This window comes from Solitalea longa (assembly GCF_002920915.1).
GTDB classification, from domain to species: Bacteria; Bacteroidota; Bacteroidia; order Sphingobacteriales; family Sphingobacteriaceae; genus Solitalea; species Solitalea longa.
On the sequence record NZ_PQVF01000013.1, the window covers coordinates 57672 to 115342 of the forward strand.

Annotated in this window: 50 protein-coding genes (2 of these 50 cut by a window edge); 21 read left to right on the top strand and 29 right to left on the bottom strand. The window is 38.3% G+C overall.

Annotated elements, in window-relative coordinates; genetic code table 11:
- From C3K47_RS16495 to C3K47_RS16545, 11 genes are all read right to left on the bottom strand, one after another.
- Nucleotides 1–53, bottom strand: the beginning of a protein-coding gene (locus tag C3K47_RS16495) for an ExbD/TolR family protein (protein WP_103790265.1). It extends 346 nt beyond the left edge of the window; only the first 53 of its 399 coding nucleotides appear in the window; the start codon lies at nt 51–53; the stop codon falls past the left edge of the window.
- Nucleotides 50–763, bottom strand: coding sequence for a MotA/TolQ/ExbB proton channel family protein (locus C3K47_RS16500; protein ID WP_103790266.1), 714 nt, complete (start codon nt 761–763; stop codon nt 50–52). The genes C3K47_RS16495 and C3K47_RS16500 overlap by 4 nt, the downstream gene beginning before the upstream one ends.
- A 29-nt stretch (nt 764–792) precedes the next feature.
- Entirely contained in the window at nt 793–1395 is a 603-nt protein-coding gene (locus C3K47_RS16505) for an HU domain-containing protein (protein WP_103790267.1), read from the bottom strand.
- A 6-nt stretch (nt 1396–1401) separates the two neighbouring features.
- Nucleotides 1402–3060 (bottom strand): porin family protein, encoded by a 1659-nt coding sequence (locus C3K47_RS16510; protein ID WP_103790268.1) that lies wholly within the window; start codon nt 3058–3060, stop codon nt 1402–1404.
- Between the two features lie 8 nt (nt 3061–3068).
- Nucleotides 3069–6101, bottom strand: coding sequence for a tetratricopeptide repeat protein (locus C3K47_RS16515; RefSeq protein WP_103790269.1), 3033 nt, complete (start codon nt 6099–6101; stop codon nt 3069–3071).
- A gap of 343 nt (nt 6102–6444) precedes the next feature.
- On the bottom strand, nt 6445–7377 hold the full coding sequence (locus tag C3K47_RS16520; RefSeq protein WP_103790270.1) for an aspartate carbamoyltransferase catalytic subunit: 933 nt from the start codon (nt 7375–7377) through the stop codon (nt 6445–6447).
- A gap of 110 nt (nt 7378–7487) precedes the next feature.
- Nucleotides 7488–8030 (bottom strand): bifunctional pyr operon transcriptional regulator/uracil phosphoribosyltransferase PyrR, encoded by a 543-nt coding sequence (gene pyrR, locus C3K47_RS16525; protein ID WP_103790271.1) that lies wholly within the window; start codon nt 8028–8030, stop codon nt 7488–7490.
- Between the two features lie 149 nt (nt 8031–8179).
- Nucleotides 8180–10108, bottom strand: a complete 1929-nt coding sequence (rpsA, locus tag C3K47_RS16530) for a 30S ribosomal protein S1 (protein WP_103790272.1) — start codon at nt 10106–10108, stop codon at nt 8180–8182.
- Between the two features lie 145 nt (nt 10109–10253).
- Nucleotides 10254–11117, bottom strand: a complete 864-nt coding sequence (locus C3K47_RS16535; RefSeq protein ID WP_103790273.1) for a hypothetical protein — start codon at nt 11115–11117, stop codon at nt 10254–10256.
- A gap of 102 nt (nt 11118–11219) precedes the next feature.
- Nucleotides 11220–11906 (bottom strand): (d)CMP kinase, encoded by a 687-nt coding sequence (cmk, locus tag C3K47_RS16540; protein ID WP_103790274.1) that lies wholly within the window; start codon nt 11904–11906, stop codon nt 11220–11222.
- A gap of 159 nt (nt 11907–12065) precedes the next feature.
- A complete protein-coding gene (locus C3K47_RS16545; protein ID WP_103790275.1) occupies nt 12066–12578 on the bottom strand; it encodes an RDD family protein in 513 nt (170 codons plus the stop codon).
- Nucleotides 12579–12694: 116 nt separating this feature from the next.
- Here C3K47_RS16545 and arfB point away from each other — a divergent pair, with 116 nt between their 5' ends.
- Nucleotides 12695–13105 (top strand): alternative ribosome rescue aminoacyl-tRNA hydrolase ArfB, encoded by a 411-nt coding sequence (gene arfB / locus C3K47_RS16550; RefSeq protein ID WP_103790276.1) that lies wholly within the window; start codon nt 12695–12697, stop codon nt 13103–13105.
- A 51-nt stretch (nt 13106–13156) separates the two neighbouring features.
- Here the strand turns inward: arfB and C3K47_RS16555 are convergent, their stop codons facing one another.
- Together C3K47_RS16555 and C3K47_RS16560 are read right to left on the bottom strand one after the other, a co-directional pair.
- The gene (locus C3K47_RS16555) at nt 13157–13558 is read right to left on the bottom strand and encodes a DUF5684 domain-containing protein (RefSeq protein WP_103790277.1); all 402 of its coding nucleotides are present in this window, start codon (nt 13556–13558) and stop codon (nt 13157–13159) included.
- Nucleotides 13559–13674: 116 nt separating this feature from the next.
- A complete protein-coding gene (locus C3K47_RS16560) occupies nt 13675–14178 on the bottom strand; it encodes a hypothetical protein (RefSeq protein ID WP_103790278.1) in 504 nt (167 codons plus the stop codon).
- Between the two features lie 211 nt (nt 14179–14389).
- Between C3K47_RS16560 and accC the strand changes: the two genes are divergently transcribed.
- The 3 genes from accC (at nt 14390) to C3K47_RS16575 (ending at nt 17975) form a co-directional block, all read left to right on the top strand.
- The gene (accC, locus tag C3K47_RS16565) at nt 14390–15874 is read left to right on the top strand and encodes an acetyl-CoA carboxylase biotin carboxylase subunit (protein ID WP_103790279.1); all 1485 of its coding nucleotides are present in this window, start codon (nt 14390–14392) and stop codon (nt 15872–15874) included.
- A 106-nt stretch (nt 15875–15980) separates the two neighbouring features.
- Nucleotides 15981–16568: a riboflavin synthase gene (locus C3K47_RS16570; RefSeq protein WP_103790280.1), complete on the top strand. Its 588-nt coding sequence runs from the start codon at nt 15981–15983 to the stop codon at nt 16566–16568.
- Between the two features lie 186 nt (nt 16569–16754).
- Nucleotides 16755–17975: a serine hydrolase domain-containing protein gene (locus C3K47_RS16575; protein ID WP_103790281.1), complete on the top strand. Its 1221-nt coding sequence runs from the start codon at nt 16755–16757 to the stop codon at nt 17973–17975.
- Nucleotides 17976–18047: 72 nt separating this feature from the next.
- On the opposite strand, the gene C3K47_RS16580 is transcribed toward C3K47_RS16575, so the two are convergent.
- From C3K47_RS16580 to C3K47_RS16590, 3 genes are all read right to left on the bottom strand, one after another.
- Nucleotides 18048–18497 carry an NUDIX domain-containing protein gene (locus C3K47_RS16580; protein WP_103790282.1) on the bottom strand — a complete coding sequence of 150 codons (450 nt, stop codon included), beginning with the start codon at nt 18495–18497 and terminating at the stop codon, nt 18048–18050.
- A gap of 96 nt (nt 18498–18593) precedes the next feature.
- Nucleotides 18594–19115 carry a GNAT family N-acetyltransferase gene (locus tag C3K47_RS16585; protein ID WP_103790283.1) on the bottom strand — a complete coding sequence of 174 codons (522 nt, stop codon included), beginning with the start codon at nt 19113–19115 and terminating at the stop codon, nt 18594–18596.
- A gap of 51 nt (nt 19116–19166) precedes the next feature.
- Nucleotides 19167–19967 carry a carboxylesterase family protein gene (locus tag C3K47_RS16590; protein ID WP_103790284.1) on the bottom strand — a complete coding sequence of 267 codons (801 nt, stop codon included), beginning with the start codon at nt 19965–19967 and terminating at the stop codon, nt 19167–19169.
- Nucleotides 19968–20133: 166 nt separating this feature from the next.
- Between C3K47_RS16590 and C3K47_RS16595 the strand changes: the two genes are divergently transcribed.
- Nucleotides 20134–20694, top strand: a complete 561-nt coding sequence (locus C3K47_RS16595; protein WP_103790285.1) for a TMEM175 family protein — start codon at nt 20134–20136, stop codon at nt 20692–20694.
- A 62-nt stretch (nt 20695–20756) separates the two neighbouring features.
- On the opposite strand, the gene hscA is transcribed toward C3K47_RS16595, so the two are convergent.
- Nucleotides 20757–22610, bottom strand: a complete 1854-nt coding sequence (gene hscA, locus C3K47_RS16600) for a Fe-S protein assembly chaperone HscA (RefSeq protein ID WP_103790286.1) — start codon at nt 22608–22610, stop codon at nt 20757–20759.
- 207 nt (nt 22611–22817) lie between these two features.
- Between hscA and C3K47_RS16605 the strand changes: the two genes are divergently transcribed.
- The gene (locus tag C3K47_RS16605) at nt 22818–23978 is read left to right on the top strand and encodes a beta-ketoacyl synthase N-terminal-like domain-containing protein (protein WP_103790287.1); all 1161 of its coding nucleotides are present in this window, start codon (nt 22818–22820) and stop codon (nt 23976–23978) included.
- Nucleotides 23979–24025: 47 nt separating this feature from the next.
- Here C3K47_RS16605 and C3K47_RS16610 read toward each other — a convergent pair whose 3' ends face one another.
- Entirely contained in the window at nt 24026–25081 is a 1056-nt protein-coding gene (locus C3K47_RS16610) for a PLP-dependent cysteine synthase family protein (protein WP_103790288.1), read from the bottom strand.
- A gap of 317 nt (nt 25082–25398) precedes the next feature.
- Here C3K47_RS16610 and C3K47_RS16615 point away from each other — a divergent pair, with 317 nt between their 5' ends.
- Complete coding sequence (locus C3K47_RS16615; RefSeq protein ID WP_103790289.1) at nt 25399–27096, top strand: tetratricopeptide repeat protein; 1698 nt, start codon at nt 25399–25401, stop codon at nt 27094–27096.
- A gap of 38 nt (nt 27097–27134) precedes the next feature.
- Here the strand turns inward: C3K47_RS16615 and C3K47_RS16620 are convergent, their stop codons facing one another.
- Complete coding sequence (locus C3K47_RS16620; protein WP_103790316.1) at nt 27135–28475, bottom strand: dihydroorotase; 1341 nt, start codon at nt 28473–28475, stop codon at nt 27135–27137.
- A gap of 109 nt (nt 28476–28584) precedes the next feature.
- On the opposite strand from C3K47_RS16620, the gene C3K47_RS16625 reads away from it, so the two are divergent.
- The 3 genes from C3K47_RS16625 (at nt 28585) to gldC (ending at nt 31054) form a co-directional block, all read left to right on the top strand.
- Complete coding sequence (locus C3K47_RS16625) at nt 28585–29163, top strand: ORF6N domain-containing protein (RefSeq protein ID WP_103790317.1); 579 nt, start codon at nt 28585–28587, stop codon at nt 29161–29163.
- 73 nt (nt 29164–29236) lie between these two features.
- Entirely contained in the window at nt 29237–30598 is a 1362-nt protein-coding gene (locus tag C3K47_RS16630) for a DEAD/DEAH box helicase (protein WP_103790290.1), read from the top strand.
- Between the two features lie 120 nt (nt 30599–30718).
- Nucleotides 30719–31054 carry a gliding motility protein GldC gene (gene gldC / locus C3K47_RS16635; protein WP_103790291.1) on the top strand — a complete coding sequence of 112 codons (336 nt, stop codon included), beginning with the start codon at nt 30719–30721 and terminating at the stop codon, nt 31052–31054.
- 78 nt (nt 31055–31132) lie between these two features.
- Here the strand turns inward: gldC and pepE are convergent, their stop codons facing one another.
- Nucleotides 31133–31846, bottom strand: coding sequence for a dipeptidase PepE (gene pepE / locus C3K47_RS16640; protein WP_207765317.1), 714 nt, complete (start codon nt 31844–31846; stop codon nt 31133–31135).
- A gap of 8 nt (nt 31847–31854) precedes the next feature.
- Nucleotides 31855–32883: a threonine aldolase family protein gene (locus tag C3K47_RS16645; RefSeq protein ID WP_103790292.1), complete on the bottom strand. Its 1029-nt coding sequence runs from the start codon at nt 32881–32883 to the stop codon at nt 31855–31857.
- A 183-nt stretch (nt 32884–33066) separates the two neighbouring features.
- Between C3K47_RS16645 and C3K47_RS16650 the strand changes: the two genes are divergently transcribed.
- Both C3K47_RS16650 and C3K47_RS16655 read left to right on the top strand, forming a co-directional pair.
- Nucleotides 33067–33531, top strand: coding sequence for a four helix bundle protein (locus tag C3K47_RS16650; protein WP_103790293.1), 465 nt, complete (start codon nt 33067–33069; stop codon nt 33529–33531).
- A gap of 1595 nt (nt 33532–35126) precedes the next feature.
- On the top strand, nt 35127–35429 hold the full coding sequence (locus C3K47_RS16655) for a hypothetical protein (protein ID WP_103790294.1): 303 nt from the start codon (nt 35127–35129) through the stop codon (nt 35427–35429).
- Nucleotides 35430–35509: 80 nt separating this feature from the next.
- Here C3K47_RS16655 and lon read toward each other — a convergent pair whose 3' ends face one another.
- The 5 genes from lon to C3K47_RS16680 all read right to left on the bottom strand — a co-directional run bounded on the left by lon (nt 35510) and on the right by C3K47_RS16680 (nt 43439).
- Complete coding sequence (lon, locus tag C3K47_RS16660; protein ID WP_103790295.1) at nt 35510–37993, bottom strand: endopeptidase La; 2484 nt, start codon at nt 37991–37993, stop codon at nt 35510–35512.
- Nucleotides 37994–38180: 187 nt separating this feature from the next.
- Complete coding sequence (locus C3K47_RS16665; protein WP_103790296.1) at nt 38181–38669, bottom strand: DUF6702 family protein; 489 nt, start codon at nt 38667–38669, stop codon at nt 38181–38183.
- Nucleotides 38670–38771: 102 nt separating this feature from the next.
- Nucleotides 38772–41114, bottom strand: a complete 2343-nt coding sequence (locus C3K47_RS16670; protein WP_103790297.1) for a M1 family metallopeptidase — start codon at nt 41112–41114, stop codon at nt 38772–38774.
- 99 nt (nt 41115–41213) lie between these two features.
- Nucleotides 41214–41825: a HupE/UreJ family protein gene (locus C3K47_RS16675; protein ID WP_103790298.1), complete on the bottom strand. Its 612-nt coding sequence runs from the start codon at nt 41823–41825 to the stop codon at nt 41214–41216.
- 48 nt (nt 41826–41873) lie between these two features.
- Nucleotides 41874–43439 (bottom strand): glycerol-3-phosphate dehydrogenase/oxidase, encoded by a 1566-nt coding sequence (locus tag C3K47_RS16680; RefSeq protein WP_103790299.1) that lies wholly within the window; start codon nt 43437–43439, stop codon nt 41874–41876.
- A 95-nt stretch (nt 43440–43534) separates the two neighbouring features.
- On the opposite strand from C3K47_RS16680, the gene C3K47_RS16685 reads away from it, so the two are divergent.
- The 3 genes from C3K47_RS16685 (at nt 43535) to C3K47_RS16695 (ending at nt 44918) form a co-directional block, all read left to right on the top strand.
- Nucleotides 43535–43765: a hypothetical protein gene (locus tag C3K47_RS16685; RefSeq protein WP_133159405.1), complete on the top strand. Its 231-nt coding sequence runs from the start codon at nt 43535–43537 to the stop codon at nt 43763–43765.
- 247 nt (nt 43766–44012) lie between these two features.
- Nucleotides 44013–44357 carry an MmcQ/YjbR family DNA-binding protein gene (locus tag C3K47_RS16690; protein ID WP_103790301.1) on the top strand — a complete coding sequence of 115 codons (345 nt, stop codon included), beginning with the start codon at nt 44013–44015 and terminating at the stop codon, nt 44355–44357.
- A gap of 336 nt (nt 44358–44693) precedes the next feature.
- On the top strand, nt 44694–44918 hold the full coding sequence (locus C3K47_RS16695; RefSeq protein ID WP_103790302.1) for a hypothetical protein: 225 nt from the start codon (nt 44694–44696) through the stop codon (nt 44916–44918).
- Nucleotides 44919–45001: 83 nt separating this feature from the next.
- Here the strand turns inward: C3K47_RS16695 and C3K47_RS16700 are convergent, their stop codons facing one another.
- The 3 genes from C3K47_RS16700 to C3K47_RS16710 form a co-directional block, all read right to left on the bottom strand.
- Nucleotides 45002–47368, bottom strand: a complete 2367-nt coding sequence (locus tag C3K47_RS16700; RefSeq protein WP_103790303.1) for a ribonucleoside-diphosphate reductase subunit alpha — start codon at nt 47366–47368, stop codon at nt 45002–45004.
- 134 nt (nt 47369–47502) lie between these two features.
- Nucleotides 47503–48474 carry a ribonucleoside-diphosphate reductase small subunit gene (locus tag C3K47_RS16705; RefSeq protein ID WP_103790304.1) on the bottom strand — a complete coding sequence of 324 codons (972 nt, stop codon included), beginning with the start codon at nt 48472–48474 and terminating at the stop codon, nt 47503–47505.
- Nucleotides 48475–48965: 491 nt separating this feature from the next.
- Complete coding sequence (locus tag C3K47_RS16710) at nt 48966–49430, bottom strand: response regulator (RefSeq protein WP_103790305.1); 465 nt, start codon at nt 49428–49430, stop codon at nt 48966–48968.
- Between the two features lie 110 nt (nt 49431–49540).
- On the opposite strand from C3K47_RS16710, the gene C3K47_RS16715 reads away from it, so the two are divergent.
- From C3K47_RS16715 to C3K47_RS16740, 6 genes are all read left to right on the top strand, one after another.
- A complete protein-coding gene (locus C3K47_RS16715) occupies nt 49541–50695 on the top strand; it encodes a ThiF family adenylyltransferase (RefSeq protein ID WP_103790306.1) in 1155 nt (384 codons plus the stop codon).
- Nucleotides 50696–50713: 18 nt separating this feature from the next.
- Nucleotides 50714–51433, top strand: coding sequence for a hypothetical protein (locus tag C3K47_RS16720; protein ID WP_103790307.1), 720 nt, complete (start codon nt 50714–50716; stop codon nt 51431–51433).
- Nucleotides 51430–53613, top strand: a complete 2184-nt coding sequence (locus tag C3K47_RS16725) for a sensor histidine kinase (protein WP_103790308.1) — start codon at nt 51430–51432, stop codon at nt 53611–53613. Before C3K47_RS16720 ends, C3K47_RS16725 begins: the two co-directional genes overlap by 4 nt.
- Nucleotides 53594–54712 (top strand): hybrid sensor histidine kinase/response regulator, encoded by a 1119-nt coding sequence (locus tag C3K47_RS16730; RefSeq protein ID WP_103790309.1) that lies wholly within the window; start codon nt 53594–53596, stop codon nt 54710–54712. The genes C3K47_RS16725 and C3K47_RS16730 overlap by 20 nt, the downstream gene beginning before the upstream one ends.
- Nucleotides 54703–55077 carry a response regulator gene (locus C3K47_RS16735; RefSeq protein WP_103790310.1) on the top strand — a complete coding sequence of 125 codons (375 nt, stop codon included), beginning with the start codon at nt 54703–54705 and terminating at the stop codon, nt 55075–55077. Before C3K47_RS16730 ends, C3K47_RS16735 begins: the two co-directional genes overlap by 10 nt.
- Nucleotides 55078–55515: 438 nt before the next feature.
- Nucleotides 55516–57671: part of an Ig-like domain-containing protein coding region (locus tag C3K47_RS16740; RefSeq protein ID WP_449441366.1), annotated on the top strand (this coding region is incomplete at its 3' end). The annotated region continues 991 nt past the right edge of the window; the window shows 2156 of its 3147 annotated nt.

The following is a 57671-nucleotide window of genomic DNA, read 5'->3' on the forward strand; positions in this document are numbered from 1 at the left end:
AACGACGAGGTGTTTACTTCCGCACCAATCTTATGTCTTCGTCTTAAATTCATCGTGTTGTAGTTGTCGGTTCTTCTAACAAGTCAATAAAATCAATTGCATCAGTTTCCATGCGTAAGATCACCCTGTCAACCATCATCGTTAAAATGTGGTGACCGATATAGGCGAAAATACCGATAATAAGGCCAGTTGCCGAAGTGATCATTTTTTGATATAAACCACCCGATACTAAACCAATATTGATTTCCCCGGCCTGAGAAATACTATAAAAGATGGTGATTACTCCCGAAATGGTTCCCACGAAACCCAACATCGGCGCAATACCGGCAATAATTCCTAAAATATTAATGTTCTTCTCAAGCTTAGAAACTTCAAGTTTACCCACATTCTCGATAGAACCTTCAATTTCTTTAATAGGTTTACCAATACGGGCAAGTCCTTTTTGCAACATGCGTCCGATAGGCGTGTTACTGTTTTTACAAACGCTGATTGCCGCGTCTAAATTGCCTGTAATAATGTACTGGCGAATTTGCATCATTAACGATGATTCGGATTTATTGGCTTTTCTAATAGTGAAGTAACGCTCAAAGAAAATAAACAATGCTAAAAACAGCAGAATTGCTAGCGGAATCATTACCCAGCCTCCTTTGAACATCAAGTCGATCAAGCTCAAACTCTCTTGTTTTGGTGCGGTATTAATTGGCATTTGATTTAACGTGTCTGCTACACGTTGCGCAGTATCAGTAATTTGTAGTAAAAACATATGTTGTTCTTAAGTCTTTTGATTTACAATTATTCAGCTTTAAAATTTCTTATTAGCTCGGGCATATAATACTGTACAGCAAGCATCATTATTAGTGAAACAATGATGATGATGGCCAGTGATATCAGCAGCCATTTCCAAACGCTATTTTCCTGCTTCGTATTTTCTGCAAACACAATTTTTTTCTCCGCAGCGTAAACAGCTCTATTCGGCTCACGTGGCTTTGAAATCACTTCTTTTAACCCAATATTGGCCTTATTCAGTATAAAATTATCTGTTGATTTAAATTTTACATTAGCCATATCATCACTTTCCAAGGTTCCAATGCCCTCCAATTCGAACCGATGATTACGACTGAGGCCTTGTTTAATCTTAATGATGAATTTTTGCAGTTCATATTCTGCCATATGCTTTTCAAGACCCTCTGAGTCGGAAATAACATCCCTGAGCACGCCATCGTCTGACAAGCGAAAAGGATTAAATGTTACCGAGATGGCAGAAGGATAGAAAGTTCCGTGTTGACTATCGAAATTTGTTTCCGTTCGGCTGAGATAAAAGCCGCCAATACCCGGAATGGTTACTTCATTATTGAGTTCTAATAGTTGAATTATATATTTATTAATGTCGATCATTCTTGTTTAAAAGGTTACGCTAATTCCGGCGATAAAGTTAAATCCATAACTCGGATAATTCAGGTACAGGTCGTATTTTTTACCTAAAATGTTATTCACATTGGCAAAAGCGCCAAAGTTTTTATGGAACTGGTAATTTCCGCTAATGTTTAAATCGGTATAACCACTTAGCGTTTTATAGGAGTTTACAGCCGGGTCAATTAATGCATATTGTTTGCTCACATTAAATAAATCAGCGGTAAACGATAAATTTTTCATTGCCTGGTAAGTGCCGGAAAGATTTACCCGATATTTCGGTGTTAGCCATGGTTTATCTATGTCTGTTAGGTCATAACTATTCGATAAAAATTCGAAACCTAAGCGCAAACGATCCGAGGCGGCATACTCTAGATTAGCTGTAATAGTGCTAAGATTACTTTTTTTACCTGCATAAACAACGTAATACTTTTCAGAAATCGTTTGTGGTTCAGTTCCATTTGCCGGCACCACGTTGTTGGCAAAAAATGGCAAACTGTCAATACTGCTTGAAGTAAACTGAACTTTAAAGCCTAAGCCGGTAATGATCGTTCCCTTTAAACCTGCATATATTTTCAGGCGTTCATTTGAATTTTTCAGCACAATATCAGAGCCTAGGAAAGGATTTCGAACTGAAAGGTCTTTCAGGGTGTTTTTCTGCAGATCGCCGTTCAAACCTCCAAAGAAACTCAAGTATTTATCAATGGCCTGATACTCGGCATAAACATTAGGGTAAATTTTGAAAGAACTATTGTCGCCAAAGTTAGAAACAAAATTTAAGCCCAGCTTACTTTGCAAGCGCTCCCGTTCTAAAGTTACATAGGGATTCAACCTGAAGAAATGATTCTTAACCTTAGTCGCATCGTTGTAATTGTTCATGTCGAGGTTTAACGCCACATGACCACCAAAGTTGCCAAAGTTATCTCCAGCTATTGTATTTAAGTAAACGTTGCTTTCTTTGGCCGAATAGTTATCAGAAAAGGCATAGCCACCAAGTTTTACTGCATAGGTAAAGGTTTTAGCCGGATCAATGTTGCTCGCAAGCTCCACTTCTCCGTTAAAGTTATTCAGCTTATGCAAAACATCGTTTTTCTCGTACGAAAATAGCTCGTGGTCATATCCGTAGTAATAATTATTGTTTTGTTTGTAATTTAAGCTTGCCGTAGTGGTGAATGATTCATTAATGAACTTACCAAACAGGCCAACATTATTGCGCGAAAAGTTTTGGTTGTCAATTTCACCTTTGGCAGTATAAGCCTGGTAATAAAAGCCATATTGCTCAGTTGGTGATTGGGCGCTGTTAAAGAAAAACTCACCTAAAATACTCGATAGATTTCCGCCGCCTAGTTTAGCATAAAATAGAGGCAAAACAGCATTCCCTTCAGAGGGCAATGCTTGGGCGCCTACTTTAGAGATATTGCCATTTTGGTTGAATTGCCTATCGAATTGTGTATACTGTAAAACAGGTTTGGTGGTATTATCGTCATTGAAATCAGGATTACGGCGAATTTTTATCGCATCACCCAAAACAGGTTTATACGGACGAACAAATTCTATTTCTTCTTCCAGTTTCTTTTGTGCGTAACTAGTTGTGCTTGCAAACAAAAGTGTACCTAATGCTATAAAATATAATTTATGTTGAAGTTTCATGATTTCTCTTATTTGCCTGAACGATTAATTTTTGCCAATTTTTCTTTTGCTGACGGAATTATATCGTCACTGCCTTCGTAGTTATCAAGTATGCTCTGCAAGGTGCTTTTCGCCTGGAAATTATCTCCTTGCTTATAATAGTTATCGGCTAACAGTAAAAAGCTTTTTGCTACCCAATAATCGTGGTTTGATAAATTGTCGATCACTTCGAAACAGCTTTTTTGCGACTGCTTGTATTGACCTTTATTGTACTGGATCAATGCAGTTAAATATTTGGCTTCAGCAGCATTAACTGATTTTGTTGTTGAAGAAACGTTGCCTAATGACTTTACTGCTATCGTAGTGTCACCTTTTGTCAGGTAAGCTTTTGCAGAGAATAAATGGGCCGCATTGATCTCTTCTAAAGGCATTTTATCAAAACTGATTACTTTATTGGCATAATATAATGTAGAATCAGTATTGTTTTCTTCATTACTAACACGCATTAAACCAACAATAGCGTATCCGTAGTTAGCTTTGAAATCGGCACTTTCTAAACGTTTTAAATAAGGTTTTGCTGACTCGAAATCCTTTTTATCCAAATAAATCTTAGAAGTGTTAAACAAGGCTTTTTCAGAATATTTATTGGTTTTAGCTGCTAAATATTGGTAATCAGCTAATGCTTCGTCTGTACGCTTTTGCTTCATTAAGCATTCTGCACGATTAAAATGAGCATCATTTATAAAGTATCCGTTCGCAAACTCATTAATATAAGTAGTAAAAGCAGGAACACTTTCATCGCATTTACCTTTCATATATACATTGTTGGCCGCTTCAAAACTGATCGAGTCCTGAGCGCTTGCACTAATTGCGGCTCCTGGTGTATTTTTAGCATAAGTAAGGAACTCACCAGTATTGCCCTTATCCACGTAAATGTTTTTAATAGCTAAAACCGCTTCTTTTGATTCAGAAGTATTAGGGTATTTGGTAACTATGGCTTTGTAAGCTGTTAAAGCATTATTGTCATCTTCGGTATTAACATAGATCAAACCGATATTCAGCATTGCTTTAGGCACATAACTGCTGTTCGGAAAGCGCTGAATTATGTCGTTGAACCCTGCTTTAGCCTGTTCGTAGTTATTGAGTACAAAACTGGCGTAAGCTGATTCATAGATGGCATCATCATTATACGATGAATGAGGATATAACTCCAGCAATGATTTAAGTGAGTAGATCTTGTCGTTCAATTTGTTTTGAACGCCCTGGATCATAGCTTTTTGGAAGATCGCATAATCAGCCCCCGCAGCTCCGGCAATAATTACTTTATTGTATTGTGTTAAGGCTTTATCATAACTCTTTGCCACAAAATTGCAGTCGCCAATACGCAGGGTGGCATCCATGGCCATTTTCTTATCGGCATTAGTACTGTTTACATAGCGTTCGAAATAATCAGCAGCTTTTCCATAATTTTCACGTTGGAAATAGGCATAGCCTACGTTGTAATAAGCGTATTTGTAGATCGGTAATCCAGCAATACCCGGATAGCTTAAAAAGTCATCATAGGTGTTTATAGCTTCATCGTAACGTTGCAATTCAAATAGCGATTCAGCTTTCCAGTATAAGGCCTGCATCTCAATCTTTCCGTCAACCGGGTTATTCAATGATTTGTCGAATAGCTCGGCAGCATAAGAAAAATCACGTGCGTTGAAAACTTCAGCACCACGATAATAGGCTACCTTTTGATAAAGCAAATCGGTGTTCTCTTTACGTTTTTTAACACTTTCAAGTGTTTCAAGTGCTTCCTTATAGTTTTTTGAGGAAAGCAAAATTTCACCTAAAAGGGTTTTGGCCTCATCAATATTTTTTGATCGAGGATATTTACTCACAAATTCTTTTGCGGCCGTTAAGCCTTGCTGCGAAAAGTTAGTTTCATACGCTAGTTTTGCGTAGTTCAGTAAACAGTCCTCTCGAACCCCCTCATCGTAAGTAAGTTTAGCACCCCGTTGAAATGCGGCACGAGCATTCAGTTTATTTTGCTTTGCCAAAAAAGCATTTCCCAAGGTTAGCATACCATATTGTCCGTAAGCATCGTCTGCGTCAATTAGCTTTTCAAGTTGACCAATGGCTTTATCATATTCTTTATTCTGATAATACGTATAGCCTATTTGATAAGTGTCTTGTGTTGTTTGATCAGCTGTTGCGGCTGAATTGCTTAGGTAGACATCAAAGTTACGCTGAGCAATAGGGTAGTTCTTTTTATTAAAATAGGCTGCCCCTAAAATTTTATGTAGTTGAGGCTTATATTTCGAATTTCCTTTGCTGACAATCGGCTCTGTAAATGCGATCACATCGTCATACTTTCCATTTATTAAGAAAATCTGAGCAGTATAAAATTGATAGATCTCGGCATATTTTGGCGAGTTTTTGATCTTATTAAGATGAGAAAGGGCAGTAGGATAATCCTTGTTGATATAAGCAATATGGGCATAATAGTAAGTGGCGTCTTCACTAAAACGGTTAGCGCCATCTTTTACATTCGAAAAATGAGCTTTAGCCTTGTTGTAATCTTTAGCAACAAAATAACAATACCCCAGTTTAAAGTTATATTCAAGCTGATCAGTTTCGTTTAAGTCGATTTCTTCAACCTGAGTAAACCAGTTTAGTGCTTCTGTGTAGCTTTCGTTTTTAAAGTAAACTTTACCGATCTGAAATTTCGCAGTTTTCGACTTCGGGTTATCCGGATAGGTTTTTATAAACGATAATAATTCGCTCTCAGCATTTTTGTTGTTTAGTTCCAGCGCACAAACAGCGGCATAGTATTCAGCATTAACCTTTGTTGTTGTGTTTTTACTTGGATCGTAACTGCTGTTGGTGGTAGAATTTACTTCAGTATATACCTGGCGAAATAATTCATTTGCTGAGGCATATTTTTGACTGTCGAAAAGTTCCAGTGCCTTTCTGTAGGTTTCATTAACGGTGTATTCGGCAGTAGCTTGTGCACATGCAAAATGGATGGAAAATGAGGAAATAATGAACGCTAACAGACCTGATTTTTTAATCATTGTTGATGAACTCTATATAAAATAATTTAATCCTTATCTCGATTGCCCTATTAGGCAAAGTTTGTACTACTAATTAGCTTTTCTGGTAAATCGAACCGGGGGTAAGCCCTTGTTTTTATGAATAAACTGTTCAAAATCTAAAATTATTGCAATTCTTGGCCTTAATTGGTTTAGAGTTATTCACAGGTGTGGATAATTCATGCATATGTAAGTCGAAAGTTACATAAGAAATCAACTATGATTTCGTTCGTTTTTTCGGCAGTGGTAAAAGATGAGCATAGCTGTGGCTTAAACTCCACAGTTGTGGATGGAAACTACTAACCAGCAAGAAGAAATAGTTTGATTAAACTAATGGATACTGACTCGCCAATAAATACATTACCGCCATACGAACGGCCACACCATTTTCAACCTGCTCAAGAATAATTGATTGTTTCGAATCAGCCACGTCAGAGGTAATCTCTACCCCCCGATTAATCGGTCCTGGATGCATGATCGTAATTTCTTTATCCAGTGAGTCGAGAATTTGCTTATTCAATCCATACATCATTGAGTATTCGCGGATAGAAGGGAAGTATTTAATTTCGAAACGTTCTAACTGAATGCGCAGCATATTGGCTACATCGCACCAGTTTAACGCTTTTCTCAGATTATGTTCAACTTTTACTCCTAATTCTTTTATATATCGAGGCATTAAGGTAGTTGGTCCGCAAACCATTACTTCTGCCCCCAGTTTTTGCAAACAAAGTATGTTCGAAAGCGCTACACGTGAGTGAAGGATATCTCCCACAATAACTACTTTCTTACCTGCCACATCGCCATACTTCTGACGAATAGAAAAGGCGTCTAATAAAGCCTGTGTAGGATGCTCATGAGCACCATCCCCGGCATTTATTATTTGAGCGTTTATATGTTTTGAAAGAAAAATTCCTGCTCCCGCATAAGGATGACGCATAACGATCATATCAACCTTCATCGCCAGGATATTGTTAACCGTATCGATCAAGGTTTCGCCTTTACTCACGGATGATGACGAGGCGGCAAAGTTAATAATATCGGCTGAAAGGCGTTTTTGAGCCAATTCAAATGAAAGTTTAGTGCGAGTAGAATTCTCAAAAAAGATGTTGGCAATTGTAACATCTCGTAAAGAAGGTACCTTTTTAATTGGGCGATTAATTACTTCTTTAAAATTGTCGGCAGTCTCGAGTATTAGTTGGATATCATTTTCGGTGAGGTCTTTAATACCAAGTAAATGTCGGTTGCTGAGCTGTTGCATGATTTAGTATTTGAGTCTTATTACTTCGGTTTTACTTGAAAGTGCAGAGACGCATAAATTTTCTCTGCGCCTCCGCGTCTCTGCGGTATTTAAAGGCACAGCGACCTGTCTTATTTTTCAGTGATCAGTTCTATTTTATCCGTTCCCTCGGTTTCCTTCCACGAAACCCGAACATTTTGGGAAGCAATAGAATCTACCTGAATACCAATATAATCTGGTTCAATAGGAATTTCACGAGAATATCTTCGGTCAACTAAAACCAATAGCTCCACTTTTTTTGGTCGTCCATAGGCTAACATGGCATCCATTCCTGCACGGATGGTACGGCCCGTAAAAAGCACATCATCAACCAGGATAACCTTTTTCCCTTCTATAATAAAGTTGATATTAGTAGCATTTGGAACCAAAGGCGATTCGCGACGACGGAAATCATCTCTGAAAAAGGTAATATCAAGGTCTCCACAATCAATATGGGCTTTAGGTAGAATCTTCGATAGTTCTTCCTTAATGCGATTGGCCAGGTATATTCCCCTGGGTTGCAAGCCAATGATTACGGTATTTGAAAAATTATTGTGGTTTTCTATCAATTGATAGCAAAGACGTTTGATAGTAAGGTCAAATTTCGGACTGCTAAGCAACGGTTTGTGTAGCATTGATGGCGTTTAAAATTTGACAAATATAGAAAAAATGATGGAAGAAAATATTGGCTTTGAGTAACGGATTTAGAACAAATAGTGGTTAAAATGAAGAAAGCCTCCCGTTACCGGAAGGCTTTCAATATGTTAAATGAAAAAACTAAAGATTATTTTTTCTTATCGTTTTCCATTTGCTCTTTCAAAGCAGCAAGAACATCAAGATCACCTAAAGTGGTTTTCTCAACTGATTCTTTTACTTTTTTCACAGCTTTAGCCTGAGCACCAGCTTCTTTTTTCTTAGTATCTCTTTCTACAGCACGCTCTTGAGCTTTTTCTTCTTCCCAAATACGTGAGTGAGAAACTAAAATACGTTTAGAGTCTTTGTTGAACTCAATAACGATGAAGTCTGAAGTATCCTCAGCACCTAAAGATTTACCGTCTTCTTTAACCAAGTGTTTAGTAGGAGCGAATCCTTCAACACCGTAAGGTAAAGCTACGATAGCACCTTTATCGGCCATTTTGATGATAGTACCTTGGTGAACTGAATCTAACGTGAAGATAGTTTCGAAAGTATCCCAAGGGTTCTCTTCTAATTGTTTGTGACCTAAGCTTAATTTGCGGTTTTCAGCATCAACTTCTAAAACAACTACTTCTAATGCTTCACCAACTTTAGTGAATTCATGAGGGTGGTTGATTTTTTTAGACCATGAAAGATCAGAGATGTGAACTAAACCATCAATACCATCTTCTAACTCAACGAACACGCCGAAGTTAGTCATGTTTTTCACGGTTGCAGTGTGTTTGCTGCCAACAGGGTATTTTTCAGCAACACCTACCCAAGGATCTGGAGTAAGTTGTTTAACACCTAATGACATTTTACGCTCTTCGCGGTCTAAGGTTAATACAACTGCTTCAACCTCATCACTCACTTTCATGAATTCTTGAGGATTGCGTAAGTGTTGTGACCATGACATTTCAGAAACGTGGATCAAACCTTCTACACCTGGGATGATCTCTAAGAATGCTCCGTAATCAGCTACAGTAACGATCTTACCTTTAACTTTAGAACCAACTTGGATTTCAGTATCTAAAGATTCCCAAGGATGAGATTGTAATTGTTTTAAGCCTAAAGCAATACGTTTTTTATCATCATCAAAATCAAGAACTACAACGTTGATTTTCTGATCTAATTTCAATACCTCTTCTGGGTGATCGATACGACCCCATGAAATATCGGTAATGTGTAATAGACCATCTACGCCGCCAAGGTCAATGAACACACCAAATGCGGTGATGTTTTTAACAGTACCTTCAAGTACCTGACCTTTTTCAAGTTTAGAGATGATGTCGATTTTTTGATTTTCAAGATCGTCTTCGATAAGTACTTTGTGAGATACAACAACGTTCTTGAATTCGTGGTTGATTTTAACAACTTTGAATTCCATTGTTTTACCAACGTACACATCGTAGTCGCGGATAGGTTTGATATCGATTTGAGAACCAGGTAAGAAAGCTTCTACACCTTGGATATCTACGATCAAACCACCTTTAGTGCGGCTCTTAACAAAACCATTGATGATTTCGTCGTTTTCGAGCGCTTTATTGATAGTTTCCCAAGATTTTTGGGTTTTAGCGCGTTTGCGAGAAAGGATTAACTGACCGTTTGAGTCTTCCTGGCTTTCAACGAAAACGTCAACGTCGTCGCCTACTTTTAAATCAGGGGTATCACGGAATTCAGATAATGATACTAAACCATCTGATTTAAATCCGATGTTTAATACCACGTCTTTGTTGTTGATCAATACTACTTTACCAGTAACGATCTCTCCTTTAGTAACTGAGCTTAAAGTGCCTTCGTAAAGTGCCTCTAATTTTTCACGCTCAGCTTTAGAGTAGTTTCCAAAACCTTTTTTGTTACCATCCCAGTCAAAATCACCTGCGTTTTGGGTCAGGCTTGCTGATTTGATCTGTTCAATAGACAATGAATCTGCTTCAGATTCAACTTGTTCGCGGCGAGAAGTTTTCTCTACGCCCTCAACATTAGCAGTCTTTAATTCAGCTGCCAGAACGTCTTGTTCTTTGTCTTTTTTTGCCATTTATTTTTTCATGTCTCCTTTTTCCGCCCTTTGGCGGACCGCAAAAGTACACATATTCTCCGAAATAAATGAAAAATTATTTAATTGAAAATGAGCAAGTAACGAATTTAAGAAATGGCTAACATGAAGATTTTGAGCAAGAAATCTAAATCAGTAACCGATCAATCATTTTATTGATGATTTCTGTATACGTTTCGGTGAATCTTTCATGTGTTTTCACCCCATCAATATTTTTAATGGTGCTTCTTAATAGATCCGCGGCCTTTTCCGCATCCTCTCGGCTATAAAAAGTTTCTACCCATTCTTCAGGCAGCTCATAATTGTGGGGTACACCAAGAGCATTTTGGTAAAAGTTGAATGGCGATTGAAGAATTTTGGTTTCGAAGTACGTTTGTTTTTTGTCTTTTGTCATATTGAAATAATCAATATGATACTTTAACTGCGACAGTACTCTTTGTTTAATTTGTTCATTACTCTCTTTTTGGATGGGTTTTATCCGCCATTGATTTTCATTTAATGAGAGAAGATCTTTGGTTTGTCCTTCAAAATGAGTGCTTTGAGAATAGAATAATAAATAATCATCATTTGATTTTATCTTATTTACTTCCAGTATTTTGAATTTGAAATTGTCTTTCTGTATAGAAACAAGCTTCAAAAGCGTTTCCTTTTTCACGTTTCCTCTAATGGTAATTATTGAGTCAGCCGTTGAATAAAACCATTTCCCTGTTGAGTACTGATTATTGTCAAAAGATATAAAAACTCCGTCGTTATAGAAGTGAATAAATGATGATTCAGTAGGAAGTTTAAACGGTGTATCGGGTTTTTTTAAGTAAGTACCATCGTTATTAATGGTAATTTCACCAATACTATCCGGCTTTTCAATTCTTACAAGAGTTAATGAATGCTCGGTAAGTTTTTTTTCAACATTAGCCCCTATAAAGTTGCAGGCCGAAAGGCTGATGCTAAAGAGTATGAATAAAATGCAGGTATTAGGTAGGTTGTTTTTCATAATTGCAGCTTTGTAATTTATCTATCGAGAAATTAATTTTATCTCTTTTAATTATATAGGATGATTTGAATAAATGATGATTTGAGTAAATGAAAGTTTAGATCATTGACTATTTCTATCCAGTAGATTGTTGTACAACTTTGCCACAAATTCAAGTTGCTGTTCTGGGGTCATGTGTGAGTTGTCGAGTATTACCGCATCGTCGGCTTTACGTAAGGGGCTTTCTTCACGGGTGGTATCTTCGTAATCACGCTCTTTAAGATTGTCAAGTACTTCACGGACTGAAATATCTTCGCCTTTGGCTTTTAGTTCTTTGTAGCGTCGTTCGGCACGTATTAACGGTTCAGCCGTCATAAATACTTTTAGCTGAGCATCTGGAAATACTGTAGTTCCTATGTCTCGGCCGTCCATCACAATGTTTTTGGTTTTGCCCATTTTCTGTTGCAGCTTCACCATTGCTTTCCGAACCTCTTTAATTGCACTCACTTTGCTCACGTTTTGCGAAACTGGCATCAATCGAATTTCTTCAGATACATCTTCATCATTTAAAAGCACTTGGGTAAAATCATTTTCGAGATGAAGTTCTACGTGTACATCTTTTAATGTTTCCACAACGGCATCGTGGTCATGCCAGTCAATTTTATTTCTAAGAAAATACAAGGTTGTGGCCCTGTACATAGCCCCCGAATCAACATAAATAAAATTTAATCGTTTGGCTAAAGCTTTGGCAATTGTGCTTTTTCCGCAAGAAGAGTAACCGTCAATTGCAATGATGAAATTTTTAGGCATGCTGTTAAGTTAGAACGATGCAAATTTAGAAAAATCAAACACAGAATACATAGATGTTTAAATTCGATCTATTGGGTATTAACAAAAAAAGCAAGACAACATAAATTGACTTGCTTCTTCTTAGATAATGGATTAGAGTGGATTGCTAAATAAGGAATTTTATTTATTTAAAACAACGGTTCCAGCGATCATATCGTGAAGGGCTTGTTTTTTGTCAGTAAATAAAGCAAGCAGATAGCCGATAAACAATGGAATCAGGTTGGTAATCATTACAGAGAAATATCGTCCGGTTGCCCTTGCAAAAGAAATGCGGTTACCATCCATATCGACTACTTTAATGCCAAGTATTTGTTTTCCGATAGTTCCTTGTTTTCCAGATGAAGTTAATAGGGCGTGATATAACCAACTGCCTAAAATGGCAAGCAACACGAAAACGGACATGGCAGAAATAATAGCCAGAATTGCTAATGGATTGTTTTCCAGGTTTCCAATATCGGCTAATGAAAAGCTAATGAGGCCGAAAGAAATTAGTATTGAAAAAACAATACCATATAAAATCGATAAAATAATACTGTCAAGAATACAGGCGATTAAACGGATGCCAAATCCTGCAAATGTTTGTGAAGCCTGGGCTTGTTCAAATGTTTGAAATTGGGTGCTTGTTGAATCCATAGTAAAAAATTAGTTTTTGATTAGTTTTGTAATGAGTCTAATTTATAGTTTTAAATATTAAATCAAAATATAATAAGTTGAATTTAAGTTGATTAGTCGACTGATAAAATAAAGAAATGGTGATAGACAGAGCAAAGCTCGCATCTGAATTAAGCTATCAGATGTCGAGGAGTAGTGGTAAAGGCGGACAGAATGTAAACAAAGTTTCCACTAAGGTAGAAATAGGTTTTTCGGTTAATAATTCCCAATTGTTTGACGAGGATCAAAAGAAGATACTGAATCAAAAATTGGCAAATAGAATTACGAAAGAAGGGTTGATTAAACTAGCGTGCGAAGAGGAGCGTAGCCAATTGATGAACAAAATTAAAGCAGTAGAAAAAATGGCTCACTTGCTCGAAAATGCGATTAAAATAACAAAACCACGCAAGGCTACTAAGCCTTCAAAAGCATCCATTGAGAATCGTCTAAATGAGAAGCAAATGAAATCATTAAAGAAAATTAACCGCAATAAAAACAACTGGATATAACAAAGGGTGGTAATTATCACCCTTTGTTATCAGTATATATTGGTAGTTAGTTTAATTGTTGGCCAGTTTATTGGGAATTTGTGCAGATGGGCCTTGGTAAACGGCATCTCCAAAAGCTAAAATAGCACCGAAAATGAGATTCAAAAAAAATAGCCCAATGCCAAAGGCTGTTGACTTGCCGAAGCTTTTAGCCAGATCGATACAAATTAGGATCAGTATAACGAAATTAACAAAGGGAATAAAGAGCAGAATAACCCACCAGGTTGGTCGGCCTACAATTTCCAATAGAACAATGATATTATAAATTGGAATGATAGCGGCCCATCCGGGTTTTGATGCCTTAACAAAAATTTTCCAGGAAATAATAAGGCCCAAGAGGACTATTGCCAGATACGCAATGATAATCCCCACACCGATTGGAGATTCGGCAGATGCTGAAAATTGATTTTCCATAAACAAATAGTAAGTGTTTGATAGTTAAAATGTTACTTGTTTTAAAGATACATAATTGTATTAAAAACAAATAATTTAACTTCTTGAAAATCAACTTGTTGAAATGTATCCAAAAATTAACGTTTCGACCATATCCAAAGCCCAAGTGCAATTAGTATTGCCATACTTAATACAAACGCACCTTTGAGTGTGTTTTCAACCTTCTCGTGGTATCTGATGTCTTCTTTTAAAATTTGAATCCTGTCATCTTTTCGTTTGATAATATTTTGCAGACGGGTTTGGTCATTGTTAAAACGAAAGGTTTGGCTGCTTAATGAATCGCGTTTTTCAATAACTGAGCTGGTTTTGGCCAAGTTAAGCTTGTCAATGGCGTCCATAATTCGGTTGTCGAGCTCAATGATTTTTTGTTGGGTGGCAATAACCTGTTTTAGGTCACTTTTAGATTGACCACCAAAAAAGGCATTTCGTTCCTGCACATTTCGTTTCCATTCCTGGAACAAGGAACTTCTTTGTACGAGTAATGTGTTAAGTTCCTTGCGGGCTTGGTCAAGCGATTGCGCAAAGCTTTGAACTATGCCAGAAAAAAATAAGATAAAAACGATTAAAATGGTTCGGGTCATATTGGGGGATAGCTTAAATTAATTGATATACTAGATTTCAGTAAAAGCGTAGTTTTAAATGTTAATACTTGTTGCCCAATTGTAAATGAGCTGTTAAAAACAAATTAATTTCCATAGAAAAAATAGTTTATTTTTAGCCATTCAAAAATTCGACCAATACTATTTTTAAATAACAAGGCCGATTTCTGCCAATCCAAAATTGAAGTTATTAATGAATAAAATACTAATTGCCAATAGGGGTGAAATTGCTTTAAGAATTATGCGCTCTGCCCGTGAAATGGGTATAAAAACCGTCGCAGTATTTTCAGATGCTGATCGAAACGCCTTGCATGTTAGATACGCTGATGAATCGGTACATATAGGCCCGGCCGCTTCAAATCAATCTTATTTAGTAATTGAAAAAATTATAAACGCGGCATTAAGTACCGGGGCTGATGGTATTCATCCGGGTTATGGTTTTTTATCAGAAAACGCTGAATTTGCCAGAAAGGTTAAACAGGCAGGAATAACTTTAATAGGCCCTTCTCCCGAATCAATGGAAATGATGGGAGACAAGCTTTCGGCTAAGGCTGCCGCTAAAAAATTTAATATTCCGTTGGTTCCGGGTAGTGATGGTGCCATTGTCGATGAAGCTGAAGCGAAAAGAATTGCTCAGGAAATTGGTTTTCCAATTTTGATCAAGGCTTCGGCAGGTGGTGGCGGAAAGGGTATGCGTGTGGTTGAACATGCGGATGAACTGGAAGAGCAAATGCACAGGGCCATCAGTGAAGCAAAATCAGCTTTTGGGGATGGGTCGGTGTTTATTGAACGTTATGTAGCTTCTCCCCGCCATATCGAATTTCAAATATTAGGTGATACACATGGCAATATTGTCCATTTGTTTGAGCGCGAATGCTCGGTTCAGCGTCGCCATCAAAAAGTAATAGAAGAAGCGCCATCGGCAATTCTTACCCCTGAGATCCGTGAAAAAATGGGGCAGTGTGCTATTGATGTGGCAAAGGCTTGTAATTATGTAGGTGCGGGAACGGTTGAGTTTATTCTTGATGAAAAGCTGAACTTTTACTTCCTCGAAATGAATACTCGTTTACAGGTGGAGCACCCGGTTACCGAAATGGTTACAGGAATTGATTTAGTGAAAGAGCAGATCAAAGTGGCCCGCGGTGAGGCCTTAAGCTTTAAACAGGAGGATCTTAAAATTAATGGTCATGCTATTGAGTTGCGTGTTTATGCTGAGGACCCGAATAATAACTTCTTGCCAGATATAGGTAAGTTGAAAAAGTATAAACTTCCCCAAGGACCGGGTGTAAGGGTTGATGATGGATTTGAGCAAGGAATGGATATACCTATCTATTACGATCCGATGATTGCCAAACTTATTACGCATGGGGAGAATCGTAAAGAGGCGATTGAAAGAATGATCAGAGCCATTCAGGATTACCGCATTTCAGGGATTGAAACTACCCTTGCTTTTGGCCGCTTTGTTTTACAACACGAAGCTTTTACCTCTGGTTCATTTGATACGCATTTTGTAAAGAAATATTTCAACGGCAAACTCGAAGAAGAATATTTGGAGGATGAAGCTGAAATAGCGGCTTTACTAGCGGTAAGGACCATTGAAAGCCGTAAAAGACAAATGGCGTCAATTAACGAAACAAAAGAAGGTTACAGCAGTTGGAGAATGAGGAGCAGGATTTAGTGAGATAGCTCATTTAATATCTTAACTGTCAATTTCATCGAAGAATAGCTTAATGAGATGATGGTTTTCAAATTCTCAAATTTTCAAATTCTCAAATTAAAATATTGTGTTTACAGGAATTATTGAAACCCTTGGAGTAGTAAAGCAAATTAAAAATGAAGGCTCCAATATTCACTTTACCATTGAATCTTCAATTTCGAATGAGCTAAAAATTGATCAGAGTGTGGCGCACAACGGAGTTTGCTTAACAGTGGTGGCCCAAACCGAAAATACACATACCGTAACTGCAATTGACGAAACGCTAAAGAAAAGTAATTTAGGAGATTGGAAAATTGGCTCGAAAGTTAACCTTGAACGTTGCATGCAATTAAATGGTCGATTAGACGGGCATATTGTGCAAGGACATGTTGATCAAACTGCAGCTTGTACAACGGTTGAAAGTAAAGAAGGCAGCTGGGAATTTACGTTTGAGTACAATACAGATAACGGAAATGTAACTGTTGAAAAAGGATCAATCACCGTAAATGGAACCAGTTTAACGGTGGTGAATTCAAGAGAGGGTAAATTTTCTGTAGCCATAATTCCTTATACATTCGAACACACTAATTTTCATGAAATTAAGCCGGGTACGGTGGTAAACCTGGAGTTCGATATTATTGGAAAATACGTTGCTCGTTTGCTGGGTAAAAGCTAATTTTCAGTCTATAGTTTTTATTATTATCAGTAACTAAAAGTAATAGTAGTTTATTAAAAAGCAATTGGCTGCATTCCAGTAAGAATGCAGCCAATTTTTTTTATTTTAATTGTAATTTACGTTTGGCTATGAAACATATTTTATCATTTTTGCATCCGCCCATTAAAGATTAAACCAGTACGATAAATGAGGGGAAAGATTTACCAAACTATTCTTTTTATAGCCTTAGGAAGCCTTTGTGCTTGCACAGGAAAAAGTGACAAACAAAATAAAACGCCATTAGTAACTCGTTCTTGCGCTGAAACGTTTGAGCTTGATCCAAAAGACATTCCGGAAATTAAAGAAAAGATTCATGCCGAGAAAAAAGCCTGGCAGCTTGATACCATTTTTGCAAAGAAAGTAAAGCGCGAGGGCTTTAATGGAAATGTGTTAGTGGCCCAGCATGGGGTGGTTGTTTACCGTAAAAAATTTGGCTATGCTTCATTCGACCGGAAAATGAAGGATACCCTGAAATACGATTCAAAATTCCAGCTGGCCTCCATGTCTAAAACATTTACTGCCATGGCAGTTCTTAAATTGTATGAAGCCGGTAAAATTAAGCTCGACGATAGTGTTCAAAAGTTTATTCCTGATTTTCCTTACCACGGTATAAATATCCAGATGCTGCTTTGTCACCGTAGCGGATTGCCATATTACGCTTATGCGTTTGATGACAGTGTTCGTAAGGTAAGGACGCCACCTGATAATAATCAAATATTAAAATGGTTTGCCCAGTCTAAACCCAAACCATACAACCGACCGAACCGCTCTTTCGCTTATAATAACAGCAATTACATGGTGCTTGCTTCAATTGTTGAGCGTGTAAGCGGTCTGTCTTTCGATCAGTTTTTGAAGAAGAATATTTTCGATCCGCTTGGAATGAAAAATACCTATCTGTCGACCACAAAAAATGATTCCATCAATTTAAATCGAACAATGGGGTATGAAGGCAGAAGGAAAATTCAAACCGATTATTATGATTTTGTAATAGGCGATAAGGGGATTTATTCAACTGTTGATGACTTACTCCGTTGGTATAAGGCACTTAACTCTGATTGTTTCCTGAGCAAGAAAACGATGAAAGAGGCTTGGGAACCACGCAGTTTTGAGCGAAAAGGCTTAAAAAACTATGGTTATGGTTTCAGGATGATGCTGAGGGATGTTGATAGTAAAAAGGCCCGTTATGTATATCATAATGGATGGTGGAAAGGCTACAGCACGTTATTTTGGTTCAACCCGCATGACGATTACGTAGTAATTATTTTGGGTAACCGTAAAAATGGAACGGTTTATCGAGTTAAAAGCGTTTTGCAGGTAATGGAAGAAGATGCCAATGCCGGCGAAATGGAAGATGAACTAACCGATTAAAGGAAGTACGATATTAGAAGTTAGATTTTAGATTACTTTATTCGTAATTCTAAAATCTAACTTCTTACTTTATTAGAACCATTGCTGGTTGATATTACCTAAATAAGTGGTTCTGTCGGTAGAGCCAATGCCGAATAATAACTTTATCTCAGCTCCGATATTTGGATAAAGGTTTTTGCCATCAATATCTTCAACATTGATCCATTCAACGCTAAGTGCCGAAGTGTGAATAGCGTTTAATTCTGGAGTTCCTGCTAAAATCTTTCCTGAAAAAATATGGTGTACAACGACTTCCTGTTTTTCGGTTCGATGTGTTTCAGCCACAAACAATAGATCATCTATTTCAACCGACAAGCTCAGCTCTTCCTGCAGTTCGCGTTTAACGGCTTCTTGTAAACTTTCTCCAATTTCCGGATTGCCTCCCGGTAAGCCATAAACTTCGGTGTCACTGTAAATATATTTCATCAATAGAACCGAATCATTGTTTAACAGCACAACAGACGGTCGGATTTTGTGTTTCATTTATTCTAATTGGTTTGTTTTCAGTTGCTCAGGCGTAAAGATAAAATCTATTAGTATTGATGCCTAGTTTGTAACATCAAAATTAATGCTTAAAAGTTATTCCCGGTAGTTGTTGTTAAACCAAGCCATGGCTATATCGGCTTCCAGACCGTTTACTCCCATTACTCTATTTTCGAATCGGCCTTCAATTCTAAAACCCAGTTTTTCATAAAATTTGATAGCCTGTGTGTTGCTTTCGCGTGCAAAGAGTTCAATTCTCAGAATATCCGAATGGTTTTCTTCTACCTCTTCAATCAGCGTTGAAAACAGATGACGGCCAATACCCTGGCCTTGAAACTCAGGATCAACAACGATCGTTAATTCGCTTAATACATGAGCAAATATTTTGATCTTTGGTTTGTAACAATGAATCTCACCAATTAATTCTCCTGCTTTTGTGGGATGATCAACCAACAAAATAATGCCTTCCTCGGTTGCCTTTCTTACAAAAGCCGCAACGTATTCATTGGTTATTTCTTCAATTATGCGCGCAATTCCACCTTCATTTTGGGCCACCTTTTGGTATAATTTCAAAATGGCCGGTTTATCGGCAACAGTTGCTTTTCTTAATTTGAGCATCAGCTTTTCAATTTTCTATTTCAGAAGTAAAAGATGGCTTATTTTATTGAATTATTTCAATGATTTAGAAAATAACCATGAAAGCAGATCTGGTTCAACAAAAGCATTATCCCAGCTGTTATGCTCAACTTCCGGATACTCCGTATATTTTACATTGGCGCCATAATCTTGTAATGATTTATACATGGTTCTTGAAAAATCGGCTGGAACAACCGGGTCTTTAGCTCCATGAAAGATCCAAATGGCCGTTTTTTTTGCATATTTTTTAGCGGTTTCGGCATTGGCGCCTCCACAAATAGGAATGGCAGCCGCAAATGTTTTTGGGTTACGCCATAAAAGCTCAAAAGTGGCCATGCCTCCCATTGAAAGCCCCATTACGTAAATCCGTTTGGTGTCTACTTTTTTCTTCGCAGTGAAATCTTTTACCAAACCTTGTACTAAAGCCAAAGGCCTAGTTGGCTCTCCGTCTGATTGAAAATGAAACTCTCTTTTTCCATCGCTAAAATCGAACTTGACATTGGCCCAAAAGCTGTTTTCAGGACATTGAGGGAATATTACGATGGCCGGATACTGTTTTCTTATCGAATCATTTAAAAACAATTTGCTACCATGTACCAATTGCTTTTCATTGTCGTTGCCCCTTTCTCCTGCTCCATGCATAAATAATACTAAAGGATATTTTTTTTCAGGATCATAGTTCTCAGGAAACAGAATGCGGTAATTTAGGGTGTCATTATTTTTAATAAATGTTTGTTTCTGATATAAACTCAGGTCTTGTGCAGCCACATGATTGAAGACCAAATTCAGACTTAAGAATGTTATTAATAATCTGATGATAATTTTGTTTGACATGGGTTAAAGTTGCTTAAAATGAGTCTCTAAGGTAAGTGATTGATTTTCTTATTTCAAGTGTAAAATAGGCAGATTGTTTCAATAAGAAATCATTTTTTGCTTTTGAATCTGTCAGTCTTAACTTAGAGATCAATATTTAAACAGCTGCTTTAAGACTAAAGGACGGATGGAGGCATTCAGTGATGGGGTACTCGCAATTATTATTACCATCATGGTATTGGAGATTAAAGTTCCTCATACCCATGAATTGTCAGCGTTAAAATCACTAATTCCGGTATTACTGAGTTATATCTTGAGCTTTATTTACATTGGCATTTACTGGAATAATCATCACCACATGTTACATGCTACCACCCGGATAAACGGAAGCATATTGTGGGCAAATTTGCACCTGTTGTTTTGGTTATCTCTTGTGCCTTTTGTAACCGGATGGATGGGGGAGAACCACTTTGCAAGTATTACAATGGTGTTTTATGGTATTGTACTGTTGATGGCAGGTATTGCTTATGTTATTTTACAAAACCTGATCATTGCAAAAAATGGGAAAGATTCAACTCTTTCGAGAGCAGTTGGCAATGATTGGAAAGGAAAAATATCACCGGTTTTATATATTCTTGGCATAGCCTCAGCTTTTATACATGAAGCTTTATCGGGTATGTTTTATATTTTGGTAGCCATCATCTGGCTAATTCCTGATAAAAGAATTGAAAAAGTGGTAGAGGATTAAAGAGTCTTCAGTCAGCAGTTTGCAGTCCCAAGTCTTTCGACTGCAAACTGCTGACGGAATACTTATATCGCTTTGCCCTTCATAGCAGTGGCAATGGCTATATCCATCACTCGTTCGGCAAATGGGCGGGTGTATTCGTTTAGCTCATCAATTTTGGCTAAGATTTCATCTTTAGTTCCTGTTGGCAAGCTGTTTTTTAACTCTTCCACCAGTTCAAGGGTTTTAGCACGTTCATCATGGCTCAAAAGCTGTCCATTGTTTTTGATAAAACGATCAACGGTGTACAGCATTTGTTCTCCTTCAGTGCGGGCTTCAATGATCATTCGCTGAGCCACATCTTCTTTTGCATGAGAAACCGAATCGAGTAACATTTTTTCAACTTCAGCATCCGTTAAGCCATATGATGGTTTAATTTCCACCTCCTGTTTTACTCCTGATCGCAATTCAATTGCCTGAACCGTTAGAATACCATCGGCATTCAACAAAAAGTTAATGTCAACTTTAGGGAAACCTGCAGGCATAGCTGGGATGCCTTTCAATTCAAATTCTCCAAGCTTACGGTTGTCTTTTATTAGATCGCGCTCACCCTGGAAAACGGAAATTTTCATATTTACCTGTCCGTCGATTGCGGTGGTATACTGACGGCCTGCTTTGGTTGGTACTTTTGAGTTACGTGGAATAATTACATCCATCAATCCACCCATGGTTTCAACTCCAAGCGAGAGCGGAGTTACATCCAGTAATAAAATATCTTTACGGTTTCCGGCTAAAATATCGGCTTGGATAGCAGCGCCAAGGGCAACTACTTCATCCGGGTTTAAAGTATCATTTACTTCTTTTCCGAAGAAATTGGCCACCGAATTCTTTACCAATGGGGTGCGGGTTGAACCACCCACCATTACGATCGAATCAATATCTGTTACAGTTAAACCGGCATCAGCTAATGCATTTTTGCAAGAAGCAATGGTATGGTTAACCTTAGGTTGTATTAAGCCTTCAAAAGTAGATTTATCAATACTGCAATCAATTCCTTGCACTTCACCCTCAAATGTTGAATGAGAACTCAGGTGTTTTTTGGCAGCTTCGGCCTTTAAACGTAAAGCCTGACGGATCTCTTTGTACTGCTTAAGCTCATCATTGGTCAGTCCGCTGCGGCTAATCCAAAACTCAATAATTGCCCTGTCGAAATCATCACCACCCAAAAATGTGTCGCCGTTGGTAGCTAAAACTTCAAAAATGCCATTTTGAATCCTTAGGATGGAGATATCAAAAGTTCCTCCGCCAAGGTCGTAAACAGCAATTGTCTTTTCTTCCTCAGGATTTAAACCGATTCCATAGGCTAAACTTGCCGCTGTTGGCTCGTTTACAATACGAAGCACGTCTAAGCCGGCCAGTTTACCTGCATCGCGAGTTGCCTGACGTTGAGAATCATTGAAATAAGCAGGAACGGTAATTACGGCACGGTTAACAGGCGTTTTTAACGCATGTTCGGCGCGGGCCTTTAATTCTTTTAAGATCATTGCCGACAACTCGATCGGTGAATAGAATTTATCTTCTACCTTAACCTTTACAAGTGTGTCATTATCGTCGTCAACAATTTTATAGGAAAAGAAATTCTGATAGTGCTCAATATCTTTATAGGAACGGCCTAATAAACGTTTAACCGAGAAAATAGTATGCTCCGGGTCTTCAATTAAATGCTCTTTTGCATCAGTACCAACAATGGCATCTCCGTTTTTATTCAGGTTGATAATGGAAGGAACTAAAACGCCTTTGCCGGCATCATTGATCACCTGCGGATGTTTTTCTGGGTTGATAAACGCTACCAGCGAATTGGTTGTTCCTAAATCAATACCAACAATTATATCTTCTTTTTGCAATGAACCTGTTGCCAGGTTGATGGAAATTTTTGCCATTTTATCTCAACTGTTCGTTAGCGGCTGTTAAGCAGGTATCGTTGTTTCAGGTGCCTGCAAATTGTCATTAACGGGTTACTTTTTAAAGAACCGCAAAGATAAGGAATAGTTTGGTGTAGCTTAGAATTGATAAAAATAAACTTAAGCGGTTTAAATGCTAAAAAAGTGAAGGGGATGAGTAATTTTGCGGCCGATTAACTTTAATGAATGGATCAAATTAAGATAGCTATTGTGGGTTGGGGTTCTGTTTCGGCATTGGGTGCCGAAAAAAAAGATATCTGGACTAACTATTTAACTCCTCAACACTGTTTTTCCCGAAAGGAATTTCCAATGGGAAATGAATGGGTGGCGGTGCTTGATAAAAAATCAGCTCAATTGGTCGCAAGTGTTGCGGAAGAGAATCCAAAATACCGGCAACTGGATCCAACCGCCTGGTATGCAATGGTGGCTTCACGAATTGCAGTAGAGCAAGCGGGTTGGCAAAATGATGATTCTATAGGAATAAATCTTGGGTCATCTCGCGGTGCCACAGAAGCTTTTGAAAAATACCATACACAATTTATTGATTCGGGCGAGCAAAACACCGATACACTTTCGTCGCCAACAACCACCTTGGGCAATATTGCCAGTTGGGTAGGAGTGGACCTGGGCTCACATGGACCACAAATCTCTCATTCAATAACCTGTTCTACCGCACTTCACGCAATTTTAAACGCAGTGGCCTGGCTTAAATCAGGGTTGTCGGATAAATTTTTGGCAGGTGGTTCCGAAGCGCCATTAACACCTTTTACTCTTGCGCAAATGAAAGCGTTAAAGGTATACGCCAACGGAATTACAGATTTCCCTTGCCAGTCGATGAATTTGTTGAAAACCCGAAATTCGATGATTTTGGGTGAAGGGGCTGCCGTTTTTGCATTACAGCGGGAGGCAGAAAGCGCCCTTGCTTATATTACCGGAATAGGGTATGGCACAGAGATCATAAAGCATGGCGCCTCAATTTCAGAAAACGCAACCTGTCAGCAACAGGCTATGCGCATGGCCATTAAGAGTCATGATCCGGAAAGCATCGATGCAATCGTACTTCATTCTCCCGGAACAGTAAAGGGTGATGAATCAGAGATAAAAGCCATAGAAGCTGTTTTTGGAAATTATAAACCCTTACTTACTTCAAACAAATGGAAAATCGGACATACCTTTGGAGCATCCGGTTCTTTGAGCATGGAAATGGCTATACTAATGCTTCAGCATAATCAGTTTATCCAACCACCTTATTTGCCGCAGCAGGAGATTAAAAAGCCTTTGAAGAAAATTTTGGTAAATGCTGTGGGTTTTGGAGGAAACGCGGTAAGTATTTTAATAGAAAGATGAAAGTGAAAAGATTATACTTTTCACTTCCATCTCTTTAATTATTGAAATTATACGCAATTGCAGCGCATAATTGGGTTATAATCTAAAAATTCAATTTTAGGAGCCAGGTAACCTTCTTTTATCGGCTCTTCCTTCATTAGGTCGGTACTTAAATACTTCTTGTTACTGTCGGAGAAGATAGTAACCACGTCGGCATTACTACCCATCTCATTTTGCAGTTTTACAGCGCCAATAAAATTAGCTCCCGAAGATATACCTACTGCTAAACCTAATTGTCTTGATAGTTTTTGAGCAATCAGAATAGAATCACCGTCTGAGGCCTGGATAACAGGGTCTAATTGATCAAGTTTTACAATTGCAGGAATAAATTCATCTGAAATGCCTTGGATACGGTGAGCACCCACTTTGTAACCGGTGGTTAATGTTGGCGATTCTGCTGGTTCCAGCGGGTGAATTTTAATACTTGGATGGATAGACCGCAAATAGCTTCCTACTCCCATAACAGTACCTCCGGTTCCAACGCCGGCAACAAACGCATCCGGAACCAGGTCAATATGTTTCAGCTGATTCCAAATCTCAATGCCGGTAGATCTTGCATGTGCTTCTGCATTGTATTGATTAGAAAATTGGCAGGGTAAAAATACATTAGGGTTTTCGGCAGCAAGTTTTTCCGAAAGGGCAATACTTCCCAGGAATCCCCCTTCTTCTTTACTTATTAAAACGATTTCGGCACCAAGGCTTCGGATAATATCAATTCGCTCTTTGCTTAGCCAATTAGGCATTATAATTTTAACCGGATGCCCTAAAGCACGACCAATGGCTGCAAATGCAATCCCTGTGTTACCGCTGGTGGCTTCAATAATTACATCATTAGGTTTGATCTTTTTCTGGCGATAGGCTTGTTCTAAAATAAACAAGGCCATTCTGTCTTTAATGCTTCCAGTGAGATTGTAGTGCTCACATTTTACGTAAATCTTTCTTTTTTCTCCCTCGTAAGAGTATAAGATCTCCAACATCGGTGTATTTCCTACCAAATGTTTAAGATGCTTAAATTTTAATTCCAATTCGGGACTTAATGTTTGTTTTGATTCCAGAACTATCATAAAGGTTTATTTGGTTTAGATTCGATGCGAAGTAAAATATTTTTTCTTGAAAAAAATAATATTTCTTCAATGTAACTACTTGGTTACTAAAGCCATATGGTCGATTTTCATATTGTTTTTCCAGGAGATTAAAAATGATTTTAAGCAGGTTTTTTATTTTTTTTGGGGAGATTCTGGTTTAAGAATTTGTGATTCCTTTCTTTCATTTAAATGACAATTTCTCTGGGTAAGAAGCAGCAATTGCGAGATATTTCCGCAGAAAATGCTAAATTATATAGATTAATTCGGGATAAGTATTCCGCGAAACATGATTTAACATGAAGAAGGTATTCATAAAGATAGCCTGTTCATTTTTCATTATTTTATTATCGGCTATCATTGCTTGTAACCCCAGAAATAAAACTCCTTCCAACGAAAGTATACTTGACCTAAATCTTAAACAAGGAGAGATCGCCGTTTGTGGCCCGGCTGATAAACAGTTTGGTTTAGTTGGATTTGGTACTTCCTGTTCACCAAAAGTTCAAAAAGACTTTGATCTGGCTATGGCGCTGCTGCATTCCTTCGAGTATGATGAAGCTGAAAAGGTTTTTGCAAAAGTTATTGAAATGGAACCTGACTGCGGTATGGCCTATTGGGGTGTGGCCATGAGTAACTATCACCCACTATGGACTCCTCCCACGCTTCTTGAACTTGAAAAAGGCACAAAAGCAATTCTGATTGCCCGTTCAATAAAACAAATGTCCAAACGCGAATCGGCTTATATTGATGCAATTGCAGGATTTTACGAGGATTGGGAAAAGGTAGATCATCATGCCCGCAGTGTGCGATTCGAAAAAGGAATGGAAAAAGTTTATAGGGACTTTCCGGAAGATAACGAGGCAGCTATATTTTATGCATTGTCGCTTGTTGCTTCCGCTTCCCCTGCTGATAAATCCTTTAAAAATCAAAAGTTGGCCGGTTCCCTTTTAAAAGACCTTTATTCTAAACAGCCTAATCATCCCGGTATTGTGCATTATATTATTCATGCTTATGATTATCCCCAACTGGCTGCATTGGCATTACCGGCCGCAAAGGAATATTCTTCTATCGCCCCTTCTTCTGCTCATGCTCTTCATATGCCTTCACATATATTTATAAGGCTGGGGTTATGGCAAGAAAGTATCAATTCAAATTTAGCTTCTATTTCATCGGCCCAATGTTACGCGGAACAAATGAAAATGAAAGGCCATTGGGATGAAGAAGTGCATGGGCTTGACTATCTGGTGTATGCTTACCTTCAAAAAGGGGAGAATATTCATGCGAAAAGCTATTGCGATTATTTGGATTCCATTAAGGAGGTTGAACCGGTTAATTTTAAAGTTGCCTATGCCTTTGCTGCCGTTCCTTCTCGGTATGTCTTGGAAAATCAACTTTGGGATGATGCTGCCAATTTGAAAGTTTGGGAGGGTTTCCCCTGGAAAGGTTACCCATGGCAAAGGGCAATTATACATTTCACACGCTTGCTGGGCTCTGTTCATACAGGCCAGCTTAATGCAGCCAGAATAGAATTGAAGACGCTTTATTCATTACATGATACGCTTGAAAATCAAAAAGATGTTTATAAAGCTGATCAGGTATTAATACAAATTAAGGCATCTCAAGCCTGGTTGTTGCTTAAAGAAGGTAAACAAGAAGACGCATTGAAAATGATGCGCACTGCAGCGGATATGGAAAGCAAAACGCAAAAGCATCCAGTTACGCCAGGGGAAGTGTTGCCGGCAAGTGAATTATTGGGAGATATGTTATTGGAAATTAACAGACCCACTGAAGCGTTACAGGCTTATGAGGTTGATTTAAAACAGCATCCTAAACGGTTTAATGGGCTATATGGAGCAGGACAGTCCGCTAAACAATCCAATGAAATTGACAAAGCCGCATACTATTTTCAACAATTAATTGCCATTGCTCCAAATTCAAATCGGGACGAACTAAAAGTTGCTAAAGCCTTTCTGGAAAAGAATAAATTGGGAATATGAAAAAAGCCGGTGGTTTGTAGTTCCACCGGCTTTCGATATTAATTTCTTTCGAACATCAGGCGTTGGCCTTTTTGATGATGATCTAATTCACCGTTATTATAAACAAGTTTTCCGCTTACAATGGTGTGCGTTACTTTCGATTTAAATTCTTGTCCTTCAAATGGTGACCAGCCACATTTGTAAAGAATATTTTGTTTAGAAACGGTCCATGGAGAATTAAGGTCAAGCAAAGTAAGGTCAGCCCAATATCCTTCACGGATGAATCCACGTTTTTCAATTTGAAAGCAAATAGCTACGTTATGTGCCATTTTCTCTACTATTTTTTCAAGTGAAATTTTACCCTGATGATAGAATTCGAGCATGGCAGTTAAGGCATGTTGTACCAAAGGTCCGCCTGAAGGAGCTTTTGAGTAAGCTTGTCCTTTTTCTTCGATGGTATGCGGCGCATGATCGGTTGCGATTACATCAATGCGATCGTTCAATAAAGCTTCAAAAATTTGCGAGCGGTCGGCTTCCGTCTTTACCGCAGGGTTCCATTTAATATAGTTTCCTTTCGAAGCATAATCCTTATCGCTGAACCAAAGATGATGCACACAGGCCTCTGCAGTAATCTTTTTGTCTTTTAAAGGTATGGTATTGTCGAACAGTTGTGTTTCCACACCAGTTGAAATATGTAAAATATGCAAACGCGTATTGTGTTTTTTAGCCAGTTCCACTGCTTTGCTCGATGATATATAACAGGCTTCAGCATTTCGGATTAAGGGATGCATTTCAGCAGTCAAGCCTTCCTCGCCATATTTTGCCTTGAACAATTCCAGGTTATGGCGAATAGTTGCCTCATCTTCACAATGCGTTGCCACTAACATTGGCACTTTCGAAAATATACCTTCCAGTGTTTTCTCGTTATCAACCAGCATATTGCCGGTTGATGAACCCATAAATACTTTTACCCCGCAAACATCTTTCGGATTTGTTTTTAAAACCTCTGCCAAATTATCATTGCCGGCACCCATAAAAAAAGAATAGTTGGCAAATGAGTTTCGGGAAGCGGTTTGATATTTTTCTTCGAGTAAAGCCTGGGTGAGGGTATTGGGAACCGTATTTGGCATTTCCATAAATGAAGTGATCCCACCTGCAACTGCTGCTGCTGATTCAGAAGCGATATTGGCTTTGTGCGTTAGGCCCGGCTCGCGAAAATGTACCTGGTCATCAATACATCCCGGTAACAGGTATTTCCCTTCTGCATTTATTTCAATATCGCCAGGGCGGTTGATCGAACTGTCAATTTTCTCAATAAAACCATTGTTTATGAAAACATCGGCGTTAAACTGTACACCTTCGTTTACCAATGTGGCATTTTTTATAAGGATAGAACTCATTTTTTGTATTGAAATTTCGAGATGTGCAAAGGTGCGAATTTTGAGCGTTTTATAGTGTTTTTTGATTACTAAAAACATGCTGTTAAATTATAAGAACAAAATCTACCTAATGGAACATTTACTTATTGAAGAGAACATTGCTTCTAAGATTTATTTTTTTAGAGGCTATAAGGTTATGCTTGACAGCGATTTGGCCGGGCTATATGGTGTTACCACCAAACGATTAAACGAACAAGTAAAACGAAATTTATTTCGATTTCCTGCCGATTTTATGTTCCAGCTTACTGAAGAAGAGTATGAGGAATATCTTTTAAGGTCGCAATTTGCGACCTTAAAGACAGCACCTTTAAGGTCACAATTTGTGACCTCAAGTTCAGGAAGAGGGAAACATCGCAAATATCTGCCTTATGTGTTTACAGAACACGGCGCTGTAATGCTAGCCAGCGTTTTAAATAGTCCGGTAGCAATTGAAGCTAGTATTTTGGTGGTAAGAGCATTTGTTAGGCTGAGGAATTTATTGGAATCAAATAAAGAACTGACTCAGAAACTATTGGAGCTCGAACGATCAACGAAAGATCGGTTCGATGAGCAATCGAGTCAAATTGATCGTTTATTTAAGGCGCTTAAACAATTGATAAACCGACCGGGTGAACCCCGGAAACAGATCGGGTATAAGCCGGAAGGATAATTAATCTATTGGAAGGATGGCTTAACCGATAACTCCTAAGCCTCAATTGTTAAATAAATGCTAATTTTGCGGCATGTCCAAAACATTTGAGGATTTTCAGTTTAACCGCCAAATTCTGAACGCCATTGAAGAGGCGGGTTATACTTCTCCCACATTAATTCAGCAAAAAGCCATTACACCTATTTTATCGGGTAACGATTTAATGGGCATTGCGCAAACCGGTACCGGTAAAACGGCGGCTTATGTATTGCCAATGGTGATGAAGCTAAAATACGCCCAAGGGCAAAATCCACGTGCATTAATTTTAGTGCCTACCCGTGAGCTGGCCTTGCAAGTATTAGAGGCTACGCAGGCACTGGCAAAATATACCGACTTAAGGATCACTGCCATCTTTGGCGGACTTGGTCCGAAGACTCAAATTGAAACGATAAAATCAGGGGTAGATGTAATTATTGCAACTCCTGGTCGCTTTATGGAAATCTACCTGAAAGAGGAGTTGATCGTAAAGCAGCTAAATTATTTTGTGATTGATGAAGCTGATAAAATGATGGATATGGGCTTTCTGCCTCAGATCCATAAGATATTGGAGATCATTCCGCGTAAGCGTCAAAATTTATTGTTTTCGGCAACCATGCACCAACGGGTTGAAACTCTCGCCGGTGATTTTCTGAAATTTCCGGTAAAGGTAGAAGTTACTCAACAAGCAACACCTGCCGAAACGGTTTCACAAGCCTTGTATTATGTTCCCAATCTGAAAAGTAAGATCAACTTAATGATGCACTTACTTAAAGATGAGGAGGATATCAGTAAATTGATCGTATTTACCAAGACGAAGACCACAGCCGATAATATTGCCAAATACCTGGTACGTAGGTTCGGCGAAGAACAGGTTCGTGTGATCCATGCCAATAAAGGTCAAAATTCGCGGATCAATGCGATCAATCAATTTAAGAATGATGATATCCGCATTTTAGTAGCTACTGATGTGGCTGCACGAGGATTGGATGTTTCGGATGTGAGTCACGTGATCAACTTTGATGTACCTTTGATTTACGAGGATTATGTGCATAGGATTGGTCGGACGGGTAGGGCCAACAAAACAGGTGATGCAATTACCTTTTGCAACGAAGCAGAAAAGTTTCATATCGAAAAAATTCAGAAATTGATCCGTCAGCAAATTCCTGTCATAGAAATACCGCAGGGCGTTTTTGTGGAAGAAACGGCCTATGATGAGCGTCAGGCTATGGCCCGCGAAATTGACGAGCAGAAACGCAAAGCCGATCCGGATTTTAAAGGAGCATTTCACGAGAAGAAAAATCCATTTGCAAAGAAAGCGGAAAAAACAAAAAAGGATCAAAAACGTAGTTATGTAGATCCGAAAAGTAAAGAAGCCCGTTTCGGCCCGAAAGACAAGAACAAAGGCAAAAGAAGATAAAAGTTACTTAGGGTAATTTCGAATTACACAACTAATTAGTGCAATTCGTATAATCCGAGTAATTAGTGTTTTAAAAGTTTAGAACAATTAGAATAATTCGTGCAATTAGTGTTATAACAAATGAAAAAAGCAGAAATTAAATTAAGCATTGAGCTTGATGACCAAAATATTCCTGAAAAAATTACCTGGGAGTCAACTGATTCTGAAAAGAAAGACGCTGTTCCTTCTAAGGCTTTTATGTTGTCAATTTGGGATCATAACTATCAAAATACCTTAAAAATTGACTTGTGGACGAAGGAAATGCCAGTAGATGAAATGAAACGTTTCTTCTACGAAACCTTAATGACCATGGGCGATACGTTTCAGCGGGCTACAGGTGAAACTGCCATTGTAGAAGATTTGCGTGATTATTGTGCGCACTTTGCTGAAAAAATGGAAATTACCCGTCCGGAATAATTACTTATAAAAGCAATGGCTATACATATTCTCTCAGTATAGCCATTGTTTCCTGTTGCTTTTTGCAAAAAAAACAGATCAGGTAAGTAAAAATGAAAAATCAGCTATTGAACCTATCTCTCTTGTTTCTTCGTTTCTTTTAAAGATCCTTACCGTTTTACCGCCTTCAAATCGAATCGAATTGTTTTCAAAATAAAACATGCATCCTTCTCGTAATCCTGCTACATATCGGTTCGGATTTGCCGCAATATATTCCAGTAGCCGTTGCTCACGCGTTTCTCCGGCATGACTATCCGGGTGACTATCTAAATAATGCGGGTTAATTTGAAAAGGGATCAGGTTTAATGCATTGAATGATTGCGGTTGAACAATGGGCATATCATTGGTAGTACAAATGGTTGGGCAGGTAACGTTTGTGCCCGCGCTCCAGCCAATATAGGGTGTATCGTTAAGAACCTTTTGCCTGATAGCATCCATTAACTCCAAATCTTGCATGCTTTTCAGTAAATGAAAAGTGTTTCCACCGCCAATAACAATAGCCTGTGCATTATTTACAGCGTTTATTGGTGAATTAAATGTGTGAATGGAATTGACCTTTACATTAAATTCTGAAAAGCGTTCTGCCACTTTTGCCTCGTACTCATCATATGAAAAAGTTACCGCCGCAAACGGAATAAACAGAACTTCTGTAACGCTGTATTTTGCTAAAAAATCAGCGATATATTGTTTTGGATATTCTAAGTAATTTTCACCGGCATTGGTTGAGTTACTTAATAAAAGAAGATTTATCATAAGGTTTATTAAAAAGAGTTCTTAAAGTTCTTAAGCTTTCCGACTAACAGGTCGAGCATTTCATCAGTAAAATCTAAATGGGTGACGAAACGTATCATTTGTTTACCAGGTGAAGCGCAAAGGATATTTTGCTCCTTCATTTTTTGAATGAAGACAGCCTCTGAAATAGCATCTGTTAGTTCAAAAATTACAATATTGGTTTCAACCGGAACAACGGTTTTTACATAATGGCAATGCTTTAACGTTTCTTCAATTATTTTAGCTCGTTTATGATCATCAGCCAAACGATCTATATGATTGTCTATGGCATAAATGCCTGCTGCAGCCAAATAACCGGCCTGTCGCCAGCCTCCACCCAATACTTTACGAACGCGTTTGGCCTTTTGGATAAAGGGTTTGGTACCCAGCAAAACAGAACCAACCGGCGTTCCCAAGCCTTTGGAGAAGCATACCGAAATACCATCAAAGTAACTTCCAACTTCGCCCGCAGAATAACCTTTGGCAACTATCGCGTTAAAGATCCTTGCACCATCTAAGTGCAGATAAAGCCCCTCCTCTTTACAAACCTTGGCGATAGATTCTATCTCTGCCAGTTCCCAGCATCTTCCCCCACCTCTGTTTGCCGTGTTTTCAATAACCACCAAACTGCTGGTAGGGTTATGGATATCATTTTTATTGATGTTAGCTATTAATTGATCGGCAGTGAAAACACCTCTGTTTCCGGTAATGGTACGTGTAGAAGCAGAAGAGTTGAAGGCAATTCCTCCACCTTCATAATAATAAACGTGGGCACCTTCATCGCAAATCACTTCCTCTAATGGTTGGGTGAAACATTTAATGGCAATTTGATTGGTCATGGTTCCGGAGGCGCAAAAAAGGGCAGCTTCTTTGCCAAATAATGCAGCAGTTTTGGCCTCCAACTCTTTTACCGTGGGGTCTTCTCCGTATACGTCATCTCCAACCCGGGCGTTAAACATAGCCTCAAGCATAAACCGGGTAGGCTTGGTAAGTGTATCACTTCTTAAATCTATTATCATGGTAAAATTGAAAGGCTAAATATCATAATTATTTAGTTTGAAAAGCTTTCCGGAAATCAATGATAACTGAAAATTACCGCAGCTGATTTTCAGTATTTTAATTTTTTTCAAAGTATTGTGTGGTATTTGTTAATGCTTATATTGCTGCCCTATTAGTTAAGTTTTAGTACCAATTATAAGGCGATGTTTGATAATGAAGATGATGACTTTGAGTTCGAGTCGGGAGATTTCGACCCAGATGCTTATCGACGGGAACAGGAGAGAATACAAAATTTACCAGTTTATAAAAAGGCCGTTGAGGTAGCTGAAATAACAAGAGCTATTTGTGGATCGATAGATCCGGAAAAAGATTTAATGGAGGTGAGCGAACAGATGCTGACGAATGCATATATGTTAGGTGCCAAGATCGCTGCTGCAGAAGGAGGTGATTTGTATACGCTGAGAATGGAGAATGCAGTGATCATTAAAATTCATGCCCGCGAACTGATGTCGCAAACTACTTTATGTAAAATGGAAGAGTTGGCCGACGAAAAATACCTGCAGCTTTTATGGGAGGAGATTGACAGTTTCAGACGGTTATTTGTTAACTGGGTGACTGATTTTGATCGAAATAATGATATACAAGACGAGTGGGGCCTTTTTTACTAAATTCTACATGTTTCTAGTATTCTGATAATCAGTTTTTTGTGCTAAAATATTGTTTACATAAAATGATTTTGATCAATTTTTATACGTGCACTTACGCTGATATTTGAAGTGTAAAAACTGCAATCGTTGTGAGCTATGAAAGGATAGTTAGTTAGTAGTTAGTTAGTTTTAGTTTAGATGATTGTTGATTGTAGTTGCGCACAGATACAGTGTTGTTTGATTGTTGATTTATGAGTATCTGTTGGAGTGCATGAGGTAGGTGAAGTATAATAAATTGGTTAATAGAATAAGTAAACCGTACCAAAATGCTTTAAAGGACTAAGCGTAAACCGTGCAGGTTGTATCAGCTATTTTTAATTTTTTCCTTTCGTTGATGCCGGTTCGCTTTGTTCTTTTTTCATTTTTAAAATCCCTCTCTTTTTTCTGTTCCATTTCAGTTTTGTTTTGATCTGTTAAATCGATAAAGGTATATCGGTTGATTGTTTGATGTAGTTGATATTCAAGTTGATATATTTAAAATCGATTTAATAATTGATTTTAATCAATTTTTAAATGAAAACTTACCCTGATATTTGCAGTGTTAAAACTATAATCGCTGTGTGGTTGATCGGGTAGATAAGTGAGGCTGGTTTAAGGTGTTGATAAGATTGTAGTTAGCGGCAGATAATGTGTTGTTGAGAAAGCATGTGGTAAGTGCAGGGCAACAGGTGATAGAAATTAAACCTTACCAAATGTTTTAAAGGGCTTAGCGTAAACCTGGCAGGTTGTATCAGTTGTTTTTAATTTTTCCTTTCGTTGATGCCGGTTCGCTTTGTTCTTTTTCCCTTTTTAAATCCTTCTCTTTTTCTAATCCATTTCCTTTTTGTTTTGATCTGTTAAGTCGATGAGTGTTTGTTGATTCTATGTTTTATGTAATTGATATTCAGGGGTATATTTTTTAAAAAAATAGCCATATATATTGATTCAGATCAATTTTTAAATGGGTACGTACCCTGATATTTGCAGTGTTAAAACTACGATTGTTGTGTGGTTGAGCAGGTAGATTGGTGATATTAGTTTGAGTCGTTGATAAAATTGTAGTTGCCGGCAGATAAAGGTGTTGTTGAGTGTTCTTTTAGATGTCTGTCGGAGTGCATGAGGTAGGTTCGGAGGCTGATTAACTGGTTGATAGAATTAAACCTTACCAAAATGCTTTAAAGAACAATAGCGTAAACCGTGCAGGTTGTAGAAGTGTGTTTCGAATTTTTTCTTTCGTTGATGCCGGTCCGCTTTGTTCTTTTTTCTTACTTACTTATACATTCCTTTGAAATCCTATTCTCTTTTGTTTTCCATCTAAAGCTTTTTTAAAGGATCTATTGGCTAAATGCCAACTATTTAGCTATTAAACCTTAAGTTTGTATAATTCAATATGGAGTTGAATGACCAATCAATAGTGATCCCTTCACCTGAAACTACAGTTTAACTCCACTGAGCAAAATCTGCATTATTTACGCTCCTCAAGGTATTCTAGTAAATACCCAGCAATGCTACATATGATTGTGTCCTGGACTCACATACAGTGTTGTGGTCAAAAAGTACTATCTAATTTTAAAGTTATGAGAACTAAAACATTCTTGCTCAGTATTGTTGCAATGGTAGCAGCATGGAGTGTTAAAGCACAAAGTAATCCTACGACAGTAAGTAAAGGTTATTACAGTATTGGTGATAATTACAAAAGATTAAGTGTGCCTTCAATAATTACATTTAATAAACAACCCCAAACAGCAGAAAAAGGCTTTTATGCGGTTGAAAATAACGCAATACAGGTAAATAGAGCGGTAGCTAAGCCTGCCACTAAAAAAATGGCGGTTCAAAAAGGTTATTACAGTATTGGAAATAATGCTGATAAACTGCAATAAACAACAATTAAACCAAGAAAAAATCCCCGCTAAATATACTTTAACGGGGATTTTTGTTTTTTTGAGAGATTCAGTTAACCTTAATTGGCAATTACCGGTTTAACCTCTTCCTTGATCGTCATATCAAATGGATGGTCGACTTTTTCCTTTAACAAAGCAAAATCAATTACCTCCTTCATTTCGCTAACGTAATGGAATTTCATGTCCTTGATATAATCAGGATTGATCTCTTCCACATCCTTACGGTTCGTCTTACACATGATCACCTCTTTAATTCCGGCACGTTTGGCGGCCAGGATTTTTTCCTTTATTCCACCAACCGGCAGCACTTTACCGCGCAAGGTAATTTCGCCTGTCATTGCCAGTTGCGAGCGTACTTTTTGCTGTGTAAAGGCGGATGAAAGTGAGGTTAACATGGTAATACCCGCAGAAGGACCGTCTTTGGGAACGGCTCCGGCAGGTACGTGTACATGAACGTCCCACAAATCGAATAAGCGAGGATCTATACCGAATTTCTTACCATTAGCACGTAAATAAGCCAAGGCGATCACTGCTGATTCCTTCATCACGTCACCTAAGCTACCGGTTAGGGTTAGTTTACCTTTACCCGGGCTAATACTGGTTTCGATAAACAAAATATCACCACCTACTTGTGTCCAGGCAAGGCCCGTAACCACTCCGGCAACACTGTTATCTTCGTATTCGTCCTTATCAAAAATAGAAGGACCCAGGATTTTTTCAACGTCTTTTTCTGTAAGCGTTGTGTTATATTCTTCTTCTAAAGCCACACTTTTAGCCACTCCGCGCACCAATGTAGCTACCTTTTTCTCCAACGAACGTACTCCCGACTCACGGGTATAATCCTCAATTAATTTTTCAATTATCGACGATTTAACCGTTACATCTTTGGGTTTAAGTCCATGGGCCTCCAATTGTTTAGGAACAAGGTATTTCTTAGCGATTTGAACCTTTTCCTCAACTGTATAGCCATTTACCTCAATAATTTCCATACGGTCGCGTAGGGCTGGATGAATAGAACCTAACGAGTTGGCGGTTGCAATGAACATTACATTAGATAAATCGAAATCAAGCTCAACGTAATGATCATAGAAAGCATTGTTCTGCTCCGGATCTAAAACCTCGAGTAGGGCAGAAGAAGGGTCTCCGCGGAAATCATTGCCAACCTTATCGATCTCATCTAATACAAATACAGGATTAGCTGATTTGGCTTTTTTCAACGACTGGATCACACGACCCGGCATAGCCCCAATATAGGTTTTACGGTGCCCGCGAATTTCTGCTTCATCTCTAACACCACCTAAAGCCATACGAACATATTTACGCCCTACCGCTTTCGCAATTGATTTACCTAAAGAGGTTTTACCAACACCCGGAGGGCCAACAAGGCATAGGATAGGCGCTTTCATGTCGTGTTTTAATTTTAACACGGCAATATATTCGAGAATACGGTCTTTAACTTTTTCTAAGCCGAAATGATCTTTGTCCAGGATCTTTTTCGCTCTTTTCAGGTCGAAATTGTCTTTGGTGTAATCATTCCAGGGTAAATCAAGCAACAGTTCCAAATAATTGGTAATAACCGAATATTCAGCTGCAGCCGGATTCATACGAGCCAGTTTTTCCAGTTCCTTACCGAAATGCTCACTCACTTCTTTGCTCCATTTTTTCTTTTGGGCACGCTCACGCAAGTTTTGCACTTCCAAATCAGGCGTATTACCTCCAAGCTCTTCCTGAATGGTTTTCAGTTGCTGATGCAGGAAATACTCACGCTGTTGCTTGTCGAGGTCAACACGTACTTTACTTTGTATCTGGTTTTTCAACTCCAGCATTTGCAATTCTTTTGTCAAATGCTCCAGCACCATTTCGGCACGTTTATTTATTGTGGTTTCTTCTAGTAAAGCTTGCTTCTCGCCAACTTCGGCGTTCATATTTGAACAAATGAAATTTATCAAAAACGAAGGACTTTCAATGTTCTTGATCGCGAAGGCTGCCTCCGAAGGAATATTAGGAGAGTTTTGGATAATTTGAGTGGAAAGCTCTTTCAACGAACTGATCAATGCCTTGAACTCTTTATCATCAGATGCCTTAGGTTCTTCAAACAACTTGATATTTGCCTTAAAATATGGCTCCGACTGGATCATTTCTCCCATTGTAAACCTGCGTTTACCTTGAATAATAACAGTGGTGTTACCATCAGGCATTTGCAAGGTTTTAATAATATAGGCAACGGTCCCAATAGTGTTCAGGTCATCAGGAGTAGGATCTTCTACCCCTACATTTTTTTGCGAAACAACCCCAATAATTTTATCGGATTTATAAGCTTCTTTTATCAGCTTAATAGATTTGTCCCTTCCAACGGTAATTGGGATAACAACTCCGGGAAACAAAACCGTATTACGTAAAGGTAAAATCGGAAGAACCTCCGGTAATTCCTCACGGTTCATTTCCTCCTCATCTTCGGGAGTCATCAAAGGGAAAAATTCGGTTTCTTCGGTTATCATAGATTCTACTCTTCTGTTTATATCAAACGGATCAAATATGCTCATGTAATTCCTTTTCTTCTTGATCAAACTATTACAGGTAATAACCATTGAAGCGGGTCAATGTGTCAGTGTTTAGGTAATATATTTGAGGGTGACATTAGTGTCAAGACTTATGCCAGTACAAAAATAGACTTTGTTTATGAAGGTTAGCTGAAAAAAAGACAGAAAGTAGGTGGTTTCATGCCATCGCTTACCAACTAATTTTCTGTTTAGTGGTGCCTTCTTTAAATAGCAAGGTTTTATGTTTGTTGCCACTTATAACATTTACAATATTGGTTTGGGCATCAAAATAGCCTATCAATACGGAGTGTGTTAATTCGACATTGTTTAAACCTTCGGGCATAGGTATTTCAAGATAAACACTCATCGTTTCTCCTTTAACCTCTTTGCCTACAAAGTTGAACGGTTTTAATTGCTTACTATTATTTCTGAGTAGGAAAGATTGTTGTAAATAGCTTTTAAGGTAGCTGTCAAAATTAGCGTCTTCAACCTTGATCGTTTTCTTTTGAAGTTTACTTAATGCTACTTCCACATCATCCCAAAATACATTCATGATTATTTCAACTGATTTAGAAGATTTATTGTATTGCATCTGCGTCATTGAAGTATAGAATTTGTGCGAGCTGGCAGACTGCACAAATAGTAAAAGCATAGCTAACAAAAAGATCAGTTTTTTCATACCTGCAAATTTATGAATATAGTTTTAGGCGAAAATTAGGTTCTTGAAACAAACGAGGCTACCGGATGCCGGTAGCCTCTCTCATTTAATATAATTAATGATCTATTTGTTGTTTTGTTGTGTGGCTGCTCCCGAGGCAGAGTTTCGCTCTAACTGCATTTGATTGGGCTGTTTAGCCTTTTGCTGTTGCTTGAATAGTTGGAATTGTGAAGCGACTGATAACTCAGGATAATTATTGTTTGCCGGGTTAATGTCGGCGGTTTCCTGATACGGGTCAATTGTAAATTGTTTGACCGGTTTTTCGGTTACAAATAGTTTAGAAACCTTATCATTATTTCTCCTCCATATTTCGGCAGGAATACGAAGCACCTCTTTTGAGCCGTCTTCGTATTGCATTTGTATAATGATTGGCATTACAAGTCCTCCAACGTTTTCAAAATCAATTAAATAAACATTTACTGATGATGATGAAAGTTGTTTTTCTTTATCGTTTAGGTTACCAGCGAACGATTGATAACGCTTGCGATCGCTTTCAGTAACTTCCAATGCATCATATTTATTGTAGAAATCTTGTAAGTCAGGGAAACGTTCAACGCGGTATTGTTTAATACTGGTTTGATTGCGCTGATCGGACATGGTTTTTGGAGCATCGTCTCTTTTTTTACGCTGCGCAGTTTTTTCGATATCCGGATTTTGAGAGTCTACTTTATACCAGTTCACATTTTTAATGGCAATATCCACCGGATCGGTTCCATAAAACCAACCTCTCCAAAACCAGTCTAGGTCAACCGCTGAAGCATCTTCCATCGTTCTGAAGAAATCAGCAGGTTGGGGATGCTTAAACTTCCAACGTTTTGCGTACTCTTTAAAAGAATAATCAAACAGTTCTCGGCCCATTATGGTTTCGCGTAATATGTTTAATGCTGTGGCAGGTTTTCCATAAGCATTGTTTCCAAATTGAATGATGGACTCTGAGTTCGACATGATCGGCTCTAAAGTTGACTTATCACTCGACATGTAGCTAACAATATTTTTAGGCTCACCTCGGCGCGAAGGATAGTTTTGTTCCCATTCCTGTTCACTCAAATACTGTAAAAAAGTATTCAGCCCTTCATCCATCCAACTCCACTGGCGCTCGTCAGAATTCACAATCATCGGGAAGAAGTTGTGTCCAACCTCATGTATCACCACTGAAATCAACCCGTATTTGGTTTCGGCGGCGTAGGTGCCGTCTTTTTCAGGGCGAGGGCCATTAAAACAGATCATTGGATATTCCATGCCGCCCACTGGTCCGTTAACCGAAATTGCAACCGGGTAAGGGTAATCGAATGTGTAACGCGAATACACTTCCAAGGTATGAGCCGCAGCTTGCGTTGAGTACTTTTCCCAAAGTGGATTCCCTTCTTTAGGATAGGCCGACATAGCCATTACGGTTTTGCCATTTACATTAACACCCATCGCATCCCAGATGAACTTACGGGATGATGCCCATGCAAAGTCGCGAACATTATCGCCCTGGAAAACCCATGTTTTTTTATCTTTTGAGTGTGATTTCTCTTTATTAGTGGCTTCCTCCTGAGAAACAATTATAACTGGTTTTTTTACTGATGATTTTGCTTGTTCCAGTCGGTCCGTTTGTTGTTTGCTAAGAACCTGAGCTGGATTTTGCAAAATACCTGTCGCCATTACGATATGGTCGGCAGGAACCGTTAAGCTTACTTTGTAATCACCAAATTCTAAAGCAAATTCGCCGGTACCCAAAAACTGTTTGTTTTGCCAACCATTCACATCATCATACACACATAAACGAGGGAACCATTGCGCCATTTCGTAGATGTAGTTTCCATCTTCGAAATATTCCATTCCTCCTCGCCCTCCGCTTTTACGTGAATCGTTGATATAATTGAACCAATCAACCGAAAAGCTAAAACTTGCACCAGGTTTAAGAGGTTGAGGTAAATCAACACGCATCATTGTCTTGTTGATGGTGAAGCTCAAAGCTTTTCCAGAGGCATCTTTTACACTTTTAATGGTGTATCCAAGTTTAGATTTGCTATTGGCAGTTAATCGTTCCATAGCATCAAAGCTCATGTTCTCCACTTTGCCGTTTGTTTGGGTAAGTGCTGCATCCGAATTGGCTGCGTAGTTATTCTGATCGAGCTGCAACCAAACATAGGTCAATATGTCGGGAGAATTGTTGTGATAAGTGATGATCTCGGAACCAGATAAACTCTGGTTGTCGTCATTTAACTCCGCTTTTATCACATAGTCTACCTTTTGCTGCCAGTACGAATGACCGGGTGCTCCGGAAGCGTTGCGATATTCGTTCGGTGTAGGTAAAATTTCTTGCAGCTGATGAAACTTATTGGTGTTGTAACTGCCCGACTGCGCAAAAACAAAATGACAACTAACAAAAGCTACTGTTGTAAGTAATACTCTCTTCATGTACTAATTATGGATGGTGCGCTAAAAGTAGCAGGTTCCATTCGGAATAGAAACTTAGAAATGTAACATTTCTAATGGTTTTAGGTGTATATTCCAAATTTATGTAAGGAATAAACTAAAAGATGAGGATAATATTTGGTGTTGCCATGGAAAACGATGCCACATCCAAATTGCTGATTGGAAAAGTACCGGGACTGAAATTATATAAGTGATGGTTTTAGGCTTTAGATAAGCAAGTTTTATCAGGCAATAAATAACCAGCAGTATAAAGCTGATGATAATGATCTGTCCAAATTCAAGGCCTATATTGAAAGGAAGCAAAGTGGTAAAGGCATTGAACTGCATGCCCATAAACAGTTCTTTTAACAAGCGGGAGAAACCCATGCCATGCACTAATCCGAAGAAACCTGAAAGTAAAACCCTGTAGCTATGCAATTGAGGGATGAAGAGATTTTCGATGCAGGTAAAGAAGATGGTGAGGGCAATCAGAAATTCAACCAGGTTACCATTTATTGTAATAATATTAAAAACACTTAAGGCAAGTGTAATAGAATGGGCAATTGTAAACGAAGTAATTATCCATAAGATCTGTTTCCAGTCTTTATTGGCATAAATGGCGCAAATGGCAAATGAAAACAAAATATGATCGTAGCCTTGTAAATCAAGAATATGAAAAAAGCCTTCTTGAAGAAAGGTCAAAAATTGCTCCATCGGCCAAAAATAAACCCTTTAACCATTTTTTCAATTCACATTTATTGGTTAATAGCTAATGATATAGTTTTCAGCCACTTTAGAAAAATGATTGAGCTGATCGCTTATCCAATCTTCATTTTGGTTCATCTCTGCAGCCATTAATCTGGCAATTTCCTTTGAGCATTCAAGGGCGGCTCTTGCGTCAAGAAAAAGGGAACGGGTTCGCCTAGCCAGAACGTCTTCAAGTGTAATGGCCATTTCGTTGCGGATTGCCCAAATTATTTCAGCTTTTAAATAGGGGAGTTCATGATGGATCTTTTCGCCCAGGGAAGGGTTTGATTTTATCAGGTTTCTGATCTCATCTGCATCTGCACCGTAACAATCCAATGGATCCGTTATGCTAATATTCTCTTTCCAGCCATGAATCTTAAGATTGGCTGTTATTGAAGGCCTATCATCAAAACCTCCAATTAAACTCGCTTTATCAATTACATCTTGTCCCATTTTTCGATAGGTGGTCCATTTACCGCCGGTGATCGTTAATAATCCCGATTCAGAGATCAAAATAGTATGGTCGCGTGCAAGAGCAGAGGTGCTGTTTCCGTTGGTGTTTTTTACCAGTGGGCGCAAACCGGCAAACACACTTCGTACATCTGCCCTGGTAGGATCTTCTTCTAAATATCGGGCAGCATGGTTTAAAATAAAGGATATTTCTTCTTCCTGTGGTTTGGGTTCCATACTTGGCTTTTCAATAGCCGTATCGGTAGTGCCAACAACTACCTTGTCGTGCCATGGAATAGCGAAAAGAACGCGTCCATCGTCGGTATGCGGAACCATAATGGCACTTTCGCCCGGAAGAAACTTCTTGTCAAAAACCAAGTGGATTCCCTGGCTGGGTGCTACAATCCTGGATGCATCTGGGTTATCGATTTGAATCATTGTGTCGGCAAAAACACCAGTAGCATTGATAACCACTTTTGCTTTTAAGTCGAACTCTTTACCCGATAATTGATCAACGGCTTGTACACCACTTATCAGCTTGTTTTCTTTAATAAGGCTGATCACCTTAAAGTAATTGATCAAAGTGGCTTGATGATTTGCGGCTGTTTGGGCAAGGTTTATGGCTAGGCGGGCATCGTCAAACTGACCATCGTGGTAAATAACACCTCCTTTTAATCCATCTTGTTCCAGTGTAGGAATGTGTTTTAGTGTTTCATCTACCGATAAGAATTCGGAAGGACCTAAACCAAGTTTTCCGGCTAAAAGATCATAAAACTTAAGTCCTATTCCGTAAAACGGTCCCGACCACCAACTATAATTGGGTACAATGAAAGATAGGTTGTGAACAAGATGCGGCGCATTTTGAATAAGTAAGCCGCGTTCTTTTAATGCTTCCAGTACTAACGACAGGTTTCCTTGCTGTAAATAACGCACACCGCCATGAATAAGCTTCGTAGAGCGACTTGAAGTTCCTTTGGCAAAATCTTCTTGTTCGAGCAACAGCGTCTTGTATCCGCGAGTTGCCGATTCAACTGCGGCCCCTAAACCGGTTGCCCCACCACCAATAATGATCACATCCCAAACCAGGCTTTTCATCGCTTCAATTTCAGCAAACATTTCCGTTCGTTTCATACTTTAATCCACATATTAAGAATGCCTCAATTTAAATTATAATTAGCATAAACTCTCAGTCAATTTATGTGTTTAAAACTAAAGGAGGATTTGTTATGACACATCGTGGATATGTAGTATTAGAAAGCTTGTTTCTAGTGATGTTTCTGGCAGGGCCGCTAATGAAGATCACTGAACGATTAGCAGTTGGTATTTACCATACCAATTTGGAGCCATTAGGCATATTGGGCTTATACATTTGTGGAATAGGTACTTTGGGCTTAATAGTAACCCTGTTGATTCATGAATGGTATTATCCCGACATTCATAAACCAAAGATGGAATAATAAAATTTTTTTAAACCTTTTGAAGTTTAATCAGTCCTAACACTAAAACAAAGCTAAAACTTATAGTTAGCGTAAACAGAGGCCTTGTTTTTATCACAATTTAGAGTGTTAGGTTTAGTTAATAGTTTAGTTCGTTGCACCCCCTTGTTTCCAACAGCAAGGGGGTTGATTTTTATTACAACTTTAGGCGTTTATTTTTGTCGGGTAAATAACAAATGAAGTTTTAAATTTTCCGTAACCCCTTTTTATGAATATTGAACTATTACAAAGCATTTGTAAAACACTGCCGGCAGTTACCGAAGATATTAAATGGAATGACCATTTATGTTTTTTAATAGGTGATAAAATGTTTTGTGTTGGCAGTCTATCTGAAAACTTCTCTTGTTCAATAAAAGTAAGCGACGAGGACTTTGTTCTATTAACTGAAAGGAACGATATTATTCCTGCGCCCTATATGGCCCGTTATAAGTGGGTGTTAATTTCAAATCCTAATGCGCTAACCTTACAAGAGTGGGAGCTTTATATTCATAAATCCTATCAGTTAATAAAAAGCAAACTGCCTAAAAAGGTTTTAAAAGAATTAGGAATATGATTTAATGTTTATGGTGTGATCGATATTGGCTGAATTTTCCTTTAATTCAGTGAGTTTTATTACGCTATAATCTGCTTGTTAAGGTCAGTTTAAGGTGATTTAAATATCGATTAACGAAGAGGCGGATTTTTATTGATTTTTAGATGATGCTTGAGTTCTTTCTAATTCTTCTGTTTGGTTATTAAAAGGCCATTTTTATTTCGCATTCGGCCCATTTTTTAAAACTATAATACGTACTGTTTATTGGAAAAATAACTTAAAAATTATTCGATTTAAACTATTAATTATGAGAATTTTATCGTACTTTAATCTCATGAAATAAAGCCATAATTAGTCATGAAAACAGACGTCCACCACAGCCCTCTTTATTGGGCGGTAATGCTTTTCACAGGTCTTTTTATTGTAGGGATTGTGATCAAAGTATTTTCGTTTTTCTTTAATCCTACTATAGGATTTGGCGCTGCTCTAACCACAATTAGTTGGTATGCATTTTTACCAGGTGCTGCTGGCTTGCTGGTATTAATGTTAGTTCACACAATCTTCCACAAAGAGTTGGATTAGATTAAGTTTAGTAACGCGCTCTCAACAACAAAAAGGTCGACTTCTGATAGAGAAATCGACCTTTTTTATGGTTGGATGTTGGATTATCCTGAGCAGGTAACACATCCTTCTTCCATGGTGCAAACTGGTCCGCTGATCTCTTCTTCAACCCCCGTATGCTGAACCATCGGTTCCAATTGCTTTTCTGCCTGTTGTTCAACTGTAAATTTAACCGCTGCATTTGCTGCTTGCGTACGTAAATAATACATACCGGTTTTTAACCCTTTCTTCCATGAGTAGAAATGCATAGAAGTAAGTTTAGCCGTATTAGGACTCTGTACAAACAAGTTCAGTGACTGGCTTTGGCAAATAAAGGCTCCGCGATCAGCCGCCATATCAATTAATGTACGTTGTTTGATCTCCCAAACAGTTTTATACAAATCTTTGATAGGTTGAGGAATCTCAGCGATCTCCTGAATTGAACCTTCAGCAGCAATGATCTTATTCTTCATGGCACCATCCCATAGATTTAAGGCAACCAGGTCTTTTAAAAGGTGTTTATTTACAACAATAAACTCTCCTGAAAGTACCCTGCGTACATAAATGTTTGAGGTGTAAGGCTCAAAACATTCGTTATTACCTAAAATTTGAGAAGTAGAAGCTGTAGGCATAGGCGCAACCAATAATGAGTTGCGAACACCATGTTTTTTAATTTCTTTCTTCAAGCCGGTAAAATCCCAACGACCACTAGGCGTAACACCCCACATATCATATTGAAGATTGCCTTTAGAAATCGGAGAACCTTCATAAGTTGAATAAGGACCTTCAATTTTAGCCAAATCTTTTGAGGCTGTTAAAGCTGCAAAATAAATTGTCTCGGCAATTTCAGTATTTAATTTTTGTGCTTCAGGTGATTCGAATGGATAGCGAAGCATAATGAATGCATCAGCCAATCCTTGTACACCTAAACCAACCGGACGATGACGCATGTTTGAATTACGTGCCTCTTCAACTGGATAATAGTTGTTGTCGATAATTTTATTCAGGTTATAGGTTGCCTGATAAGTTACCTCATATAATTTTTGATGATCGAACTCGCCATTGATTACGAATTTAGGAAGTGCGAGAGACGCAAGGTTACAAACCGCAACTTCATCATCTGAAGTGTATTCAATAATTTCGGTACACAAGTTTGATGACTTGATTGTTCCTAAATTTTGCTGGTTCGATTTTTTATTTGCCGCATCTTTATAAAGCATATAAGGCGTTCCGGTTTCCACTTGTGAATCCATAATGGCAAACCATAGCTCTTGTGCTTTTATAGTTTTGCGGGCACGACCTTCCTGTTCGTATTTGGTATAAAGTGCTTCAAATTCTTCGCTATGCGTTTCGTGCAATCCTGGCGCCTCATGCGGACAGAATAAACTCCATGTGCCGTTTTCTTCAACACGTTTCATGAAAAGATCAGGAATCCAAAGTGCATAGAAAAGATCACGTGCACGTAATTCTTCTTTACCATGATTCTTTCTCAAGTCAAGAAAATCGAAAATATCGGCATGCCAAGGCTCTAAATAGATGGCAAAAGCACCTTTACGTTTTCCTCCTCCTTGGTCAACATAGCGAGCAGTATCATTGAACACGCGTAGCATTGGTACAATACCATTAGAGGTTCCATTGGTGCCGCTAATGTATGAACCTGTTGCACGGATATTATGAATGCTTAATCCAATACCGCCTGCTGATTGTGAGATCTTGGCTGTTTGTTTAAGTGTATCATAAATGCCTTCAATGCTGTCGTCTTTCATGGTTAATAAGAAACACGATGACATTTGTGCTTTTGGCGTCCCTCCATTGAACAGGGTAGGAGTGGCATGGGTAAACCATTTTTCCGACATTAAATTATAGGTTTTGATAACCGATTCAATATCATTTAGGTGAATACCTACCGAAACACGCATGTACATATGCTGAGGACGCTCAACTACACGACCGTTCAATTTTAAAAGGTATGAACGTTCAAGGGTTTTAAATCCGAAGTAATCAAACGAAAAGTCACGATCGTAAATAATGCTTGAATCCAGGATCTCGGCATTGTTTCGAATAACTTCGATCACTTCGTCTGATAATAAGGCTGCGTTTAAACCTGTTTTAGGGTCAACGTAGTTATAAAGTCTCTCCATGGTTTTGGAGAACGATTTTTCGGTATTCTTATGAAGGTTAGACACCGCAATACGCGAAGCTAACAAAGCATAGTCAGGGTGCTTAACGGTTAATGAAGCGGCAGTTTCGGCAGCTAAATTATCAAGTTCAGAAGTAGTAACCCCGTCATATAAACCTTCAATTACCTTTTTGGCCACGTCAATAGAGTCAACGTGCACCGGGTCAAGGCCATAATTAAGTTTTTCTATGCGGGCGGTGATCTTGTCAAATTTCACCGATTCTGTTCTTCCGTCGCGTTTTATTACAAACATAAGCTTAGATATGAGATGAGAGATATGCGTATTGAGACTTTAGAATACTCATTTCTCCAGGTTAGTTTTTTTATTGTTTCTATAGATTGTGATTGATGTCTCAAATTTCGAATCACAATTCTCAAATCTTATTGTTAAAAGTCTTCATCCAAAGAGAAAATGTTGCTGTCTTTATCAGACATTACACCGCTTTTTTGATAGTCGCCAACGCGTTTCTCAAAAAAGTTGGTTTTTCCCTGCAATGAGATCATTTCCATAAAATCAAATGGATTGGTTGCGTTGTAAATTTTATCGTAACCTAAAGCCACCAGCCATCTGTCGGCAACAAATTCAATGTACTGTTGCATCAATTTGGCATTCATTCCGATTAATGATACCGGTAATGCATCAGAAATGAACTCTTTTTCAATGGTTACCGCGTCGAGTATGATTTCATGAACACGTTCTTGCGAAAGTTTGTTGTTCAGCATGCTGTATAAAAGACAGGCAAATTCACAATGTGAACCTTCGTCGCGTGAGATCAGTTCGTTTGAAAACGTTAGTCCGGGCATCAAACCGCGTTTCTTCAACCAAAAAATCGAGCAGAAAGAACCTGAGAAGAAGATTCCTTCAACAGCGGCAAAAGCCACTAAGCGTTCAGCAAATGTTCCGTTTTCGATCCAGCGCAGTGCCCATTCCGCTTTTTTCTTTACACAAGGAACGGTTTCAATGGCGTTAAACAAACGGTTTTTTTCAACCGTATCCTTAACATATGTATCGATTAATAAGGCATAGGTTTCTGAATGGATATTTTCCATCATGATCTGGAATCCGTAATAACAACGGGCTTCCGGAATTTGCACCTCGCTCATAAAGTTAACAGCCAGGTTTTCGTTCACAATACCGTCGCTGGCAGCAAAAAACGCTAATACGTGCGAAATGAAATGGCGCTCTCCATCATTAAAATTCTCCCAGTCTTTCAAATCGTGTGAAAGGTCAATCTCTTCTGCTGTCCAAAAACTAGCTTCGGCCTTTTTATACATTTCCCATACTTCGGGATATTTGATAGGAAGCAGTACAAACCGCTCCTTATTTTCCTGTAAAATTGGCTCCTGAACGTTTTCCATATATCTTACTTTCTAATTACTTATAAATTTACTAAACTATTAAACTCCTTAGTCGACAATTTTACCTCTCGCCCGGCTTGTGGCCTGCGTTCAAATGAACAAACGATGTTGTACTGTCAACTAAAACTGGTGGTTTAATTTGTTTTGTAGTAAATACCTTAAAAAAACAGATTTTGTTTTCGGAATTAAGGATACTCTACTTCAGAATTCGGTAGGAATTTCTGCCGCGCTTCGAATAGTTTCTTCTAGGACTTTAGCTAACCGATTGATTTTGTGTTGGGTTGATTAATGTCCACATTTCTAAAAGAACGGAATCAAAAATAAATAGTGTAAAGGTTGAAAACTGATTTTATTTTCAACAAATTGTTAGAAACATAAGTGGCTGTTTTTCAGAAAATTATTCTGTATGGGAATTATCCAAAGAATTAAAATTTTTTTAAGCAGTTTTTTTTAAGTATGGCCGCACTAATAAAGGCTTAGTGCGCTGATTGTTAGGATAGTAGTTTCTGACGAAGTAAAAATTCGAGCTGATCATTGGCGCTGGCCAAATCTTCGGTTAATTGTTTGTTTTTCTTTCTCAGCATGTAAACATCATATCCATTTTTGATATTCTGACGAAGTTCCTGCTCATCCCAAGGTTTACTGATATAACGATACACCTGTCCTTTATTAATAGCATCGATTACAGCGCTGATATCGGCGTAACCTGTTAATAACATTCGTATCGGATTAGGGTGGATCTCCAGAATTGATTCCAAAAATTCAATTCCGGTAATATTAGGCATGCGTTGGTCGGTAATTAATATATGAATATCATTGTTATCCAATATTTTCCTGCCTTCTGCAGCCGATTCGGCAATAAAAATAGTGTACTCCCGTCTGAACGCCGCCTTAAAAGCAGTTAAGTTGTGAGGTTCATCATCTATATATAATATGGTTATTTGTTCATCTGTCATAAGTGCCTTTCTATAATATACGAATATTCGAATATCTTATATTAATTTTATCTTAAAAAGATTTTTTCATTTAAATTACGCCGTTCAATTAAACCACTAACACCAGGAACATGAATCTGACCGCGGATTTCCCTCAGTTACTGAGGTATAAGCTTCGTGAAACAAACGTAAAAAATAACGAGTGTACCCCCGAATTTTTCAGACTAACTAATGCGTTAGATGCTGAAAAGCTGTATCATTTACTTCAATACAACTCCTCCATTACAGTTTTTGATGAGATTATTCTTCAGTTGAAAGAATTAATGCGCATACGTAATGCCGGCAAAGCACTTAGTGGAGAAGAAATGGATGTATTAATTAAAAGCCATTTGAATGGTACATTAACTGATACGTATGGTGTATGGGTTTATTATCCATGGATCAACAAAGTTGTTCATTTATTAGATGAAGATGAATATGTAGAAGTAAGAACCGCAAGAAACAAACTTAAAATAACCGCAGAAGAGCAAGATTGCCTTAAGAACAAAAAAGTAGGAATCGTAGGATTGTCGGTTGGGCAAGCAGTGGCTGTAAATATGGCCATGGAACGGGTTTGTGGCGAACTTCGTTTAGCCGATTTTGATTCTTTAGAGTTGGGCAACCTTAACCGTTTGAGGGCAGGGGTGCAGCAACTCAGTGTCTCAAAAGTGATATGCGCTGCCAGGGAAATAGCCGAAATCGACCCATATATTAAGGTTAAGGTGTTTACTCAAGGGCTTTCATTAAATAATATGGATGCTTTTTTGGGTGAAGGAGAAAACAAGCTGGATGTATTGGTGGAGGTTTGCGATAGTTTCGAAATGAAAATTTTATCGAGGATTGAAGCGCGTAAACGGAAGATTGCGGTGGTGATGGAAACCAATGACCGGGGTATGTTAGATGTGGAACGCTTTGATTTAGAACCTGAACGTTTATTAATGCATGGAACCGTCCCACAGTTGGAAGGCGAACTGGATGTTATTACTAAAAAACTTTCCGCAATAAATCCACAAGAGCGCATGCAATTCCTTACCCAAATGATAGGAATGGAAAACCTTTCGGAACGTATGCTTTATTCATTGCAAAATCTGGGTAAAACAATTAATGGATGGCCACAACTGGCTTCCGGGGCTACACTTGGAGGAGCCATTGTAACACATTCCTGTCGTAAAATCTTATTAGATTCATTTCGATCATCGGGTCGGTATTTTATTGATCTCGAAAAAATTATTAATGATATGAATTAAAGTTAATTGAAGATTTAAATGATCGGAATCCGAGTTTTTCGAGCAACTGATGATCCTGATGCTTGCCAAAAATATATTGATGGCCACCGGCGTATTTTGGAAATACACGGGGTAACTAAAATAACTTCCTATAAGCACGATTGGTTAGAGGATCCACACACCATGATTATTTTGGTGGAGGATAAAGAGCAAGGCAGGGTATTGGGAGGTGCAAGATTACAACTAAAACGAAGTGGAATAAGTTTGCCAATAGAATTGGCGTTGTTTAAATACGATTCAAAAATATTGGATATGGTTCAGGAGGCGGAATTAAACGGTGGAACAAGCGAACTATGTGGATTATGGAACTCTATGGAAGTAGCCGGAATGGGGATCGGAAGTTATATCCTATCTCGTATCGGCGCAGCTATTTCTTCTCAATTACCCATCACCAGCATTTTTGTTTTATGCTCTCCCGTTACTGTGCGCATGGGTAGGAGAGTGGGAGCCGTTGTTGAACGCACTTTAGGGAATAATGGCTTGTTCTATTATCCAAAAGATGATTTAATTGCAACAGCAATGATTTTGGCTGATTGTGATACGTTGGTAAATGCCGATGCTTCTGAACGTGAACTCATTTATGACTTAAGAGCCACACCTATTCAAAAAAGAGTGGAAAGAGGTCCGAAAGGTCAGTTCGAATTGAATTATGATATTTTGATAAGGCGGTTAGATTACAATGGAGTAGATAAGAAATGAAATATTTGAAGTTCATAGTATTCATCTGTTGTGTTTTGCAGGGATTCAGTTCTCTGGCAGAGACGCCTATTATATTAACTGATCATACCAAGGTTTACAATGTTGGTAAAAATCTGTCTGTTTATGAAGATCAATCGGGTAACGAATCATTTCAACAGGTTTTAGCTAAAAATGCATTTGAAGCCAATAATGATCCGAACCCGAATTTTGGCATCACACAATCAGCTTATTGGCTGAAATTTAGCATTGAAAATAAGACGGATGCCGAGCGGCTGCTTTTATTGATTGAAAACCCGATTATAGATGAGATCGATTTTTACCAATATGATGCAAATGGGCAATTGATCGCTCAAAAACTGGGCGAACACTTTCCGTTTGATAAAAGAAAGATCGATCAATCGAATTATATTTTTCAACTAAACCTTTCAAACTCAGCAACCCCTTCTACCTACTATTTAAGGGTTAAAAGTAATGACCAGCTTCAGCTGCCTATTTTTATCGGAACGGAAGAAGCTATATATAAGCATTCATCACAACGTGATCTGTTATTCGGTATTTATGCCGGGATCATCCTTATTATGATGATCTATAATTTGTTTGTATATATCTCGGTTAAAGACAACAGTTATATTTATTATGTACTGTTTATTCTCTTCGTTGGATTATCGCAGGCAACTTTAGAAGGTTTTGGATTTCAGTTTTTATGGCCAAATTTTAGATGGCTGGCCGTTAACAGTACGATAATTGTCCCCGTATTTTCAGGTATAACAACCGGTTTGTTCATGAAGAAATTTCTTCAAACCAAATTGGTTGCTCCACATCTTGATAAAGGGATCAGTTTATTTATTGCTTCTTATTTTATAGCCTTAGCCGCATGCTTAATCGGTAAAAATCATTTGGCGCTTCAATTATTACACGTAATTGGCGCTATCGGTTCGCTATATGCCTTATCTGTAGGTTACAGCATTCATAAAATGGGAATACGGTCAGGAAGGTTTTTCCTTATCGCTAATGTTATATTCCTCTTGGCGGTGGTAGTGTTTGTGCTGCGCAATGTCAATGTTATTCCTTATAATACCTTTACTTCCTTTGTACTCGAATTAGGCTCAGCATTTCAGGTGTCCTTACTATCGTTTGCACTGGCTGATAAGATCAATACGCTGAAGCGTGAAAAGGAGCTTTCGCAAGAAATGGCTCTCTCGGCGGCCAAAGAAAACGAACGCCTGGTAAAGGAACAAAATGTTCTACTCGAAACTAAAGTAACTGAACGAACACTTGAACTTCAGAATACCAATAGTGAACTGAATAATACCTTAAGTCAGCTTAAAGACACCCAGTCGCAATTGGTTGAAGCAGAGAAAATGGCCTCATTGGGTACACTTACTGCAGGTATAGCTCACGAAATTAATAATCCTATTAACTTTGTAAGCTCAAACGTTCGACCTTTGCAATTGGATATTGATGATTTGTTTGCGGTAATTAGCAAATATGAAGAGCTGGATTCGACGCAGAATGTGGAAGAAAAACTGCAGGAGATAGAGCGTTTTAAAAAGCAGATTGATTTAACGTATGTAGGTGAAGAGATTAAAATGCTGTTGCGCGGAATTGAGGATGGAGCCAGTCGTACCGCTGAAATTGTAAAGGGCCTACGCAATTTTAGTCGCCTTGATGAAAGCGATTTGAAAATAACCGATATACATGAGTGCATAGATTCAACACTTGTTGTATTGAAACATTCCATTCCGGCGAACATTACGATTGAAAAGGATTATCAAGCTGATAAACTGATCGAATGTTATCCGGGTAAGCTGAACCAGGCACTACTTAATTTATTGAATAACGCCATTCATGCGATCGCCAAAAATGATCAGCACCTTTCGCACACTATCAAAATAAAAACCTTGAACGATGAGGAGGTAATGAAGATTTCAATTACTGACACTGGAGTGGGGATCCCGGAGGAAGTAAAAGAACGAATTTTTGACCCTTTTTTTACAACAAAAGATGTAGGTGAAGGTACTGGATTAGGCTTGTCGATCGTTTATAATATTATAGAAAAACACCAGGGGAAAATTGAAGTTAGCTCAATTTTAAAAGAAGGAACCACATTTACGCTGCTCTTACCAATTAAATTAAAAACCAAACCAAACCAGAGTGTAAATGAAATCATTAACACCTAATGCAATCAGAATTCTTTATTTGGATGATGAACAGGATAATTTAAATGCGTTTAAGGCAACTTTCAGACGGGAATTTGAAATTTATACGGTGCAATCGGTAAGTGAGGCTACGCGTATACTGCAGGAAATTCCGGTACATATTATAATTGCCGATCAGTGCATGCCTTATTGTAGCGGTGTTGAGTTTTTGGGCTCAATAATAAACCGCTTTCCTGAACCAATACGAGTATTGATAACCGGTTTTATTGATTCCGAGGTATTGATCGATGCTATAAACAGCGGTCAGATTTACAGATTTGTGCGTAAGCCCTGGGATGAGATGGAGCTGAGAAACACCATTTACAATGCTTACGACAGTTATCGAACCACTCAACAGCTAAAACAAAATGTTGCTGAGCTTGAAAAGACCAATAATGAACTCAGTCGGTTTATTTATAGCATGTCGCATGATTTGCGATCGCCTTTAATGTCGATACAAGGGGTGATAAAACTGGCCAATCTGGAACAATCAGTAATCGACCCGAACGGATACCTTGATATTATTGGTCAAAGTGTTCATAAACTGGATGAATACATATTGAAAGTCATCCAATATTATCAAAATTCAAAAGCTGAAGTTATCAATGAATCTATTCGCTTCGAAAGCTTTATAAATGAGCTTTTGGAGGAATTTAAGCCGCAAAACTTATCGATTGATTTTCAAATTGACATAGATCAGCCTGTTGATTTTATTGGTGACACTTTCCATATATCGGTTATCCTTAATAACCTGATTTCAAACGCTATTAAATATCAGCGAATGGATGAAGTTGCCCAGGTGGTGAATATAGAGGTGAAGGTAAACGCTGCCAAAACGGTTATTTCTATCGCCGATAATGGGATTGGAATATTAAATGAACATTTGGATCAAATTTTCAAGTTGTTTTTTAGAGCTAAAAATACACGAAGAAGCGGTTCAGGAATAGGTTTATACATTGTTAAAGAAGCGATGAATAAAATTGGGGGTAAAATATCGGTGAAATCGGCACCAAATAAAGGTACTCGGTTCGATATTTCTATTCCCAATAGGAGAGTGGAGGAAATGAGTTTATGCGTATAATGTTAGTGGATGACAGTTCGATCGATCTGTTTCTGGCTGAAAAAATGATAAAGATAAGTGGTCTTAGCAATGATATTGTTGCATGCAGCTCGGCCTCAGATGCATTGGATCATTTAAAACAATCAGAGCTGCTGCCTGATTTGATACTATTGGATATTCATATGCCCGAAATGGACGGCTTTGAGTTTTTGAATGACTTCATGCGGTTTCCTGCAGTAGTTCGAGAGAAAATAAATATTATCATGCTTACCTCATCAGTTGACGTAAAAGATCTCGCCAGGGCTGAGGCAAATCCTTCAGTTATAAAACTTATCAAAAAACCACTAAATACACATGAGTTAATTAAGGTGGTTGCAGATTTTTAGTTTTAAGAATAAATTATTGCAATATTCCTGTGTTGTAGTATTAAATTTTGCTACAAGAATAATTTCCATAATGTTGGAAAATAAATATCCTCTTTTTTCCAAATTTTACTCACTTAAAAGATCGTAAAATCCTAATTATTAAATATTTATTATTTAATTTAATCTATAATTATTTAGTTTGACTATTAAGTATCAAACAGTTAATAATTACCAAATCTCCTGCCCTCTATTTATAAATCTATAACTGAAACTTTTAATTTCTCCGAATCGTATAAAACTTGAGATAAAGTGTCTGCTATGTAAATAGTTCCATTTTGCTCTGGCTATAGCAATACAATTGGATTTGAGTTCATAGAATTTCTAATAGTCAATCAATCAAACAATTAATACCAGCCCGATTTTCGGGTAACCAAACAAACTAACCCTAACTGCTACTGCATGGAACACAACTTCTACGCACAAAAATTGAGATTGTCAAAATCCGTAAAAGGCTCTGCGCGGTTTTTAATAATCTTTTTGTTTTCACTAATAGGTTTCTTTGGGAATCTTGAGCGCACTTATGCGCAAAAAGTTTCCAGTGGAGCATTATGTAGTGGAACACTAGGAAATCCGGTATTAACCATTGATTTTGGTTATGGTACGGCAAGTTCTAATTATGGTCCTGCTTTGAATGCAGGTATCACCAATTATAATTATTGGTTTCCAAGTGTATTGCCAAATCCCGGAGGATCAGATGACTTGCATGATAATAAATATGCAATTCTTCCTCGCTTAAATTGGAACGTCAGTCACCCTACCTCAAAAGATGGTAGTGGTAAATTTACTGCACCAGGGGCATGGCACATCTATCAACATGACCACTCGTATTGGTTAAACGGTAAATCAGATGGTTACATGTATGTGGTAAATGCTGCATTCGAACCAGGGATTTTTTATCAACAACGTATAGATGCATTATGTCCTGGAACCACTTATGAGTTCTCTGCTTTTATTACCAATTTAATTAATGGATCATCTTGTGGTGGGGACGCGGCTATTAAGCCCAATGTTCGTTTTCAAATTGAGTCAGTTTCCGGAACAGTTTTAGGGTACTACGAAACCGGAGATTTAGCTCAGAAAAATTGTACCTCTGCAGCCAGTTATGGTTTGCCATCAGCTAATCCGGTTGAGTGTACTGCGGAAAAGAATTTATGGCAACAGGTTGGTTTCCTATTTACCATTCCTTCAGGTAACTCATCGATTATTATTAAGATGATTAATAATAACCCTGGTGGTTGTGGTAACGACTTAGCGATTGATGATATTAATTTCCGTATGTGTGGACCTACCATTAGTATGCAGCCCACAACGGATAAACAAATTTGTATAGGCGACAATTTTACATTTTCAGCTGTATTAGGTTCAGGTTATAGCAGTCCTGATTTTTTATGGCAAAAAAGCGTTGATAACGGCGCAACGTGGATAGACCTGCCAGTTCAAACTACTACTGACTTAGTCTTTACTAACGCCCAACTCAATAGTTCTGGTTTATATCGAGTATTAGTTGGCGGCGGTGGAGGCGCTGTAAATAATACGAATTGTCGGGTAGCTTCGGATCCCGTCCGATTAACAGTTATGCCGCTTCCGGTTGTATCAGTTAGTGGAGGGGGAGTATATTGTTCGGGAGATGTTATTACAATGTCTGCTAGTCCTTCCAATTCCCGCACCTATCAATGGCTTAAAAACGGGGTTGCTATTTCAGGCGCAACCAGTGCAACATATACGTTTACAGCTACAGGTCCAACACAAACCGGCAGTTATACGGTAAGGGCAGGAAACGATTATAACTGTTTTCAAAACGCTACCAATAGTGTTGCAATAACCGTAAATGCCGCTCCAACACCTGCAATAACAGGTTCTCCGTATTTTTGTAATGCCGCAAGCACAACATTAAGTACCGGAACCTTCGCATCTTATAAATGGTACAATACCTCCAGTCCTGGTACAACTTTGTCAACCACGCAAAGCCTTACGGTTACAAATGCGGGTACATATGCTGTTCAGGTCTTTAATGGTCAGTGTTACGGAACGCAAACAATTGTTGTTTCAAACGGAACTATTCCAACGGTTAGTATTTCTTTAGCAAGTACTTGTAATGGTGCAACCCTAACAAGTTCAGGTACCAATATATCCGGGCGTCAATGGTATAAAGATGGTGTTGCCATTCCTGCAGCATCAGGAGGAACAGGTACATCGTTAAATGTTACCCTGCCTGGCGACTATAAAATTGAGGTTACTTCTACTACGGGTTGTATTGCTTCAGCAACAAGAACGGTAACAACGGCAAACTTTGCGACGGCCCCATCTCCGGTTCTCACTCCTAATCCAAACAAAACTGGTTTATGTACGGGAGATGCATTTCCAATATTAAGTGTTGCTGATGCCTCTGGAGCCTCTTATACAGCTGGATCAGGTATAACTTATACATTCGAATGGTATTATAATGGTACCAAAATGACGGATGCGACAAAGGCTGGACGAGCTAGTGACGTAACGAAAAATCCGAATAATGGCAGTTTGAGTATAACGCAAATTATACCTAAGGTAGCCGGTAT

Bases quoted from the DNA above. Each gene is read 5' to 3' on its own strand.
- C3K47_RS16505 (WP_103790267.1), bottom strand. From the start codon at position 1,395: ATGATCGACATTAATAAATATATAATTCAACTATTAGAACTCAATAAT.
- C3K47_RS16645 (WP_103790292.1), bottom strand. From the start codon at position 32,883: ATGATAATAGATTTAAGAAGTGATACACTTACCAAGCCTACCCGGTTT.
- C3K47_RS16535 (WP_103790273.1), bottom strand. From the start codon at position 11,117: ATGAAAAACAACCTACCTAATACCTGCATTTTATTCATACTCTTTAGC.
- C3K47_RS16675 (WP_103790298.1), bottom strand. From the start codon at position 41,825: ATGGAGCAATTTTTGACCTTTCTTCAAGAAGGCTTTTTTCATATTCTT.
- C3K47_RS16510 (WP_103790268.1), bottom strand. From the start codon at position 3,060: ATGAAACTTCAACATAAATTATATTTTATAGCATTAGGTACACTTTTG.
- hscA (WP_103790286.1), bottom strand. From the start codon at position 22,610: ATGGCAAAAATTTCCATCAACCTGGCAACAGGTTCATTGCAAAAAGAA.
- C3K47_RS16610 (WP_103790288.1), bottom strand. From the start codon at position 25,081: ATGATAGTTCTGGAATCAAAACAAACATTAAGTCCCGAATTGGAATTA.
- C3K47_RS16690 (WP_103790301.1), top strand. From the start codon at position 44,013: ATGAATATTGAACTATTACAAAGCATTTGTAAAACACTGCCGGCAGTT.
- C3K47_RS16735 (WP_103790310.1), top strand. From the start codon at position 54,703: ATGCGTATAATGTTAGTGGATGACAGTTCGATCGATCTGTTTCTGGCT.
- C3K47_RS16515 (WP_103790269.1), bottom strand. From the start codon at position 6,101: ATGATTAAAAAATCAGGTCTGTTAGCGTTCATTATTTCCTCATTTTCC.
- C3K47_RS16575 (WP_103790281.1), top strand. From the start codon at position 16,755: ATGAGGGGAAAGATTTACCAAACTATTCTTTTTATAGCCTTAGGAAGC.
- pyrR (WP_103790271.1), bottom strand. From the start codon at position 8,030: ATGCTACACAAACCGTTGCTTAGCAGTCCGAAATTTGACCTTACTATC.
- C3K47_RS16700 (WP_103790303.1), bottom strand. From the start codon at position 47,368: ATGTTTGTAATAAAACGCGACGGAAGAACAGAATCGGTGAAATTTGAC.
- C3K47_RS16650 (WP_103790293.1), top strand. From the start codon at position 33,067: ATGTTTGATAATGAAGATGATGACTTTGAGTTCGAGTCGGGAGATTTC.
- C3K47_RS16630 (WP_103790290.1), top strand. From the start codon at position 29,237: ATGTCCAAAACATTTGAGGATTTTCAGTTTAACCGCCAAATTCTGAAC.
- C3K47_RS16655 (WP_103790294.1), top strand. From the start codon at position 35,127: ATGAGAACTAAAACATTCTTGCTCAGTATTGTTGCAATGGTAGCAGCA.
- C3K47_RS16710 (WP_103790305.1), bottom strand. From the start codon at position 49,430: ATGACAGATGAACAAATAACCATATTATATATAGATGATGAACCTCAC.
- C3K47_RS16695 (WP_103790302.1), top strand. From the start codon at position 44,694: ATGAAAACAGACGTCCACCACAGCCCTCTTTATTGGGCGGTAATGCTT.
- C3K47_RS16625 (WP_103790317.1), top strand. From the start codon at position 28,585: ATGGAACATTTACTTATTGAAGAGAACATTGCTTCTAAGATTTATTTT.
- C3K47_RS16545 (WP_103790275.1), bottom strand. From the start codon at position 12,578: ATGGATTCAACAAGCACCCAATTTCAAACATTTGAACAAGCCCAGGCT.
- C3K47_RS16560 (WP_103790278.1), bottom strand. From the start codon at position 14,178: ATGACCCGAACCATTTTAATCGTTTTTATCTTATTTTTTTCTGGCATA.
- C3K47_RS16670 (WP_103790297.1), bottom strand. From the start codon at position 41,114: ATGAAGAGAGTATTACTTACAACAGTAGCTTTTGTTAGTTGTCATTTT.
- C3K47_RS16685 (WP_133159405.1), top strand. From the start codon at position 43,535: ATGACACATCGTGGATATGTAGTATTAGAAAGCTTGTTTCTAGTGATG.
- C3K47_RS16705 (WP_103790304.1), bottom strand. From the start codon at position 48,474: ATGGAAAACGTTCAGGAGCCAATTTTACAGGAAAATAAGGAGCGGTTT.
- C3K47_RS16580 (WP_103790282.1), bottom strand. From the start codon at position 18,497: ATGAAACACAAAATCCGACCGTCTGTTGTGCTGTTAAACAATGATTCG.
- C3K47_RS16585 (WP_103790283.1), bottom strand. From the start codon at position 19,115: ATGCTCAAATTAAGAAAAGCAACTGTTGCCGATAAACCGGCCATTTTG.
- C3K47_RS16725 (WP_103790308.1), top strand. From the start codon at position 51,430: ATGAAATATTTGAAGTTCATAGTATTCATCTGTTGTGTTTTGCAGGGA.
- C3K47_RS16555 (WP_103790277.1), bottom strand. From the start codon at position 13,558: ATGGAAAATCAATTTTCAGCATCTGCCGAATCTCCAATCGGTGTGGGG.
- C3K47_RS16520 (WP_103790270.1), bottom strand. From the start codon at position 7,377: ATGCAACAGCTCAGCAACCGACATTTACTTGGTATTAAAGACCTCACC.
- lon (WP_103790295.1), bottom strand. From the start codon at position 37,993: ATGAGCATATTTGATCCGTTTGATATAAACAGAAGAGTAGAATCTATG.
- C3K47_RS16500 (WP_103790266.1), bottom strand. From the start codon at position 763: ATGTTTTTACTACAAATTACTGATACTGCGCAACGTGTAGCAGACACG.
- accC (WP_103790279.1), top strand. From the start codon at position 14,390: ATGAATAAAATACTAATTGCCAATAGGGGTGAAATTGCTTTAAGAATT.
- C3K47_RS16665 (WP_103790296.1), bottom strand. From the start codon at position 38,669: ATGAAAAAACTGATCTTTTTGTTAGCTATGCTTTTACTATTTGTGCAG.
- C3K47_RS16720 (WP_103790307.1), top strand. From the start codon at position 50,714: ATGATCGGAATCCGAGTTTTTCGAGCAACTGATGATCCTGATGCTTGC.
- gldC (WP_103790291.1), top strand. From the start codon at position 30,719: ATGAAAAAAGCAGAAATTAAATTAAGCATTGAGCTTGATGACCAAAAT.
- cmk (WP_103790274.1), bottom strand. From the start codon at position 11,906: ATGCCTAAAAATTTCATCATTGCAATTGACGGTTACTCTTCTTGCGGA.
- pepE (WP_207765317.1), bottom strand. From the start codon at position 31,846: ATGATAAATCTTCTTTTATTAAGTAACTCAACCAATGCCGGTGAAAAT.
- C3K47_RS16605 (WP_103790287.1), top strand. From the start codon at position 22,818: ATGGATCAAATTAAGATAGCTATTGTGGGTTGGGGTTCTGTTTCGGCA.
- rpsA (WP_103790272.1), bottom strand. From the start codon at position 10,108: ATGGCAAAAAAAGACAAAGAACAAGACGTTCTGGCAGCTGAATTAAAG.
- arfB (WP_103790276.1), top strand. From the start codon at position 12,695: ATGGTGATAGACAGAGCAAAGCTCGCATCTGAATTAAGCTATCAGATG.
- C3K47_RS16595 (WP_103790285.1), top strand. From the start codon at position 20,134: ATGGAGGCATTCAGTGATGGGGTACTCGCAATTATTATTACCATCATG.
- C3K47_RS16715 (WP_103790306.1), top strand. From the start codon at position 49,541: ATGAATCTGACCGCGGATTTCCCTCAGTTACTGAGGTATAAGCTTCGT.
- C3K47_RS16730 (WP_103790309.1), top strand. From the start codon at position 53,594: ATGAAATCATTAACACCTAATGCAATCAGAATTCTTTATTTGGATGAT.
- C3K47_RS16590 (WP_103790284.1), bottom strand. From the start codon at position 19,967: ATGTCAAACAAAATTATCATCAGATTATTAATAACATTCTTAAGTCTG.
- C3K47_RS16620 (WP_103790316.1), bottom strand. From the start codon at position 28,475: ATGAGTTCTATCCTTATAAAAAATGCCACATTGGTAAACGAAGGTGTA.
- C3K47_RS16680 (WP_103790299.1), bottom strand. From the start codon at position 43,439: ATGAAACGAACGGAAATGTTTGCTGAAATTGAAGCGATGAAAAGCCTG.
- C3K47_RS16615 (WP_103790289.1), top strand. From the start codon at position 25,399: ATGAAGAAGGTATTCATAAAGATAGCCTGTTCATTTTTCATTATTTTA.